The sequence below is a fragment of the Acidobacteriota bacterium genome (assembly GCA_040754075.1).
Lineage (GTDB): Bacteria > Acidobacteriota > Blastocatellia > UBA7656 > UBA7656 > JBFMDH01.
In genome coordinates, this window is the sequence record JBFMDH010000047.1 from 1 (window position 1) to 49,069 (window position 49,069).

The 49,069-nt window shown below is 49.2% G+C and carries 37 protein-coding genes; 21 read left to right on the forward strand and 16 right to left on the reverse strand.

Features of this window, described 5'->3' with window-relative positions; all coding sequences use genetic code 11:
- Positions 1 to 118 precede the first annotated feature (118 nt).
- From AB1757_29500 to AB1757_29520, 5 genes are all read right to left on the reverse strand, one after another.
- Positions 119 to 1,645, reverse strand: coding sequence for an AIPR family protein (locus AB1757_29500; protein MEW6131201.1), 1,527 nt, complete (start codon positions 1,643 to 1,645; stop codon positions 119 to 121).
- A gap of 8 nt (positions 1,646 to 1,653) precedes the next feature.
- Entirely contained in the window at positions 1,654 to 2,211 is a 558-nt protein-coding gene (locus tag AB1757_29505; protein MEW6131202.1) for a PD-(D/E)XK motif protein, read from the reverse strand.
- Positions 2,150 to 4,972, reverse strand: a complete 2,823-nt coding sequence (locus AB1757_29510; protein MEW6131203.1) for a DUF3427 domain-containing protein — start codon at positions 4,970 to 4,972, stop codon at positions 2,150 to 2,152. Before AB1757_29510 ends, AB1757_29505 begins: the two co-directional genes overlap by 62 nt.
- Before the next feature lie 19 nt (positions 4,973 to 4,991).
- Positions 4,992 to 6,500: a DNA cytosine methyltransferase gene (locus tag AB1757_29515; GenBank protein MEW6131204.1), complete on the reverse strand. Its 1,509-nt coding sequence runs from the start codon at positions 6,498 to 6,500 to the stop codon at positions 4,992 to 4,994.
- 159 nt (positions 6,501 to 6,659) lie between these two features.
- Positions 6,660 to 8,456, reverse strand: coding sequence for a CocE/NonD family hydrolase (locus AB1757_29520; GenBank protein MEW6131205.1), 1,797 nt, complete (start codon positions 8,454 to 8,456; stop codon positions 6,660 to 6,662).
- 433 nt (positions 8,457 to 8,889) lie between these two features.
- Here AB1757_29520 and AB1757_29525 point away from each other — a divergent pair, with 433 nt between their 5' ends.
- From AB1757_29525 to AB1757_29575, 11 genes are all read left to right on the forward strand, one after another.
- Positions 8,890 to 9,534, forward strand: a complete 645-nt coding sequence (locus tag AB1757_29525; GenBank protein ID MEW6131206.1) for a hemolysin III family protein — start codon at positions 8,890 to 8,892, stop codon at positions 9,532 to 9,534.
- Positions 9,535 to 9,904: 370 nt separating this feature from the next.
- On the forward strand, positions 9,905 to 11,440 hold the full coding sequence (locus tag AB1757_29530; GenBank protein MEW6131207.1) for a sigma-54 dependent transcriptional regulator: 1,536 nt from the start codon (positions 9,905 to 9,907) through the stop codon (positions 11,438 to 11,440).
- Positions 11,441 to 11,896: 456 nt separating this feature from the next.
- A complete protein-coding gene (locus AB1757_29535; protein MEW6131208.1) occupies positions 11,897 to 12,829 on the forward strand; it encodes a universal stress protein in 933 nt (310 codons plus the stop codon).
- A gap of 64 nt (positions 12,830 to 12,893) precedes the next feature.
- Positions 12,894 to 13,352, forward strand: coding sequence for a universal stress protein (locus tag AB1757_29540; protein MEW6131209.1), 459 nt, complete (start codon positions 12,894 to 12,896; stop codon positions 13,350 to 13,352).
- 12 nt (positions 13,353 to 13,364) lie between these two features.
- The gene (locus tag AB1757_29545) at positions 13,365 to 13,781 is read left to right on the forward strand and encodes a pyridoxamine 5'-phosphate oxidase family protein (GenBank protein MEW6131210.1); all 417 of its coding nucleotides are present in this window, start codon (positions 13,365 to 13,367) and stop codon (positions 13,779 to 13,781) included.
- A gap of 347 nt (positions 13,782 to 14,128) precedes the next feature.
- On the forward strand, positions 14,129 to 16,132 hold the full coding sequence (locus AB1757_29550) for a PAS domain S-box protein (protein MEW6131211.1): 2,004 nt from the start codon (positions 14,129 to 14,131) through the stop codon (positions 16,130 to 16,132).
- Positions 16,133 to 16,387: 255 nt separating this feature from the next.
- Positions 16,388 to 17,164, forward strand: coding sequence for a L,D-transpeptidase family protein (locus AB1757_29555; protein MEW6131212.1), 777 nt, complete (start codon positions 16,388 to 16,390; stop codon positions 17,162 to 17,164).
- A 58-nt stretch (positions 17,165 to 17,222) separates the two neighbouring features.
- Positions 17,223 to 17,618 (forward strand): TraR/DksA C4-type zinc finger protein, encoded by a 396-nt coding sequence (locus AB1757_29560; GenBank protein MEW6131213.1) that lies wholly within the window; start codon positions 17,223 to 17,225, stop codon positions 17,616 to 17,618.
- Positions 17,619 to 17,666: 48 nt separating this feature from the next.
- A complete protein-coding gene (locus AB1757_29565) occupies positions 17,667 to 18,185 on the forward strand; it encodes a BCAM0308 family protein (GenBank protein MEW6131214.1) in 519 nt (172 codons plus the stop codon).
- A gap of 26 nt (positions 18,186 to 18,211) precedes the next feature.
- Positions 18,212 to 18,595 (forward strand): DUF5335 family protein, encoded by a 384-nt coding sequence (locus tag AB1757_29570; GenBank protein MEW6131215.1) that lies wholly within the window; start codon positions 18,212 to 18,214, stop codon positions 18,593 to 18,595.
- Positions 18,592 to 20,085 (forward strand): amidohydrolase family protein, encoded by a 1,494-nt coding sequence (locus AB1757_29575; protein MEW6131216.1) that lies wholly within the window; start codon positions 18,592 to 18,594, stop codon positions 20,083 to 20,085. The genes AB1757_29570 and AB1757_29575 overlap by 4 nt, the downstream gene beginning before the upstream one ends.
- A gap of 206 nt (positions 20,086 to 20,291) precedes the next feature.
- On the opposite strand, the gene AB1757_29580 is transcribed toward AB1757_29575, so the two are convergent.
- Positions 20,292 to 21,059 carry a TIGR00730 family Rossman fold protein gene (locus AB1757_29580; protein MEW6131217.1) on the reverse strand — a complete coding sequence of 256 codons (768 nt, stop codon included), beginning with the start codon at positions 21,057 to 21,059 and terminating at the stop codon, positions 20,292 to 20,294.
- A 182-nt stretch (positions 21,060 to 21,241) separates the two neighbouring features.
- Positions 21,242 to 21,694 (reverse strand): universal stress protein, encoded by a 453-nt coding sequence (locus tag AB1757_29585; GenBank protein MEW6131218.1) that lies wholly within the window; start codon positions 21,692 to 21,694, stop codon positions 21,242 to 21,244.
- 540 nt (positions 21,695 to 22,234) lie between these two features.
- Here AB1757_29585 and AB1757_29590 point away from each other — a divergent pair.
- Positions 22,235 to 22,711: a nitroreductase/quinone reductase family protein gene (locus AB1757_29590; GenBank protein ID MEW6131219.1), complete on the forward strand. Its 477-nt coding sequence runs from the start codon at positions 22,235 to 22,237 to the stop codon at positions 22,709 to 22,711.
- 11 nt (positions 22,712 to 22,722) lie between these two features.
- On the opposite strand, the gene AB1757_29595 is transcribed toward AB1757_29590, so the two are convergent.
- The 5 genes from AB1757_29595 to AB1757_29615 form a co-directional block, all read right to left on the reverse strand.
- Entirely contained in the window at positions 22,723 to 23,109 is a 387-nt protein-coding gene (locus AB1757_29595; GenBank protein ID MEW6131220.1) for a hypothetical protein, read from the reverse strand.
- A gap of 209 nt (positions 23,110 to 23,318) precedes the next feature.
- Positions 23,319 to 23,792, reverse strand: a complete 474-nt coding sequence (locus tag AB1757_29600; GenBank protein MEW6131221.1) for an Hsp20/alpha crystallin family protein — start codon at positions 23,790 to 23,792, stop codon at positions 23,319 to 23,321.
- 373 nt (positions 23,793 to 24,165) lie between these two features.
- Positions 24,166 to 24,606, reverse strand: a complete 441-nt coding sequence (locus AB1757_29605; protein ID MEW6131222.1) for a hypothetical protein — start codon at positions 24,604 to 24,606, stop codon at positions 24,166 to 24,168.
- 419 nt (positions 24,607 to 25,025) lie between these two features.
- Positions 25,026 to 25,997, reverse strand: a complete 972-nt coding sequence (gene pfkA, locus AB1757_29610) for a 6-phosphofructokinase (protein ID MEW6131223.1) — start codon at positions 25,995 to 25,997, stop codon at positions 25,026 to 25,028.
- Positions 25,994 to 26,956 (reverse strand): L-lactate dehydrogenase, encoded by a 963-nt coding sequence (locus tag AB1757_29615; protein ID MEW6131224.1) that lies wholly within the window; start codon positions 26,954 to 26,956, stop codon positions 25,994 to 25,996. Before AB1757_29615 ends, pfkA begins: the two co-directional genes overlap by 4 nt.
- A 334-nt stretch (positions 26,957 to 27,290) precedes the next feature.
- On the opposite strand from AB1757_29615, the gene AB1757_29620 reads away from it, so the two are divergent.
- From AB1757_29620 to AB1757_29635, 4 genes are read left to right on the forward strand one after another with little or no spacing between them, the layout of a single operon-like run.
- Positions 27,291 to 27,950: an ABC transporter ATP-binding protein gene (locus tag AB1757_29620; GenBank protein MEW6131225.1), complete on the forward strand. Its 660-nt coding sequence runs from the start codon at positions 27,291 to 27,293 to the stop codon at positions 27,948 to 27,950.
- Positions 27,951 to 27,970: 20 nt separating this feature from the next.
- A complete protein-coding gene (gene mgtA / locus AB1757_29625) occupies positions 27,971 to 30,520 on the forward strand; it encodes a magnesium-translocating P-type ATPase (GenBank protein ID MEW6131226.1) in 2,550 nt (849 codons plus the stop codon).
- Between the two features lie 7 nt (positions 30,521 to 30,527).
- Positions 30,528 to 32,891 carry an ABC transporter permease gene (locus tag AB1757_29630; protein ID MEW6131227.1) on the forward strand — a complete coding sequence of 788 codons (2,364 nt, stop codon included), beginning with the start codon at positions 30,528 to 30,530 and terminating at the stop codon, positions 32,889 to 32,891.
- A gap of 5 nt (positions 32,892 to 32,896) precedes the next feature.
- Positions 32,897 to 34,072 carry an efflux RND transporter periplasmic adaptor subunit gene (locus AB1757_29635; protein ID MEW6131228.1) on the forward strand — a complete coding sequence of 392 codons (1,176 nt, stop codon included), beginning with the start codon at positions 32,897 to 32,899 and terminating at the stop codon, positions 34,070 to 34,072.
- A gap of 181 nt (positions 34,073 to 34,253) precedes the next feature.
- Here AB1757_29635 and AB1757_29640 read toward each other — a convergent pair whose 3' ends face one another.
- Positions 34,254 to 37,217, reverse strand: a complete 2,964-nt coding sequence (locus AB1757_29640) for a protein kinase (GenBank protein ID MEW6131229.1) — start codon at positions 37,215 to 37,217, stop codon at positions 34,254 to 34,256.
- On the reverse strand, positions 37,214 to 37,789 hold the full coding sequence (locus tag AB1757_29645) for a sigma-70 family RNA polymerase sigma factor (GenBank protein MEW6131230.1): 576 nt from the start codon (positions 37,787 to 37,789) through the stop codon (positions 37,214 to 37,216). The genes AB1757_29640 and AB1757_29645 overlap by 4 nt, the downstream gene beginning before the upstream one ends.
- 295 nt (positions 37,790 to 38,084) lie before the next feature.
- On the opposite strand from AB1757_29645, the gene AB1757_29650 reads away from it, so the two are divergent.
- From AB1757_29650 to AB1757_29670, 5 genes are all read left to right on the forward strand, one after another.
- Positions 38,085 to 38,996: a hypothetical protein gene (locus AB1757_29650; GenBank protein MEW6131231.1), complete on the forward strand. Its 912-nt coding sequence runs from the start codon at positions 38,085 to 38,087 to the stop codon at positions 38,994 to 38,996.
- Between the two features lie 68 nt (positions 38,997 to 39,064).
- A complete protein-coding gene (locus AB1757_29655) occupies positions 39,065 to 39,625 on the forward strand; it encodes an OsmC family protein (protein ID MEW6131232.1) in 561 nt (186 codons plus the stop codon).
- 241 nt (positions 39,626 to 39,866) lie between these two features.
- Positions 39,867 to 41,516: a S41 family peptidase gene (locus tag AB1757_29660; GenBank protein ID MEW6131233.1), complete on the forward strand. Its 1,650-nt coding sequence runs from the start codon at positions 39,867 to 39,869 to the stop codon at positions 41,514 to 41,516.
- Between the two features lie 289 nt (positions 41,517 to 41,805).
- A complete protein-coding gene (locus AB1757_29665) occupies positions 41,806 to 42,762 on the forward strand; it encodes a universal stress protein (protein MEW6131234.1) in 957 nt (318 codons plus the stop codon).
- Positions 42,763 to 42,953: 191 nt separating this feature from the next.
- Positions 42,954 to 44,345: a divalent metal cation transporter gene (locus AB1757_29670; protein ID MEW6131235.1), complete on the forward strand. Its 1,392-nt coding sequence runs from the start codon at positions 42,954 to 42,956 to the stop codon at positions 44,343 to 44,345.
- A gap of 328 nt (positions 44,346 to 44,673) precedes the next feature.
- On the opposite strand, the gene AB1757_29675 is transcribed toward AB1757_29670, so the two are convergent.
- Positions 44,674 to 45,795 (reverse strand): two-component regulator propeller domain-containing protein, encoded by a 1,122-nt coding sequence (locus tag AB1757_29675; GenBank protein MEW6131236.1) that lies wholly within the window; start codon positions 45,793 to 45,795, stop codon positions 44,674 to 44,676.
- Between the two features lie 254 nt (positions 45,796 to 46,049).
- Positions 46,050 to 49,069: RHS repeat-associated core domain-containing protein (locus tag AB1757_29680; protein MEW6131237.1), on the reverse strand; the 3,020-nt coding region annotated here is incomplete at its 5' end.

Consider the following 49,069-nt stretch of genomic DNA (forward strand, 5'->3'; position numbering starts at 1 on the left):
GCAGGCACTGAGCAAATTCGCGCAAGCGCCACAAGCGATTTTGTCGTTGTGCAGCCTACCAGAGGAACTGGCTTGGGCTGCCTGAGCGCGTGTTTTTGAAATATCATTTTCTTGAAAGCTATATATTCGCCCGGTAGCTATTTTGATACCAAGGTTGGCGCGTGACCAAACGCTCTGTGTGATGAAATAAAATTGCTTTAGCAATCACATTGCGAAAGAACTCTTCATTAAAGTCTGCTTCGGACTGCTTCCAGTGTTCACCAACCCATTGAGCAAATGCCGTGAAGTTCTTTTGCGCTCCCAGGCTGACAAGATGAGGTAATCCGCGCCAGGCATTCTCAAATTTAGCCAAGTCGGTTTTGTTAATCACCTGATGACGGGGATTCTGAAACAGAAACTTCTTTTTTTCCGTTGCATTCAGCTTAACCTGCTCGTTCAGATATTGTCCGCGGGCACGTTCATAGAACCAGTGCGTTTCGTATTGTGCGCCACCCGTTGCCGGAGCCCACAATCTTCTTGATATATCCTCCATCCGAATATGGAAAGGATGGTTGGAAAAAAAATCTGCATCGCTGACTTTGTTCTGGCTATTCGCGAACTGAGAGATGCGGGGGATCACCGATTCTGCTCTGGCTGGCGTTACCACCGAAAGTTTCATCTGTACAAAAATATTACCCAGTTCAGCTTTGTCTTTGCGACGAGCCAGCGCGAGCGATGCAGTTGTCTGTCCTCCATTAACAATTTGGAGGTAGTTGGCTCGAAGCAGCCGCCAGCCTTGACGCCCGCGCTCTACCTGTACATCAGTTGCTGTTGCGGCAATGCCATTGTTGTAGGCAAAAAACATTTCAGGTTCGTTCAATATGCTCAAGCGAATATTTTTGTTGACTTTGGGTCTGGTGCTGAGGAATGACCGTACATTCCCTTCAAGGAGCCGGCTTCCGAAACGTTCATAGATATCAACAAGGAGACTTGCTGGAATGATGCAGAGATAAGCTTTATATTCGCCTTCGACCTGACCGGCTTCCAGACAGGGTATTCCGGTAGCTGAAAACTCGGTCAAGTCTACTTCCAGTTCGTCGCGCCCCATTGCCGATTCAAAGACCCGATGAAACCGTGTCATGTCCCATATATGAAATTCTAAAGGTCGTTCCGCAACCTGATCTTCCGGCCACTCCTTAACGCGCGCGCTGAGCGCAGAATCTGTCAACAGAAGGGTGCGAAAGCGCAAGATGGCGTCACGCTGTAGATAGAGTTCACTTGCAAGACTGTAGCCGGGGGAACTCTCTTCAATTGTCTGTTGTAATCTGCCCGATATGGCTTCCTCGATGAATGCTTTAAGCATATTAAAATATTTGGTGGCGTCAGTCTGGGTAAGCGTTGCGGCAGTTTCATCGCCTTCATATTTGGCAATAAGCAGGGAAAAAGATCCATCCACTTCATCAAAACAATAGCCATCGACACGCAACTTCCGTTGCCTGCTGCCCGTCCCTTCAAAATGACAGGGTTCAAAGTTATCCAACTCCTCCGTTTCCACCAGTCTTCTGGCAGCTTCGGCTACAAATGCCGCCTCCTCAAAATCGCCTTCCGTGGCAGCAAGGGCGCGCGCCGTTTCAAGAAAATCTTTTCTAAAATCCTGTAGTTCCATATTCTCCCTCAGGTGATTGCGGGTGTTCGTTCAAACGGCAGAATCGCCGGAACTTCCAACTCATAAGAAACTTTCCCAATGCCCACAGGAAGCTGAGAACGACGGATGGCAGGAAATCCTTCTTCGACACGAAATGTCCTGAACTGTCGAAATATATATCCGCGTTCGCCGTATTCTTCGCGGGTTATAAAACCAACCTCTATGAGTCTGGCTTCAAAAATTTCCAGCGCCGCAGGAGCAGATTGCATGGATGCCCTGAGCCTTTCAACGAGGTCGAGAGGAGTAAACACATCAGGATGACTCCCGGGGTTGGCATCATCTAACAGGACGATAACCATGTCCAGGAGATTTATCTGTAAATCCAACTGTTCAGCAGATGAAATCAACACACGATTTGCGCCTGTGCGAATAGTTTTAATTTCATATTCATGGTCAGCAAAAGAATAAGGGAGAATTGTTAGGATTAGGGTTACGCGGCTTACTGAGAGAGCTAACCTCTTCAAATTATTGAAGCAATTCAGAACAGATACTTGGTGACAATTCATGTCCGAGTTTGAATTGAACATTCATTGGAGCATTTCCTTCAACAGATTGAACTGTCACCGTACCACAATAGTAGGCTTTTTCGTGAGATCGAGATTGAACAAAAAGGTGAATTGAGTGTCCTGTCTGTTGATGGTTTAAGACAAGTCGGCCAGCGTCATTATCCTGTCGTTGTTGGTTCTGACTTTGCCAGGCAAAAGTTCTTGAGTCGATAAAACGATTTATGTATTGATGGGCTTGCATTGCACTGCTTGTATCTAATTTGATGATTAAGACTATATTATAGTCGAAAACCATGATTCCAACGTTATGGCGAGCTGGGTCATATTGAACACCAAAATGATTGATGATTTCTGGTCTATCATAACGACGATGCAAAACAAGATCATCTGGCCGCCGGATGATACCACCATGTCGAAGCTTATAATCCCTTTCAAGTGTTAGACGTATTCTTCCCTCAACTTCTATTAAAAACTGCTCTTTTGGTATATGACTCCAAATATCAGGATGCAGCCGGTCATCATTAAGAAGATGCCCTATTTTCTTTCTGAGTGTTTGCCAAGCTTTAGTTTCAGGTAATGGTTTAAATTCTACTTTCCAACGTGGGAAACGCTCAAAAAATTGCGAATATACTTGTTCAGCAGGAATATTCTCATCTACACACAATCCCCAAAGAAGCGCGTATGAATAAACTCGCTGCTGTTGCCAATCACGTTCGATTGCAAGCAAAAACTGATACGCGAAATCATCCTCTCTTAATTCGTCTTCCCATTTTTCAGAGTCATTAGCTGCTTGTCGAACTCGTATCCAAGAACCAAATGCTGATCGAAATACTGAAAATTCTGGACAATCATTACGCCCCCACAAGTCGAGCGGGTAGGGGCGTGGTAAATCTGCTCGTAATTTTAGGTAAGCATCCAGACAGTTTTGTTTTTTTGTTTGGGCTTGTTGCTGTAATTTTTCAAGTATAGCAAGTGTCTGAGTATCGAGAATTACTTCACAATTGCTTGGCGGGGTAAAATTAAGTTCGGGTATGGAAGCTGATGTTTCCCCTGCATCACGATCTTGTAGTGCGTCAATAGCAAGCCAGGCTGACCGATGATGTCCAACAAAATCGAGAACGGTAAGAACGTCAGAATCTCCCGATAATCGCAATCCACGACCAAGTTGCTGAATAAAAATCGTAGAGGATTCAGTCGGCCGAAGAAAAAGAATTGAGTTAATGCAAGGGATATCTACACCTTCATTGAGTACATCAGACACAAAAAGCCATTCAAGAGAATCATTGGGATCTTCAAACTGCTTGTAAACACACTCACGATATTCAACGGCGTCTTCGCCTGTAATAGCAACAGCGCAGTATCCACGTCGTTGAAAAGCGTCTGCCATAAATTTTGCGTGTCTAACTCCTGCACAAAAGCCGACTGTAGCTCGTTTTTTTCCATCGTAACCTCTGTTCAATGCGTGTCTCAGGATTTCGTCCACACGTCGCTCAAGCATTAACGCATTTTCCAACTCATTGACATCAAATCGATTTGAGCGCCATGGGATTTGGGAATAATCGACTGTCACATCACTAATACCAAAATAATGAAATGGCAGTAACCATCGGCGATTTATAGCTTCAACTAGCCGAACCTCATACGCTACATTGTAATCACATAGTCTTAACACATCATGACCATCCTGACGTTCAGGGGTAGCAGTAAGTCCAAGTAAAAAATCGTATGTAAGTGCTTGCAATATTCGTCGATATGATGGTGCTTCTGCATGATGAAACTCATCGACAACAACATAATCAAAATTTCGCTTGAGCAGAGAATCGTTTTGAGATGCGGATTGCACAGTAGCAAATACAAAGTCCGCATTGATCTCATTTATTCCTCCGTACATTTGCCCATAAGATCGATTTTTACCGAATACATTTTTAAATGTTCGTTGAGCTTGTAAAAGATGCTCAAGGCGATGAGATAAATACAAAATATTTTTCGCGTTGAGAGCCTGAGCATCAAATGCAGCTAGAAATGTTTTCCCAATACCGGGCGCTGCAATTACTGCCGCCTTAATTTCTCCAGATTGACGCAGCAAGCCTAATCTTTCAAGAGCCTCGGACTGTGCCTCATTTGGTTTGATAACCTTGTGCTGATAATCAATGTGTTTCTCTTCTTGAGTTATCGGAATGATGGAATGGTTCTCAATATGTATTGAATCAAATAATGGAGACGTAGTTTGCCTAGGCGGAATTGCTTTACTGCGTAGAGCTGTAGCATATTCCTCCGTGAACTTCGGACATACCGTGATTACATCCTCACTGTTCCAAAGTATTTCAAACACTTCTTCTAAGGATTGAATAGCTGCAATATCTCTATGACATAAATTAGCTTCTAAATTTGAAGCGAGTCCTCCTTTGGTAAAGTTGGATGAGCCTACCCAACATTCAGCTACCCCATTGCGAAAAATGTAAAATTTAGTATGAAAGCCTGTATTTTGGTTTACCAGATTTATATTTGTGTATCCCGCTATATGAATTCGAGATTCAACCCCTTTAATATTCAGTAATGTGTTCAACGCTTCTGGCTGAGTAATGCCTAAGTAAGTTGAGGTTAGAATACGTGCCTTTCCACCTCGTGCTGTAAATGCCAATAAATCATCAAGCACAAGTCCCAAGCCGCTGTACCTGAGAAATGATACGGATATAGCTATATTATTAGAAGTGCGGAATCCTCTACGCAAAACATCAACCATCCGAGTCTGACCTGGAATGTTTGACACAACGTGGTTCAAGATTATCCTCCAAAAAAAATTAGGCAGTCTCACATACTGTGAAACTTCGACACTGTGTCGGGTCATAGTGAATGTAATAATGCCCGTTTTTTGAAATATGCGAAGTAATTGTTGTTGATGGCTGGTCAGCAAGTTGTCCCCGGAAACGATCCGAAAAATTGTTTCCCTGCAAAGCGGCTTCGACATTGGCGTGTTCGGGCAGCAAAACTTCGGGAAAGTGTTTCAGATTCGGCGAACGGGAAAACGCCTGTGCATAACAGGCGGCATAAAAATATCGGTACAGGTCTTTCACGATATGTCCGCGAGTGTTGTGATTGCACACTCCTTCCATACGCCCATCAATAAACCAATTATTTTCATGCTCAATTGTCGGCGTACAGAAAATGAATTCATCACCTCTGCCCAACTCCTCGCGCTCAATTTGTGCAAGCGCGGCGGTCATCAACCGACGTACCTCTATACCCGCTTTTAATTCGGCAGCCTGAAAGAAACAGTTGTTCGACATGGCTTTCAACTGATTCACCCAAGCTCTGCTGCTGTCGCCTTCACGCGACAAGCCGCTACGCAGGCGCGGCAGACCCGACAGTACGGCTTTCGTTTTCGCCGCTGGTTTCTGCCGGAGTGTTCGAGGCTCCACACCGCACAAGTCTTCACGAATACCGAGAATGATGATGCGATGACGAGCCTGTGGAATGCCATGTTTTTCCATGCGAACGACAAATTGGCTGAGGTCTTGATTTTCCGTTATCTCAGTTGTGGAGAAGAGAGAGTAGTCATGAGTGTTTCCGTTATAATTCGCCAGAGCGAAAAGTTTGTAACGCGAAGAGAGCGTATGATTGATTTTCAGAATGCTGCGCACTTGTCGTCCTTCACGTCGCAAAGCCCGCACAGGCTCCTGCAAATCTTCACAGATGCGTTCAAATATCCGCTGGTCTTTCAAAGTCGCTGACAGCAAGCCTTTGACGTTTTCCATTACGAAGACCGATGGCAGGTGATCGGCAATGATTTGCAGATATTCCACATAAAGATATTGTCGTTTGTCATCTTCGGGAACGTAATCATCAATGCCTTTATTTCTTGATCTGCCTGCAAGTGAGTACGCCTGGCATGGCGGCCCGCCGATTAAAACCCAGTGCTGCGCATTGGCGATGCCATTGTCAATCCACTGCTGAACAACTTCGCATTTTTCTTCGCCAAGTGTCGCCTGACGCGCTTCAATTGCTGCCTTTGTTGCTTCTATCGGGTGTTTATCAAATAAAGTCTTCATCCGCTTTTCAAGCGGTTCACCGGTATTGCGAAGACAATCATAATAGTCATCAGGAACTTGATGTTTTGAAAACTGTCTGTAGAAAGCGCGAAGCAGTAGCGTTGTATGGGCGATGGGATCCTTTTCTATTGAAAGTCTGACTTTGAATGGATGCTGTGAATCTCCGGTTTCAAAGGCGCTGAAACCTTCGCTCAAGCCTCCGGGTCCGGCAAATATATCCACGACAGCAATGGATTGACTGGTGTTGCGTTGTTTTTTCAAGATGCCTCTCAATAAGGATTTTTCTTGGGAACTTCCTTTGCTGATTATGCCGTTGAACGTGCAAAAGAACAGATGATCGGACGGTCTTATATTGTCATTTGATTCTCGTCCAGACCTTCAACGACCAGCGGTTTGACTGATGAACTGTGTAAATTCCAATTACGGTTTCGGAATAATTGGCAGAATGATTGCCGACGGATGCTCGGCATCGTGATAAATCGTCTGTTGCGCTGTGAGCATTCGCGTTCCTCGCATGGTCGCTTCGCCGGTATTTAAATTGCGATTGAAACGCGGGAAATTGCTGCTTGAAATATACACGCGAATGCGATGCCCGGCTTTGAAGACGTTGCTGGTCGCCCACAAATCAATGGTGTATTTGTAAATTTTGCCTGGCTCAATGGCTTCGGCGCGCTCTGTGGAATTGCGATAGCGCGCGCGCGCGATGCCATCGGTTAAAAATCGCGCATAACCATTCGCGTCAACATCAACAATCATCGCCGTGAAATCCGTATCGGTCGCTGAACTCGCGGCGTAAAGTTCTACGGTGATATAACCCGTCACCTCGGTGTCGCGTTCAAGCGGCGGCGTTGAAAAGACCAGCACATCCTGACGCGATTCATTAGGGCGTTGGTCGAAAGGTCCCGGCGCAATCGCCGCGCCGCAACACAGTCTGCCGCCAATCGTCGACACGGGATTTTGCGGGTCATATTCAAATGTATCGGGCTTTTCTTTGCCCGGCGCTTTGACGCTCAATTCGCCGTCGCCGCTTGATGAATTCGCGCCTTTCGTGGCATGCAGAAAATATTTGGTGTAAGCGGTGCGCGCTAAGGGAAATTCTTTTTCATCGCGCCAGACATTATCGCCCATTACAAACAGGCGAACCGGCGCATCGCTGGCAAATTCATTGTGAATACCTTTGAGCGCATAATCGAACCATTTGACCATCGTGCCATTGAAATCGAACACCGCGTTTTTACCGAAAACCACATCGCCGATTTTGCCTTCGGGCGAAGTCGCGGCGTGCGCCCAGGGACCAATCAGTAAGCGTTGACCATCGCGCGCCGCAGGTGTGGCTGCGCGTTTTTGCAACTCGACAAAATTTTTAATCGAACCTTTCAAAAAGATGTCGTGCCAGCCGCCTGAATGCAATGCTTTGATATCCATCTCCTGATAGTGGTCGGAAATTTTCCAGCGACGCCAGTATTCATCATCGCGTTCGTGTTCGACCCAGTCGCGAAAATAGGGTACGACTTCGGCAGGCGTTGCCGGCGCAATCAAACGATAATCTTCAACCGGGAGTTGTCTGACCCATTCTTTGGCGCGGTTCTGCGCAGCGGTTTTCCGTCGCATGGTGTCTTCGGCAAGTCCGCTCGTCCACGAACTTACGAACCATTGCATGAGCGCGCCGTTTTGATAGGTCCAACCATCGTAATATTCCGAAGCTGTGATGTAGGGAAAAATCGCTTTCAAATGCGGCGGTTTGGCGATTGCCGCAAGCATCTGCGTCGCGCCGACATATGAACCGCCGAACATGCCAACCGAACCGTTTGCATATTCGAGACCCGCTGCCCATTCGATAGTGTCATAACCATCGGCGCTTTCATATTTGAAAGGATAGAATTCGCCTTCGGAATCGAAACGCCCGCGGGTGTCCTGCAAAATCGCAACATAACCGCGCGACGCCAGATAGGTTCCGGTGTAAGCATCGCGCCGGTTATAAGGTGTGCGCGTCAGTAGCACAGGAAATTTGCCGGGCGCTTTCGGGCGATAAATATCCGCGACCAATCTGATGCCATCGCGCATCTTCACGCGCACGCCGGTCTCCACGGTTACGGCATAGCCTTCGGCGGGCGCAACCGATTGCGCGGCTGCCGGCGATGGCAAAAACCCTATCGCGGCGATTGATAACACCAACATCAGTTTGCGAATCAGCAAGAGGTTGGAAATTGGTTTCATGATTCTATCCTTTCGTTGATTTTTAGACGCCTGTAAAAATGCCTATAGTCAATACCATGCTCGCAAGCTTCAAGCAACTTCGGCGTTGTCATTGGTAAAGGTCGGGTGCGATTAAAAGTGGGACTTGCTTTGGAGTGGGGTAACAAGTTGCCGCTTTGGCGTAACCTGGAAAGCGATAGGGGCATCGCTGCAATCAGTAAATTTGCCGCGTAATAAAAGCGGTGACCAGTCACCGCACTCCAAATAAAGCGTGATGCCGTCAGTTGCAACCACTGGGTTATAGAATGAGTCAAGGAAAGCGCGAATTCTGAATCCCGCTTTTAATTGCATCCTGGCAAAAGTTAAATAATCGTTTCCCGGATTGTCAGAAAAACTTTTGCAGGATAAATTTTAAGGGTTTCATTGGTGATATGATCGAAAGGACGGGAAAGCGATGAATGCAAAAACTGAACGAATGCCTACGCTTGGCGAAGAGATTGCCAACGCCATCAGTCATGGTTTTGGTGCTGTATCGGCATTAGCGGCAAGTCCGTTTCTTTTAGTGGCGGCATCGGCGCGGGGCGGCGCGCTGGCGGTCACCAGCGCCAGTATTTACTGCACCAGTCTCGCCTTATTGTATCTCTCGTCGACGCTTTATCACGCGCTACCACAGGGACGCGCCAAACGGGTGTTTCAGATATTCGACCACAGCGCCATCTTTGTGTTGATTGCCGGAACCTATACGCCGTTTGCGTTGGGCGCGTTGCGGGGGGCGTGGGGATGGAGCGTGCTCGCAGCGGTTTGGAGTCTTGCCGTTGTCGGCATCGTTGTTGAAGCGATAGGTTGGCGTTACCGCCATATCGTCTCGATGGCGCTTTATTTGATAATGGGTTGGTTGGCGTTGCCCGCCATGCGCCCAATCATTGAGCGGGTCGCGACCCCCGGCATTATTTTACTGGTGATAGGCGGCGTGACCTATACGCTGGGCGTCGGCTTTTACGCGCTCAAGAAAGTGCGCTATGCCCATCTGGTATGGCATCTGTTTGTCCTGGCAGGCTCGGCTATTCATTTCGTTGCCGTAATGTTGTATGCCGCGTGAACGCTTGAGTGCGCCATAAGGTAAACGCGGCTTCGCTTTTATTTCTTGTCGATGCGGAACGCTTTTGTTTACGGCTTCACGATAAGCGCGAAGCATGGCAAAGTTGTATATGCAGAGATTCAATATTAAAAATCGCCAAGCGCCATGCCAATTTGCTTGAACTCAGAGAATCGCTTCGCAGAAAGTCTCGCGCCGCCTTATCACAGATAATTTCACCGCGAAAAATCTAACGAATGTTGTCTATCTGTCGCTTTTCCTCTAAATTTTATCTTCGCATTCCCTAAACCGAGTTGCTAGCGGGTAATCGTAAACCGGTTATACTTTTATTAAGTACAAAAACAAGCGAATAATCGATGATTGGAATAGAAGAATGGTCAAAGAGAAAGTATTAATCGTTGATGATGAAGAGATGGTGCGCTGGACGCTCAAAGAGGCGTTGCGCAGTTGGGGTTACGAAACCATCGAAGCCGGAACGGTGGCGCAAGGCTTGAAAGAGTTTGACGCCGAGCAACCGACAATTATTCTGCTCGACATCAATCTGCCGGATGGTTCCGGCATTGACGCTTTGCAGGAAATCAAACGACGGCAACCGGATGCCGTGGTGATTATGATTACCTCAGAAGTCATCATTGAAAACACCATCGCGGCGTTGCGCGGCGGGGCTTACGATTTCATCAGCAAACCCGTAAGCCTCGAAGAATTGCAGGTCACTATTCGCAACGGCACAGAGGCGCAATTACTCAGAAAAGAGGTGCGCTCGATTCGTCGCGAACGCGCGCGCCAATTCAACTTCGATCAAATCATCGGCGAGTCTCCGGCGCTGCGCGAAGTCATTATGCTCGGCAAAAAGGTTGCCGAAAGCGAAGTCTCATCGGTGCTTTTACAGGGCGAATCGGGAACCGGAAAAGACCTGGTGGCGAAAGCCATTCATTATGCGTCGCGCCGCGCCAATCAACCGTTTGTTGCCATCAACTGCGCAGCTATCCCCGCAAGCCTCATGGAATCGGAACTCTTCGGTTATGAAAAAGGCGCGTTTACCGATGCCAAAGCCCGCAAAGAGGGAATGTTTGAACAGGCGCAGGGCGGTACATTATTCCTTGATGAAATCGGCGAGATGGAACTCAGCCTGCAAGCCAAATTGTTAAGGGTTCTCGAAGAAGGCGCGTTTCGTCGGGTCGGTGGATTGAAAGATATTCCGCTCGATGTGCGAGTCATTGTCGCTACCAACCGCGATTTGAAAGCTGAAAGCGAAGCCGGAAAATTTCGCCTCGATTTATACTACCGCTTTTCCGTCATTCTTATCGAAATTCCGCCGCTCAGAGAGCGCGAAGATGATGTGTTGATTTTAGCCAATCACTACATTGAACAATTCAATAAACAGTTCGGCAAACGCATTCGCGGTTTATCCAACGAAGTGGTTGACCTGTTTTTACAGTATAGTTGGCCCGGCAATGTGCGCGAGTTACGCAATGTCATCGAGCGGGTGATGATTCTGGAAGACAACGATATTATCACGGCGAAATACCTGCCGCGCGGCTTTGACCGGGGTGAGAGCGCACCGTTAGCGGCGCGTGATTTGAGCCGTGAAATCAAAGCGCCAACGACAATGGAACCGGCAGTCGCCAGTGTTTCGACGGGCGGCACTCAGCCTTCATCTGCAACCGCTTTCAGCGAACTCAGCAAAGCGCCCGAATCGGTTGACCACGCCGAAACTGCAAACGTCGCCTTCAGTGTGACTTTACCGACCGAAGGCATCATTCTCGAAGATTTGGAAATGGCGCTGGTTAAACAGGCGCTCGAGCGCAGCAATGGCAATCAAACCCGCGCCGCTGAACTGCTGGGAATTTCCCGCGACCAGTTGCGCTATCGTTTGAAAAAACTCGAAGAGGCAGGTCTCGAAAAGTAGTCTGAATCGCTTTACTCCTGCACAAAAAATATTTCCTGAAGGGCAGCCAAGCAGCTTGCCCAATCTTTACTGAAGTAAACCGAAGTCTTAACCTGTGGATTGGCGATTCAAGGCAGTTGCTCGCGCCATTTCTTACGCGAGCCATTTATTCCCCTCTCTCCTGCACAATCTGAACTTATGCAATCGGATAACCTAACTTAACTAGCGGTCGGTTGATGATTTTTTAGCTTTTCAAATTTCCCCTCGTCGAGTTACGACCAGACAGTTCCGGGCAAAGTGAGAGTTTTTTCACAAGGTGATGGGCGGAGGCTACTCCCCAAACTGCGGAAATCTACCCGCTCAAATGGTCATAATTTCGCAAAACTGAATTCAGATTTGCAAATTTTAAAGCGGCACAGTCATTGCACTAGCTTGAGTCCATAGAACTTGGGAGAAATTTTGGGAGAGTGAGAAGGTATGATGCATCTATCAAAAATTCCGAATAAGCGCATAGGCTTTAGCCGCATCGTTTGCCCGGTGGATATGGCGCCGGATTCTGATGAAGCCCTGCGATATGCGATTGCGCTGGCGCGGGACTATTCGGCAAAACTCTTTATTCTGCACGCCGTCGATGACCGCAAAATTGTGGATTTATCGGAACGGGCGCAAATTAAAAGTGTTTTGGAAAACTGTGTCGGCAAACATATGCAGTTTGAATCCTCGGAAGAGTTTGATTGCAGCATCCTGCTGGTTGAAGGCGAGCCGGTCGAAGCGATTGTTTCGCGAGCCGCGGAACTATCAGCCGATTTGATTGTCATGCGTTCACAACGCCGCCCCAAAGCTTCCGCGCTGCTGGGGTCAACGGCTGAAGCGGTGTCGCGCATTGCCCCCTGTCCGGTGATGGTTTCACATCCCAATGAACAGGACTGGGTAGGCAAAACGACAAAGGGTGAACTCAACCGTGTGCTGGTGGCTTATGATTTTTCCACCGATGCGGAACTGGCGCTCGCTTACGGGCTATCGCTTGCCGAAGAGTATCAAGGGGAATTGCATCTGCTGCATGTGTTGCCGGAGCGGCGCAATTCAGAGACGCCGGAACTTTCGCGTCTGCCTTTCACGATGGATGTGACCTTTCAAGCGGCAGCAGCGCGTTTGAATGGCATGGTGCCGATGGAAGCCCTCGCCTGGTGTGACTTGAAACAAGCCATACGCGAAGGTCAACCTTATCGCGAAATTCTCAATTATGCCGAAGAAGAGGGCATTGATTTGATTTGCATGGGCGCAAGCGGTACAGGATATGGAATGCGTACGCTTTTTGGCTCAAATGCTGATCGGGTGCTGAGACAAGCGCCCTGCCCGGTGTTGATTGCGCGACCTTTGCGACCCAACATCCAAGCCGCGAAACCGTAAATTTTGGAGCAAAATTTGCATCTATGCGTGTAAAAAAGTAGAGGTTAAAGAAGGAGGTAACGATATGAAAATCCTATTAGCCGTAGATGGTTCCGCTTTTAGCGATGCGGCGGTCGAGTCTGTCGCCAGACGTCCGTGGGCTGCCGGTAGCGAAGTGAAAGTCATTTCCGTGATGGAACCGTTCCAACCCTATATGACAGAGGTCTGGTCATTGCCCGCAGATTTCTGGGAAGAGATGGATAAATCGGCGCGGCAACAGGCGACGGATGCGATTGATAAAGCGACACAGGCTTTTAAGAAAGCTGAAAGCAATTTGGCAATTACCACCGAAATTATCAAGGGCAATCCCAAGAGCGCGATTGTGGATGAAGCGGAAAAATGGGGTGCGGATTTGATTGTTCTCGGCTCGCATGGTTATACCGGACTCAAACGCATGTTCTTAGGTTCGGTTTCTCAGGCAGTGGCTTCGCATGCGAAATGCTCTGTTGAAATTGTTCGCACCGGTGAAGCCGTAGCCGCTTAAACGAAGGGTTGTATGTTAAGACGCCTTAGTGATGAAGAGACGCGAGAAGTTTTAAGTCATGGACATCTCGGTCATCTGGGGTGTGTGAGCGAAAACGCGCCCTATGTAGTGCCGGTGAGTTATGTCTATCACGATGGCGATATTTATGTTCACTCAACCCTGGGTAAAAAAATTCAAGCGTTGCGCCAGAACCCGCAAGTCTGTCTGCAAGTTCAGGAATTGCAAAACGGCTATACCTGGCGCAGCGCTATCGCTTTTGGGCGTTACGAAGAACTCATCGACCCGGATGAGCGATTATGGTTTATGCGAAGAATCCTGACGCGCTTTCCCTATCTGACCCCGGTTGAAGACATGACCACTGGCAAAGGCAAAGAGATTGTCATCTTTCGCCTGCGAATCGACAAGGTTACGGGACTCAGTGAAAGTTGAACCGCATTTGATGCCGGTTTATCAACCTCTTCAGTTTATATCCCTTGAACGATAATCCCTGCAAAATTAACCGATTCTTTGGGCTTGATGCTTGTGCAAGGCAGCGCAACCTTGTACGATAGAGTACGAATCTCGCTGCTAAACATAAAAATTCTTAACCAATAGAGATTCACTACATTGGAAACTAAGTTAGTTGATATTCCTTTAACGTTCAGAGTTACGCATTGATGCGTAAATCGCTCTTCTCCCACACCTGAGGGCGTTACTCTGAACCTCAAGAAAGTTAGCTTCCAATGTATTCACTAAAAGACCCTTTACGACATTGAGATTTCACTAATTGCAGACGTATGAAAGATCGTACGGTATCAACAACCCATGAGGCAGTAGACTTGAATGAAGGCGCATCTTTACGCGCAAAATCCGACCCATTCGAGCCTTACAGCAATATCCTCAGCCGTACCATTTTGGAAAACCCTATGCAACTTGCTGAAATCATCAACTCCGCGATGGATGCGATTATTACTGTGGATTCATCGCAACGTATCGTTTTATTCAATGCTTCAGCAGAGAAAATGTTTGGCTGTCCGGCGGCTGAAGCGATTGGCCATTCACTCGACAAATTCATTCCTGAACGCTTTCGCGCTGCGCATGCAGAGTACATTCCGAAATTCGGAAAGACCAACGCCACCAAACGTTCGATGGGGTCGCTCGGCACGGTTTTCGGATTGCGCGCCAATGGTGAGGAATTTCCCATTGAAGCTTCGATTTCGCATGCCCACACCAATGAGGAGCGCTTTTTTACGGTCATCATCCGCGATGTGACGCAACGCAAACTTGATGAAGAACGTTTGCTCGAGCAGGCGGCGCTGCTCAATCACGCGCGCGATGCCATCGTCGTTCGCGACCTCGATGACCGGATTTTATTTTGGAATAAGAGCGCCGACCGTTTGTATGGATGGACTGCGCAGGAAGCGATTGGCAGAAAAGTTCAAGAATTATTGTACGACGAAAATACCGCACAATTTGAAGAAGCCAAACGCACGGTTCTCGAAAAAGGCGAATGGGTTGGCGAGATTCGCCAGCGCCACCGCAATCACAAAGAGTTGATTACCGAAGGACACTGGACACTGGTGCGCGATGAAAGCGGACAACCGAAATCCATCATGGCAATCAACACCGACATCACTGACAAGAAAAAGTTAGAAGCGCAGTTTTTGCGCGCCCAACGCATGGAAGGCATTGGCACACTTGCCGGAGGCATTGCTCATGACCTCAACAACTTGCTGGCACCGATTTTGATGTCGATTCAACTGCTGCAACTGAAACATAACGATGAAGAGACGCAAAACCTTTTGAAAACCCTGCGCATCAATGCCGAACGTGGCGGGCAGTTGATTAAACAGGTGCTGGCGTTTGCCAGAGGCATCGAAGGTGAACGCATCGCCCTGCAACCGAAACACATCGTCCGCGACATCGTTAAAGTTCTCAAAGATACCCTGCCGAAATCCATAGAGATTGTGATGACGCTGCCGGAAAACAAAGAGTTATGGAATATCAAAGGTGACGCCACCCAACTGCATCAGGTGTTGATGAATCTTTGTGTGAATGCGCGTGATGCCATGCCCGATGGCGGGAAAATCACCATTACTCTGGAAAACCGCATCATTGATGAAGCCTATGCGCGCATGCATCTGGAAGCCAAACCCGGTCGCTATGTCGTCATCACGGTTGAAGATTCCGGCGAAGGGATTAAGCCGTCCATCATTGATAAAATTTTTGAACCGTTTTTTACCACCAAAGAACAGGGCAAGGGGACGGGGCTTGGACTGTCGACGGTGATGGCGATTGTGAAAAGTCATGGCGGCTTTATTGATGTTTACAGTGAACCGGGCAAAGGCACCAAATTCCGTTTGTCATTTCCGGCAATCGATACCGGGATGCTTTCGGAACAAAAAGAGGTGACTCCCGAACTGCCGCGCGGGCACGGCGAATTGATTCTCGTGGTCGATGATGAGGAAGCCATACGCGAGGTCACCAAAGGCATTTTGCAAGCTTTCGGTTATGCGGTCTTGACCGCCAATGACGGCACTGAAGGGGTCGCATTGTTTGCCCAAAACAAGGACAAAATCGCTGTGGTGTTGACCGACATGATGATGCCCTACATGGATGGCACGGCGACCATTCGCGCCTTGCGCAAGATTGACCCGAATGTCCGGGTGATTGCCAGCAGCGGTTTAACCGATAACGGTAAAAATTTTGAAACCGCCGGTTTGAGCGTCAGAACTTTTCTGTTGAAACCTTACTCTGCGGAAAAATTGCTGACCACCATTGCTGAGGTTCTCAAAAGCTAGAGCGGCTGGCTCAACCGGTTCCGAGTAAAATCAATCACAGGCGGCGCTAAATTTGCGCCGCAATCCATATCCTGTTGAAACGCTTGTCGGGCAATGCCCGATGAAAACGCAATCATCCTGATTCACTGCGCTTTATTCCCCTGCGAAGGGTTTAACTAAAGCGAAATTTCACGCAAAAAAGCCGCTGATGCACCCGCTCAGGCGCATCTCGAAAGCCATTTTAATGGCGCATAATTTGCACACAACAACCTATGCATGAACGGCAACAGCAAAAATCCGCGACCGTTTTTTGACACGAGAGGGTTTTTATATGTAACGGGTTTCCTGCTCTGCCTAACACTCACCGGCGCAAGTGTCTCGGCTCAGGATGGCTTTATCTCTTCTGCCGGACAGAACGAAACTTTACCCCAGCAAAAAAAGGCTACCGAGCCTTTATCAAAAGCTGAAATTCTGGAAGCGGAAAACCTGCTTGCCGGGTTGGGGTATTGGACAGGTGCCATTGACGGGGTATTTGATGAAGGGTCAAGGCAGGCGTTGATTGCGTTTCAAAAAATTACCGGGCGCAAGCGAACCGGCAAATTAACCAGAGACGAATACGCCGCTTTATTGATTGCCGAAAAACCTCTGCCGCGTGAACCCGGCTATGCGCATGTTGAAGTAGACCTGTTTAAACAGGTGCTTTTTATGGTGGACGTTGAGGGCGCGGTCTCGCGCATTCTGCCGATTTCATCCGGCAGTGGCAAAGAGTTTACTTCCGAAGGGTGGACGCGCCGCGCGGTGACGCCAACCGGAAAATTCACTGTCTGTCGCAAAATCCAGGGCTGGAGAAAAAGTCCGCTCGGTCTGCTCTACTATCCGAACTACATTTGCGGCGGCATTGCGATTCACGGCAATCCTTCGGTTCCGGTTACGCCGGCAAGTCACGGTTGCATTCGCATTCCGATGTTTGCCGCCGTCGAATTCAGTCGGTTGACCCCGGTTGGCACCATCGTGGTGGTGCATGATGAAAAACCGCTGGCGCTGAAACCCTGAGCCAAACCTTCAGGCGAATTTTTCTTTCAACGGAATCCTTGAATTGTAGAGGAGTGACATGATGAAAAGGACAGCAATCAAAACCGATTTGACTCGTGACCAGGTTTTCGCACAACTCGAAGCCCGTCTGCTTAAACAGCGGCGTCAATTGGAACAGGCGATTGCCAGAAATATTACGGCAACGGCGGATGAAATGCAGGGTGACTGGCAGGAGCGCGATTCGCCCGCTGAAGATGAGTTGCGCGAAGTTGAATTTATGCACCGCGCCAATCTGCAAACCGAATTGCGCGACATCGATGAGGCGCTGGCGCGTTTGCATCAGCACTTATTCGGCATCTGTGTTGATTGCGGTCGGAAAATCGCCACCCGACGGTTACTCACAAACCCTATGGTCGCGAGATGTCTGGATTGTCAGACCCGCAGCGAAGCTGACATTCGGACACCGAGTTTATAGTTTTGTCATTTTAATCAACCGCAGAGATTTTTGCTACAGGAGGTGTTTATGCGTACCACAAAACGATATACCAATACGTCTTTCACCAAACGGGTTGACCATCCAACTGCCGCGTCAAACCAACGCCCGGCTAAAGAACCTTCGATTTGTAAAAGCTGTGGCGCGATTTACGCCAATCGCCGTTGGTCTTTAGAAGCGCCCGCCAAAAAAGGTAAAGCGCAAAAATGGGAACCTTCACAATACACTGTTTGCCCGGCTTGTGTGCAGAAAAATGTCGGCGTTCCCGGCGGGTTTTTATTTGTTGATGGCGCATTCTGGCAAGCCCACCGGCAAGAGATCGAACTGCTTTTGCAGAATGAAGCCGCGAGAGCCGCTGAAACCAACCCGTTGGCGCAAATTATCAATTGGCAAGCCGAGGGCGAAACCAAACTCACTTTAACGACAACCACCGAGCATCTGGCGCAACGGCTCGGACACGCGCTTGAAAAGGCATTTGACGGTGAAGTGCGCTATGATTTTTCACATGAAAATAAACTGGCGCGTGTCTGGTGGCATAGAGATTCATAGTCCGTTTTCATCAAGGAGATTTGATTATGCCGACGAATGAAATTCCGAAAAGCGAATGGAAAAATTTCTTTCATGACTTCAGCCGTTTTCATCGAGGGTGGATTCTCACTGTCGAAATCTTCAGCAGAGATTTCGGCGCGCAACACGAAACCCGCGAGATTCCCTTTGAGGGGATCATTGCCGAACTCAGCCAGAATGGGCACAGCAGTCTGGAATTGATTATGGGAGAAAGCGCCAAAAATCACCTGACCCACACCATCACTGCGCCGACCCATGTGCGATATGAGAGCGAAGGGCAAAGCGAAGTCATTCAAATTGAATCGCAGGATGGGGTGACGACGCTGCTCAGTTTTCATCGCGCTTCGCTTCCAGACCGCGTGACCATAGGCATGTTAAAAGAGCTGCTATGAGAAAATTTCTGGTGATGCTTGCGTTGCTTGCTGTACTGGCATTTCCACTCATCAGACCATCTCAAGAACTCGCCATATCCGGCTCGCTCGTCATCAATCACGTTACGGTTATTGATTTAACCGGAAGCCCCGCGCAAAAGGATATGACGGTGGTTGTGAGCGGCGGACGCATCAACGAAATTTTCCCGACACCCGACAATCGCTTTTCCGAAAACGCCAGGGTCATTGATGGCACAGGTAAATTCCTGATCCCTGGCTTATGGGATATGCACGTCCACGTTTTGCAAAAACGGCGATTGCCGCATACCGCCGCCAGGTTTCTGACAAACGGCGTGACCGGCTTTCGCGATATGGGAAGCCCGCCCGATGAACTCGCAGAAATCCCCGTGTGGCGTCAGGCAATCCGCGACGGGTCACTGCTTGCGCCGCGTTTTGTTGCCGCAGGCGCGATACTTGACGGGTCGCCGGCGATGTTCCCGCACCTGTCCATCGGCGTAAAAGATGCAAGCGAAGCTCGCCGGGCGATTGCTGATTTGCGCGACTACAAAATCGACTTCATCAAAGTCTATACCTTGCTTTCCCGCGATGCCTATTTTGCGATTGCCGATGAAACCCAAAAAAATAATCTGCCGTTTGCCGGGCATGTTCCCGATAGCGTCAGTGCCGTTGAAGCCTCGGACGCCGGGCAACGAAGCATTGAACACCTGAGCGGCGTGTTGCTCGCCTGTTCGACAGATGAAGATGATTTGCGCCGCCGCTTGCTCGAAGCCCGTCGCGCCGGCGATGCGGCGCTGTTGCACGATGCGCTTGAACGGATTCTCACGAGAGGCGCGCAAACCTACAGTCAAGCGAAAGCCGAAAATCTCTTCGCCCATTTCGCGAAAAATCAAACCTGGCAAACCCCGACTCTGGTCGGACTCTGGAACCCTGAGCTTGCCAATCGAAAAAAACCGCGTCAACCCGATGATCTGCAATTCAACAAAACCCCGGCATGGTTTAAAACCCAGCCGCTATTTCAAGGGCAATCGTTATTGCAAGCGCAATCGCTGTGGTTGGATGGCTGTTGTCTGAACGCTTCGGCGGAAAATATTTTCAGCTTTGCAGGCAATGATAAAGTTCCCGAAATCATGCAGGCGATGCATAGAGCCGGCGTCCGGTTTTTAGCCGGAACCGATGCGCCGAACCTCTGGGCGCAGCCGGGCGCAAGCCTTCATCGGGAGTTGGAATTATTCGTCGAATTGGGACTCACGCCAATGGAAGCCTTGCAAACCGCGACGCGCAATCCGGCAATTTATCTCGGCTTGAGCGATTCGCTTGGAACGATTGAACAAGGCAAAATTGCCGACCTCGTGTTGCTTGATGAGAATCCCCTTGATGATATTCGCAATACTCGGAAAATCGCAGCGGTCATGGTGAACGGACAATTTTTTACACGAGCAGAGTTGCTGGCGCGATTGGCTGAAAATGAGGCGAACAGCCTGGCGAATTAAACCGTCGTTGAATGCCGGAGGTTTTACCAAAAAATTTAATCGGCTCCAGACGAAGGGTGAAAATTGTTCCTCGGATTCGGCGGACAAGGCGGATCAGATTTTCAGGCAGGCTATCTGTTTCATCTGTCCAATCACCAAGATACACTTTCTTTTTTTTAAGGGCGTCTGCTTTTAATAACCATTTCCTGATGGTTGTAATCCCCACATCATTCGCCGAGCCAGCGCCGACGCTTCATGACTTTCTTTCGCTGCAAGCCGAATTTTTCAACCGCATGTTTTTGGATGTGCGCCATAGCTTCATCCGTCGAATCGGTGACTAACAGTAAATCCAAATCTTCGGGCGAAATGGTTTTTGCGATAACCATCTTGCGCAGAAAATCCATCATCGGCGCGTAATAATCTGTGCCCATTAACACCACGGGAAAGTTCAAAACTTTTTTGGTTTGAATCAAGGTGAGGGCTTCAAACAATTCATCCATCGTTCCCATGCCGCCGGGCAAAACGATGAAGGCGTAAGAATATTTGAGCAGCATCACTTTGCGCACAAAGAAATATTTGATGCTCACCCAGCGGTCGAGATAGGGGTTGGGTTTTTGCTCAAAAGGCAATTGAATGTTGCACCCGACCGAGCGCCCGCCGACCTCTTTCGCGCCGCGATTGGCGGCTTCCATAATGCCTGGCCCGCCGCCGGTCATCACCGTAAAGCCTAAATCGACCAGTTTGCCGCCGACCTGGCGCGCCATTTCATAATAGGGGTGGTCTGCGGTAAATCGCGCCGAGCCGAAAACCGTCACACAGGGTCCGACAAAATGCAGGGTGCGAAAACCTTTTAAAAATTCCCACATGATGCGAAAGAGCATCCACAGTTCCGATTGTCGGGAATGCGGGCCTTCGAGGAAATAACGTTCTTTGGGACTTTTTTCTGCCGGTACTTTCGCGGTTGCCGAAGGCAGTCCTTCGATATTTGTCGCCATATGCTTATTCTCGCTTTAAAAAATTCTGACTGCGGGGATTTAGAGTTTAGAACAACGACCGGGATTTTCACACTGCGCGGTGTGCTGGTGTGGAAAGCGAACAAAAAAAGCTTAAAAGTTTTTTTTCATCGCCCGGGTGAATCGGGCGCGAATGAATCAAGGTGCCATCCCGAAGTTTTACTTCACCCGTGCAGTTGGCTTGCAAGAGATTTATCGGGTTTTTTCGCGCGGATGATTTCAACCGAGCAAGGCGAATGGCGCAAAACATCTTTTGCGGTGTTTTTGGAAAGCAGGTGGCTGAGGGTGGTTTCGTGCGAGCCGAGCAAAATAAAATCCGCGCCCCAGGTTTTGGCAAAGTTGACGATGCTTTTTGCCGGACGACCTTTCATAATCGCGGCGGTTGTTGAAATGCCACGGGCGCGCAATTTTTCGGCAGCATGTTTGACCAGAGATTTTGCCGAAGTGTTTTCGGCTTCGACATAAGCTTCGACATCAACGAAATGTGATGAGAGCGATTTCGGGTCGCGCACATAGAGCACGCACATGGCGGTGTCGGGCGACCACTCACGCGCAACGATTTCATTGATGACAGCAGTTGAATTGAGCGACCCATCAATAGCAACGAGCACTTTCATCTGTCCACTCTCCTTTGCGAGAATCGGTCGTTAAATAAACCAAACCTTGTTTGACCATCGAGCAACCGCCATGCCAACTGCTTAAAGGCTTTTTCTGATTCTTGTAAAACTATTTTTTCTGAAATTGGGCAGATTCACTCAGCCCTTAGGGAAATCTTCCGCAGTGGCGTGCGGGTTTTCTCGCAAACTCGTGTGGCAAAGCCCGATTTTAATCGAAATTTGCTGTTTTTATACGCGGCACGTCTATTGCTCTTATGACAACCGCAAGGTGAACTTTCAATAAGCATAACGCTGAAGGGAATACCTTAGCGTAGGGGTCTAATGAAGTCGCCAGCGGTCAAAGTATACCCGCTCACAAAAGCCGAGTGTGTGCCTGCTCTACTCTCCGGCAGCGTTGCTGGAATAACGGCTCAGTGATTGACCGCTGGCGATATTTTTTTTGTTTCTACAGACCCCAGGCGATTCAACAATCTCCGGCTTACCGTGCCCGCTGAATAAGACGATTAAATAATCAGATAAAAGAATAGAGGGACTGTCGTTATGCAGATTTTATCCGACTTCACGCGATGGTTGTATCGTGGTCAGCGACCCAACTGGCTGGCGAAGGTGATGAATAGAGCTTCGGCAATAGTAGCTTCGCTGGGCGTCACCGCCAATTACATGGAGACATTGGAAGTGGTCGGTCGAAAGTCTGGACGAACTTTCTCATTGCCTGTGGTAGTTGCCATTGTCAACGGAGAGCGATACCTCGTCTCCATGCTTGGCGATGATGTTCAATGGGTGCGTAACGTCAGAGCCGCCGGAGGACGAGCAGTTTTACGAAGCGGCGGTCGTGAAGCCATTCAACTCGAAGAAGTGCAGGCTGACAAGCGCGCCGTGATTTTGAAAGCCTACTTAAAGCGGGCACCCGGGGCGCGCCCGCACGTACCCGTAAACAAAGATGCGCCGATTGCCGAATTTGAAAAGATCGCGGCAGCCTTCCCGGTCTTCCGGGTTATCTCTGATGTGCCGGTTTAGCGATGCTCGGCTTATGGCATCGCAACGTTTTTGACGTGGCGCGCCAGCCACCAGACCAAAAGATAAATGAACCCCGGCGCGGCAAACATTAAAAATGCCCAGCCTTTCGGAAAAGAACCGCTGAGCAGCCATTCATAAATGAAATAGAATGCCGCAAGACTTGAAACCGTAATCAATCCGCCCAAGCCTTCGCGCCGCCAGGCAATCATCAGTCCGATGACCACGCCGACCGGAAAAAACAATAAACCAACCCATTCTTTCGGGGTAATTTTGGCAGGTTGTATGCCTTCACCGATAAAGAAAAGGAAGAGCAGGACGACGCTCATCACGCTCCAGATTCTCGCCGTCCACCTGAGCCATAAAACAATATCGCTCGAATGCAGGTGTGGGTAATTCATGGTTCTACCTCCTGATGAGAAGCGCGTCTTCGGTGCGCAAACCAAATTTGCAATACCGACAGGCGAAACGCGGCGATCAATTTCCGCAAAGCTCCAAAAGGAAAGTCGTCATAAGTTTTTGCCCTTTTGTGAAAACCCTCAAAACGGAAACAGGCTCACTGAGAGCCTGACGTTGACACGTAGTGTTCAGTGAGCCTGGTTGGGGTAATTTATTTAACGGTAATCTCAATCGGTTTCGGCTTTGCTTCTTCTTTCTTTGGTAAGGTGATGGTCAAGAGTCCATCCTTGAAATCCGCCACCACTTTGTTGGCATCCACTGTCATTGGCAGTGTAAAGCTTCGCAAAAATTCACCATACTTCCGTTCGACCCTGACATAATTTTCTTTGCGGGTCTCCTCTTCAAACTTGCGCTCACCGCTCAAGGTCAAAATGTTATTTTCGATATTGACCTTGACATCTTCTTTCTTGGCACCCGGAAGTTCCGCTTTGACGACAATTTCATTTTCGGTTTCATAAATGTCACAAGATGGCATCCAGGTCTTGAGCGACAAGGTTTCTTCAGGAATGGCGAACGGGAAGTCTTCATCGAAGAAGCGACTCATCCGATTTTGGAAAATGCGGAAAGGATCCAACGCGGTCATTTCACGCATCATCTTTTTGGGAGCTAATCCTGTCCCTGTCATGATGACTCACCTCCTTGTTGATGATTGTCAAATAGATCTCCCACACGAGTAAGAAGGTTTCTCAGTCAATCCCCCGTGAATTACCAAAGCTTCATTACTCGTGTGAGAGCGTTTCGGAGCAGAAGAGGGTTTCAAACAATTCAACTGTTGAACCCCATTAACGAATGGAGCAAAGTTTATGCCAGTGAAAACGCGGACGGAATTGCCGGTTTTGGCGGGTTTTCAACGATGGGATGGCGATTTTTACGCACTTTGATACCATCGCTTGGGTAAGATTGCACACTTCTTCTCAGTTCCGGTTGCCAGTGCTTGAAATAGATAAAGGTAGAAATACGCGAAACCCTTTCTACCTTTTATAGCAACCGGCACAGCGTTATTTGCCGGGATATTTTTCATAACAGTTGGTTGAACTGTTTGTCATATCGCTATCCAACACCGTCATAACCTGAGATTTAATCCCGAGTTTTGGCAAGGGCATAATCTCAATCGAACCTTTACCTTCATGCGTAGCCATATTGCAGGAAAATATAACCTGACGATCCGATTGAATATGGATCAGGGTAAGACTATCGCCATCAGCTTCAACTAAGCCCAACCCGCTCAAAATTACATTGCTATTGCATTGGACAAATTTATAGGCACCTGTCGTCTGATCAAAAACTATAAAATTGCCACTCGTATCATCCTGAATGATCATTATGGGATCGGTTGGCGGTGATACCGGCGCTGGGTCAATATCGCTATTTTTCTGGGCAAAGGTTGAAAGGCTGAGAAGTAGGGCTAAGGGGATAAGAACAGTTAGTATTCGTTTCATCAAAGACCTCCTATAAAGCTACACAGGTAATTAAAAATGATTACAGATCACCTGTATAAGGGTGAGATAGGCTGGTAAATACCAATAAGGGCATGACGTATTTGCTTGCCGCCCCGAAACTGTTCACCAATCGTGCAACTGATGTGCCATTTAACCAAGCGGGAAAAGCGCCATCATATGCCAGGTGCCGATGGCGATAGATGACTGGAATAGGGAAAGGAAAACCGGTTTACCGCCATTTCAGGTGTCCAATATTTTTCAACGGTGTGGATTCACTTCAAGAAATTTTGTCACAGGTGTGGCGCTTAGGATTGGTGAGCCGGGTGGAAATGCTCCAGGGGTTACTCAATCATTGACAGCGGCAGATAAGCCGACTTCAACAACACTTGCCGGAATTTGCAGAAATGGGTTTGCGTCAATCAAGCCGCCAGCACCCGCGCCAGTTGTAATAATTTGGCATCGAGGGTTTTTTTCGTTGATGCGACTTTCTCAAGCGAGGTCGCTTCAACCCTGCCGCGCTGTAATCCGAGCAAAACGCCGTGATTATTTTCAGCGAGATGCTCAACGGCAGCCGCGCCAAGCTGGGTTGCCAACAGTCTATCGAAAGCGCCGGGCGAGCCGCCTCTTTGCACGTGACCGAGTATGGTGACGCGCAAATCAAATCCCAGACGCTCGCGATGCTTTTTAAAATATTTCGCCAGCGCTTCGGCATTGTAAGTTGCGCCTTCGGCAACCACGATGATGGCGTGCGGTTTGCCGCGTTCATAATCATCGCGGATTTCGACAGCCAGGTCTTCGGGGTCAACTTCGACTTCGGGAATGACGATGGCTTCAGCGCCCCCCGCGAGTCCCGCCATCAACGCCAGATAGCCGGACTTGCGCCCCATAGTTTCCACCAGAAAGGCGCGTTGATGCGACGACGCGGTGACCTTCAACCGGTCAATGGCTTCAAGCGCCACATTGAGCGCCGTATCCACACCGATGGTGATGTCTGCGCCATACAAATCATTGTCAATCGTTGAAGCAACGCCGACAACTTGAATCCCTAAACGTGAAAGCTGATTGGCGCCGGTTTGCGAACCGTTGCCGCCAATGATGACCACGCTTGAAATATCGCGATTGTGCAAACTTCTGAGGGCTTGCAAACGACCTTCTTCGGTTTTGAATTCAGGGCAACGGGCGCTGCCCAGAAAGGTGCCGCCTTTTTGAATCAGACCGCCGACATCGCGCAGCCCAAGTTGAATAAAATCCTCGGCAATCAAACCGGCAAATCCGTGCCGCACCCCAAAGACGGCATAGCCGCGATCTATGCCGGCTCGCGTGACCGCCCGAATTGCCGCATTCATGCCGGGAGCATCGCCACCACTGGTTAAAACTGCAATACGCTTCATCTCGCCTCCAAAGCCAATTTTGCAAGGTTGGCTTTAAGAAATTCGGCTGACTGTCTTAATCCTGCAATTTCCTGGTGGTTCAATTCAAGTCGTAAAACCTTTTCTACGCCGTTGGTCCCGATTACTGCCGGCAAACTCAAACACACATCGCTGATGCCATAATAATTTTCAATCAGGCTGGAAACGCAAAACACCTGTTTCTGGTTTTTCAATATCGCTTCAACAATTCCCAGTAAACCTGCGCCAACCGCAAAATAAAGCGCGCCTTTGCGTTCGATGATTTGATAGCTTTCATCGCGCGCTCGTCGGAAAAGATCATCCAGGGCTTTCTGGTCATAATCAATGCCATTGGTAAAGCAGAAATCTTTGAGTTGCATACTGGTAATGTTGGCAAGCGACCAGACGGGCACTTCACCTTTGCCCTGTTCTCCGATGATGTAAGCATGAATGTTATGCGGAGCAATGCCATAATGAATGCCTAAAAGTTCGCGAAGCCGCGCCGTATCGGCAAGGGTTCCGAAACCGCAGACTTTATGCGCGGCTCGACGCGAAATTTTATATGCCGCATAGGTCATCAAATCGACCGGTTGAGTAGCGACCAGCAAAACCGCGTCTTTGTTATATCGACAAATCTGCGGCACCACTTCTCGCATCAGCGAAACATTGCGCTTTATGGCATCCAGAAGCGATTCGCCTTTTTGCGGGTGCACCCCTGCGGCAATGACAATCACGGCGGCTTGTTCACAATCTTTATATTCGCCTACGCGGATTTGAGTAGGGTGAGTGAACGGAACCGTTTGACTTAAATCCATCGCTTCGCCTTCGGCTTTAGCTTTGTCTTTATCAATCAGGATGATTTCAGAAACCAAACCTCTGAGCAGGAGTGCATAAGCGAATGTTGAGCCAACGCGACCGGTTCCGACAACAGCGACACGAAACGGATAATGCGCGCGATTCATCTGCATTCTCTCTTTACATAAACTTATCCGTTGGCGCTAATGGCAATCATTGTGCCAGCGCCAAAGGGCACAATGTCCGGCAGTTATGCTGTATTTTGATTCGCTTTAGTGGAAAGTTACCCATCCGGTTGCGAGAAATCGCGCTAATGACCCGACATCCCGCAGGCGATTGCCTCCAGGTGAAAATTTTTCGCGGTATGGTGGTTGCACTTAACCTCTGGCTATGCAAAGGCTGGTGGTTGATGAAACAAATGAATACGCGACTGCGGTGAGCGATAAGCCGCAAACTCAGGAAGCGGTTTTTCATCTGCACGCCATCTCCAAGGTTTATCACATGGGCGATGTCGAAGTTTTTGCTCTGCGTTCGGTCACTCTTGATTTATTCAAAGGCGAATTCGTCGTTTTGCTCGGACCCTCCGGCAGCGGCAAATCAACCCTCTTAAATATTATGGGCGGACTCGATGTGCCCAGTAGCGGCGAGGTGATTTTCAAAGACCATAACCTGACCGCAGCTAGTGAAACTGAACTCACACGCTTTCGCCGCGAACACGTCGGTTTTGTTTTTCAATTTTACAATTTGATTCCAAGTCTTACCGCTTTAGAGAACGTCGCCATCGTCACAGAGATTGCCGCGCGCCCGATGAAGCCCGCAGACGCTTTGCGCCTGGTCGGGCTTGGCGAACGCTTGAACCATTTTCCTGCGCAACTATCGGGCGGTGAACAACAACGTGTAGCGATTGCCCGCGCCATCGCCAAACAACCCGATGTGCTGTTGTGCGATGAACCGACAGGGGCGCTCGATTATGAAACCGGCAAAGTGGTTCTCGAAGTTTTGGAACGGGTCAATCAGGAGTTGGGAACCACCACCGCCGTCATCACCCATAACGCGGCAATCGCGGCAATGGCTGACCGGGTGATTCGCATTCGCAGCGGCGAGATTGTCGAATCGTTTAATAACCGGGAAAAGAAACATCCCGATGAATTGCTGTGGTGAAAAATTGCGAGGCAACGAAGATGGTCACAACTGCGACAACGATGGTGAAGGCTGAACCGCTGGCGACAATTTCCGTTGAAGGACTCAGCCGGCAAGAGGCGCGTCAGCGGTTGTTGAAATTTGGCGCGAATGAGCCGGTTGCCATTCGCCGCGCCACCCCGCTCATTCAACTGTTGCGGTTTTTCATGAACCCGCTGGTTATCGTGCTTTTGATTGCCAGCGCGATTTCAGCCGGTATCGGTGATTGGGTGAATGCAGCGATTATTGCGCTCATGGTTGGGTTCAGTGTGGCGCTCAATTTTGTACAGACGGCACGCTCGGAACGCGCCGTTGAGAGATTGCGAAAAGAGATTGCCCCGACCGCTACGGTTTTGCGCGACGCTAAGTGGCAAGAGATTTTACGCCGCGAAATCGTACCGGGCGATGTCATTCGGCTGGCAGCGGGCAATCTGGTTCCGGCAGATGCGCGGCTTCTGGAATCGCGCGATTTGCACGTTCAACAAGCCGGGCTTACCGGCGAATCTTTGCCGGTCGCCAAAGATGCGCTTGCCGAAACCGCCGAAGCGAGGTCGCCAATCGAAGCCCGCAATCTGATTTTTCTCGGCACCTCGGTCATCAGCGGTACAGCCATCGCTTTGGTGACAGCGACCGGCTCACAAACATTGTTCGGACAGATTGCCGAACGCCTTGCCGCCAAAGTTCCCGAAACCGAATTTGAACGCGGCGCAAAACATTTCGGCTATTTGATTGCGCGCGTGGTTTTCCTGCTGGTGCTGTTTGTTTTTTTTGTCAACACCTGGTTGCACCGCGACGCTCTCGAATCCCTGCTCTTTGCGATTGCTTTAGCCGTTGGACTGACGCCGGAATTTTTGCCGATGATTTCAACCGTCACGCTCGGACGCGGCGCCATGCGCATGGCGCAACAAAAGGTGATTGTCAAACACCTCGCCGCCATTCAAAATTTCGGCAGCATTGATATTCTCTGTTCAGATAAAACCGGAACGCTTACGAGCGGCGCGATGTCGCTTGATAGGCACTTGGATTGTTTCGGAAACCCTTCGGAACGCCCGTTTTTATTGGCTTATTTGAATAGCCTGTTTGAAACCGGCATCCAAAATCCGCTCGATGCGGCAATCAAACATAAAGCCAACCTCAACCCGCTCGATGAAGCCATCTTGATTCACGACCACCCGGATGTGCGCGACTATGAAAAGCTCGACGAAATCCCTTTTGATTTTGAGCGTCGTCGTCTATCGATTGTGGTCGAGCGTGACGATTCGCGTCTGCTCATCACCAAGGGCGCGCCTGAAAGCGTGCTCGCCTTATGCAAGGCTTATGAAGTTGCCGGCGTTCGTCACCCGCTTGATTTGGCAACCAAACAAAAAACCGAAGCAGTTTACTGCCAGTTGAGCGAGCAAGGGTTTCGCGTGCTCGCCGTGGCGTTTAAAGAAATCGAAGCGCGAAACCAATATTCCCAGGCTGACGAAAACCATCTCGTGCTTGCGGGCTTTCTCACCTTTGCCGATAAGCCGTTAGATAGCGCAAGCGAAACTCTTCAAATGCTTGCAACCGATGGCGTCAAGGTGAAAATTCTCACGGGCGATAACGAACTGGTGGCGCGTCACGTCTGTTCCGAGGTTGGTTTGGACACCGGGCGCATCGTGCTCGGTAGCGACATTGACCGCATGACGGAAACCGCGCTCGGGCATGTTGTCGAACAGACAACCGTTTTTGCGCGGGTTTCGCCGATGCAGAAAAATCGCATTATCCTCGCATTAAAAAATCGCAAACACGTTGTCGGATTTATGGGCGACGGCATCAATGATGCGCCCTCGCTGCGCGTCGCCGATGTCGGAATCTCGGTTGCCACAGCGACTGATGTTGCCAAAGATGCCGCAGAGATTATTTTGCTTGAACGCGGATTGCTGGTTCTGCATCAGGGCATCATCGAAGGGCGCAAAGCCTTCGGCAATGTGATGAAGTATTTGCTCATGGGCACGAGTTCAAATTTCGGCAATATGTTCAGCATGGCTGCGGCGTCAATGTTTCTGCCTTTTTTGCCGATGTTGCCGACGCAAATTCTGTTCAACAATTTTCTTTACGACCTGGCGCAGGTGACGATTCCCACGGATAACGTCGATCAAACCTTCATTCATAAACCCCACCGCTGGGATATTCGCTTGATTCGCAACTTCATGATTTACATCGGTCCCATCAGTTCGCTTTATGACTTTTTGACCTTTTACGTGTTGCTCAAAATTTTTCAAGCCTCCGAAGCATTGTTTCACACCGGTTGGTTCGTTGAATCTCTGGTTACACAAACGCTGGTGATTTTCATCATTCGCACGGCGGGCAATCCTTTGCAAAGCAAACCGAGTCGCGCGCTTACAATGACGACGGTTTTAATTGTTCTTGTCAGCATGATAATTCCCTTTACACCGCTTGGCGCGCTACTCAAATTTGTGCCGCTGCCTGCGGTATTTTTCGTTTTTTTAATCCTTGCAACCGGCACCTATTTGTTATTTGTCGAACGCATCAAACGGCGATTGATGCGCCGGTTGGTGGGGTGAGCCGTTTATGACATCGTTGAATCGAAAACTCATTCGTGACCTCTGGCATCTGCGCGGGCAGGTGATTGCTGTGGCGTTGGTGGTCGCCTGCGGCATCGCGACTTATATCACCATGCGGAGTGCATATGATTCGCTGGTCATTTCGCAAGCGAGTTATTACACCGACTATCGTTTCGCAGATGTCTTTGCCGGACTCAAACGCGCGCCTGAATCGCTCGCGGCAGAGATTGCGCGAATCGATGGGGTATCGAGCGTACAGACGCGGGTGATTTTCGAGGTGACGCTCGATGTGCCGGGTCTCAATGAACCGGCAAGCGGCAGATTGATTTCCATGCCTGAGACGCATCTGCCGGTGCTCAATGATATTTACCTCAGAAGCGGCAATTATTTTCAACCGGGCAGTCGCAACGAAGCATTAATCAGCGAGGGATTCGCCGAAGCCAATAATCTCGCGGTCGGCTCATCAATCGGCGCGATTATCAACGGGCGCTGGGAACGTTTGCGGGTCATCGGCATCGCCATTTCGCCCGAATATGTCAACGAAGTGCGAAGCGGCAGCGTCTTTCCCGATAAAAAACGTTTCGGCATTTTATGGATGAATCGCCAGGCGATTGCTAATGCCCTCGATATGGATGGCGCATTCAATGATGTGTCCTTAACGCTTGCGCCCGGTGCCAGTGAACAATTCGTCATCGACCGTTTGGACAAATTGCTTGAACGTTACGGCGGGTTTGGCGCATACGGACGTGAAGAGCAGACTTCGCATCGCTTTTTATCCGATGAAATCAAGCAGGACAAAGTCACGGGCATTTTTATTCCGGCGATTTTCCTCGGCGTTGCCGCGTTTTTAATCAATATCGTTTTGGCGCGACTGGTCAGTACGCAGCGCGACCAGATTGCCGTGCTCAAAGCTTTCGGTTACGGCAACGCGCAAATCGGCGTGCATTATTTGTTCTTCGGACTGTTTGCCGTGCTGGTCGGCACGGCGTTCGGGGTGGCGCTCGGCGCGTGGATGGGCAAAGGGCTTGCCGAACTCTACACGCAGTTTTTCCACTTTCCGGTTTTGCAATTCGATTTTCGTTGGAGTACGGTGGTGACGGCTGTATTGATTAGCGCGGGCGCGGCATTTGTCGGCGCGATTTCGGCTGTACGCAGAGTTGTCGCTTTGCCGCCCGCCGAAGCCATGCGCCCGGAACCGCCTGCACAATTTCACGCGGGATTGTTGGAGCGTTTACACCTGCGAACCTTTTTCTCGACGGCGGCGCGAATGATTGTCCGCAACATCGAGCGCCGACATTGGAAAGCCTTTCTGTCGATTATCGGCATCGCTTTTGCCATTGCCATTTTGATTGTCGGGCGCTATTCACTCGATGCCCTCGATTACATCATCAATGTTCATTTTCGCACCCTGCAACGCGAAGACGTATCCGTCAGTTTCAACAATCCGCGTTCCTCGAAAACCCGATATGAACTCACGCACTTGCCGGGCGTGTTGCTTGCCGAACCGTTTCGTTCGGTTGCGGCGCGGCTCAGGTTCGAGCATCGCACCAAACGCATCGGCATTCTCGGCATTCAAGCAGACGGCGATTTGCGGCAGCCGCTCGATAAAGATTTGCGGCGCGTGGCAGTGCCCCCCGAAGGTTTGCTGCTTTCGACTATGCTTGCCGATATGCTGGGCGTCAAAGCCGGTGATGTCGTGACTGTAGAGGTTCTCGAAGGGCAGCGCCCGATTAAACAGGTTGTGGTTGCCAATCTGGTTGATGAACTCATCGGCATTTCGGCTTATATGGACATTCGCGCTTTGAACCGTTTGATGAACGAAGGTGGCACGATTTCCGGCGCGTTGATGTCTGTCGATGCTTTGACAGAAGACAAACTCTATCTGCAACTCAAACAGACGCCGGCGGTCGGCAGCGTCTTTATGCGTGAAGCGATGCTTGAAAGTTTCCTGCAAACGATTGCCGAAAACATTACGATTTCAACCACGATTATTATTGCCTTCGCCTGCGTCATTGCCTTTGCGGTGGTCTATAACAGCGCCCGCATCGCGCTATCGGAACGCGGGCATGAACTGGCTAGCCTCAGAGTGTTGGGATTCACGCGGCGCGAAATCACCGTGATGTTGCTTGGCGAACAAGCCTTGTTGACGCTTGCGGCGGTGCCGTTCGGATTTGCCTTGGGTTATGCGATCTGTGGGCTGTTGGTGTGGGCATTTAATTCCGAAACCTATCGCATGCCGCTGGTGATTGGCTCAAAAACCTATGCCTTCTCATTCGTCATCGTTTGCCTTGCGGCACTGTTTTCGGGGCTGCTGGTGCGCCGTCGCATCAACAGTCTCGATTTGGTCGAAGTTTTAAAGACCAGGGAGTGAAGGTTATGAAAAAGCTTTTGACACGCCTCATCTATTTCCTCATCGTGGCAGGCATTGCTGCGTTGGTCATCATCGCTTTTCTGCCTTCGCCTGTAACCGTCGAAACCGCAAGACCGATGCGCGGCGCGTTGCAAGTCACTATTGATGAAGAAGGTGAAACCCGCGCCCACGACCGTTATGTGATTGCTTCGCCGGTTGCCGGAAGATTGAGGCGCGTTGAATTGGATGAGGGGGATGTTGTGAGTCGGGGCGCGGTGGTTGCGGAGATTGAGCCGGTGCCGATTGACGTGAAAGAGCGCATCGAAATTACTGCTCGCGTGCAAGCCGCCGAAGCTGCCAAACGCGAAGCCGAAGCGCAGGTGCAACACGCGCTCGCGGATTTTGAACAGGCGCGACGCGAACGCCTGCGCGCTGAAACTTTGGCGAAAGACGGCTTGGTTTCGGCGCAGATGGTGGAACAGGCGCGCAACCTGGAAACCACCAGCGCCAATGAACTGGAAGCCGCGCGGCAAAGAGTGTTGGCGGCGACTTCCGAAGTGAAGATTGCGCGTACCGGACTCATCGCCGTTGAGGCTGAAAATAATGACGGGAATAAAATTGTCAAACTCACTGCGCCGGTCAAAGGGCAGGTATTGAGCGTGGTTGAAAAGAGCGAGCGCGTCGTGGCTTCGGGGACGCCGGTTGTGATTATCGGCGACCCTCGCCGCATGGAAATCGTGGTTGATGTGTTGTCAACCGAAGCGGTGAAAATCAAACCCGGCACGCCGGTGCTGCTGGAAGGCTGGGGCGGCGACCAACCCATCAAAGCGAAAGTGCGAATCGTTGAACCGGCAGCCTTCAAAAAAATATCGGCGCTCGGCGTCGAAGAGCAGCGCGTCAATGTGGTGTGTGATTTTGTCGATTCGCCCGGATTACTCGGCGATGGTTATCGCGTCGAAGCGCGCATCATTATCTGGGAAGCTGCGAAGGTGTTGAAGGTTCCGGCAAGCGCGCTCTTTCGTCACGAACAGGGGTGGAGCGTTTTCGTGATAGAAAATAATCGCGCCCGGCGTCGCGATGTGAAAATCGGACATCGTAGCGCCTACGAAGTTGAAATCCTCGAAGGCATTTCGGAGAGCGACGAACTGGTCTTGCATCCGACCAATCAATTAACCGAAGGCGCGGAGATTGAACGACGATAAAAAAATGTCGGCGCTGCTCAGGTAAGTGATCAAGTCATCAATTTCAAAGTTCGCCCGTGAAGGAGGGCTATTGACACTCGGCGAGTTAGAGCAGTTAGCCAAATAATTAACTGAAGTTGAGAGAGCGGTCTTTGACCGCGTGATTCGGGAAATTGCCTCAGTGGAATTCAAATAATCGCTGTTAGAAATTTTTTATTAATATCAAATCCTTTTCCCAGATGCCGCGCACACAAGCCAGTCGTTTGCCATCCGGTGACCATTCAAATCCGAACAGCAAATCATTGACAAAGCTGGTTAATTTTCGAGCCGAACCGCCATCAACCGGTTGCAGCCAGATATTCGATTGTTCTTTATCAATGTAAGTCAGGGCACGCCCATCGCTTGTCCACTTGGCAGGGAAGCCATTGTGAATGGCTTGCGGAAAAATTTTTACGGGTTCGCCGCCGTCAATCGTCAGCAATGCCATATGCCATTGCGATGGGGATGCCGCAGAAAGCGTTAAGTAGGAAATCAATTTTCCGTCAGGCGATACGCTGGGGAATCTCGACACTTGATTGGTCAATTGAATGGGGTCGCCGCCATTGATTGAGACTTTCCATAAATTGGATTTGCCGCTGCCGATGTCTGTGTAGACAACCCACTCACCGTCGGGCGTGCAATGCGGTTGGTCTTCACCTTGGCCGTTGGTTAATTGTGTAAGATTTGTGCCGGCAATATCCATGCGGTAAAGATGGCGCGTGCCCGTCAAATCAAAGGCGAAGATAATATAGTTGCCGTCTGCGGTCACGTTGGCAGAAACCGCGACTGCCTGCGCCGTCAATTCGCCGAGTAACTGTCGTTGATTGCTGCCGTCTTCATTCATCACAGAGATGTCTGCGGTGCCAGACATGTCGGAATCGAAAACCATTTTGCCATCAGTCGTCCAGCGAATTTGACCGCGATAACCGCCCGCGCCGAAAGTCATCTTTCGAGCCTTCTCCAGTTCAGGGGTTGACGCCATCCACAAATGAGAATTGCGTTTGGTCTGCAAAGCGAGTAAAGCATTTGCCTGAGCTGCCAGACTCAAACGACCGTAATCGACGGTGTTGCTGGTGAGCTTTCGCGCTTCGCCTGTCGGATAAGCCATTTGCCAGATACGCACCGGCTCTCCCGATTTTTCGGCAGCAATCATGAGCAATCCTTTGCCATCAGCAAGCCAACCCAGTTGTCCGACCCAGCGCCATTTTTTCGCAGCAAGCGGTTTGATTAACCAATCATCAACCTGGATTTGCGCCACATAACGATTGATACCGCCATCCGCATGTCCGGCAGCGCAGGCAATGATTTTGCCATCGGGTGACCATGCCGGGTCGCCGAAAAATTCCGGCGATTTGAGGGTTGCAATCCGGGTTTCGGCGCTGCCGTCAATATTGGCAATCAATAGACGACTTTCGCGTTGCGCCACAAGGTCCCGACGATAAGCGAACTGCCGTCCATCGGGCGAAAAGGCGATGGTGCCGTCAACGCCCTCTTTAATTTTTTTCGGGGTTCCGCCAAGCAGGGCAATGCGATACAAAGAGAATAGACGGTCGTTTTTATTTCTTGCGGTGTAGTAAATGTGATTGCCGTCGTTTGAAAAGGTCAATCCGCCAAAGATGGTTTCTGACGCGGGAATGATTTGCGCGATGCTTGATGCCGCCAGTTGTCTGACCCACAGACTGCCGGTTTGTACGCTGTCCATTATCGTATAAGCGATGTATTTGCCATCCGGCGAAATCGCGGCGTTCACCAGATTGCCGGTGTTGGTGAGCCGGGTTTCAATAATTGCCGGTAAAGTCGGATGTTGAATGCGGCGCTTCTCAAAATATTTGTAGGCGAAAAAGAAAAGGGTTGCCGCAATCAGCAGCGAAACGCCGATGACCGGCAGGAAGTGTTTATGCCGTGTAAAAAATTTTATGCGATGGTTGCCGGTATTGAATGCCGGTTCAGCAGCCGTCGTTACTCGCGCTTCGCGTCCGTCGCTACTGAGAGCTTCCCGTTCGGCAGTGAGTCGAAGCATTTCAACGGTTTCAATGCCCCCTTGCCTGGCTTCGAGATAGGCTTTTAATTTGCTGAGGGCAGTAGCGAATTCGGCGGCGGATTGAAAGCGTTGATTTCGGTCTTTGGCTAAAGCGCGTTTGATAATCGCATCAAATATCGGCGAGAGCGTGTGATTGATTTGGCTTGGCAAGAGCGGCTCTTTGCTGACGATTTCCTGCATAATCGAAAAAGCATTTTCGCCCTTGAACGGTCGCTCACCGACGGCTGCTTCGTAAAGCATCGCGCCGAGCGAAAAGATGTCCGAGCGCGCATCGAGTGATTCCCCGCGAACCTGCTCCGGTGACATATAAGCAACGGTGCCAACCACGACGCCTTCGAGCGTGAGTTGTAAAAGTGTCGTGTGTTCATCCGGGTTTTTGCGATTGATGGGAGCCACGGTTTTCGCGATACCGAAATCGAGCAACTTGGCTTGTCCGTTTGGCGCAATCAACACATTCGCGGGTTTTATATCGCGATGTACCAAGCCTGCCGCCTGTGCCGCTGCTAAGGCTTGCGCCAACTCAGCGCCAATCGTCAGCAGTTGTGGAAAATCGAGTTTGCCCGCTCTCATCATCGCCGCAAGGGTTTCGCCTTCGATATATTCCATCACGATAAAATCAAAGTCTTCGGCTTCCTCGATGGCGTGAATGGTGACGATATTCGGATGATTGAGCGCCGCTGCGGCTTGCGCTTCCCTGAGCAATCGTTTTCGCGGATAACGTGTGTAAGCCGATTCTGCGATTAGTAATTTAATGGCGACCTGTCGCCCGAGCCGTGTATCTTGCGCAAGGAAAACCGCGCCCATGCCACCCTCGCCCAATTGCGAAATGATGCGATAATGTTTGAGTTGCTGACCGGCAGATAAAAGCGCTGGCGTTTGTGCAAGGTCTTTGGCGACGACTTCGAGAGCAGGCGTTTCAATAAACTGTTCGGCGGAGGTTTGATAGTCGAGAAGCGATTCGACTTCGCGTTGCAATTCCTCATCCCCCTCACAGGCTTCCAGCAAAAATGGCTTGCGCGTTTCCGGCGGCAATTCGACGACCCGGCGATACAGTTGAACGATTTGTTGATAACGTTCAGGTGTCATTGCAGGTTTTTATCCAATTCGCGAAGCAACCAGACTTTCGCCATGCTCCAATCATTTCTGACGGTTCGCGCCGAAAGCTGCAAAGCCTGAGCAATCTCTTCTTCGCTAAGACCACCGAAAAACCGCAATTCGACAATTTTGCTCTGCCGCGAATCCAGTTTTTCTAAAGTTTTCAAGGCATCATCAAGCGCGACAATATCCGGGCTTCGTTCACTTGAGACGATTAAGGCATCATCGAGGGTGACGCGCTCCAGCCCTTTGCCGCGTTTTAACTTCTGACGACGGCGGGCAAAATCGACCAGAATCTGGCGCATCAATTGCGCAGAAATCGCCAGGAAATGGGCGCGATTTTGTAACTCGACCTGTTTGACATCAACGAGTCGCAAATAGACTTCATTAACGAGCGCCGTAGTTTGCAGGCTGTGGTCTTCGCGTTCGTGTTTCAGATAGCGTTTGGCTGTTTGATGAAGTTCCTGATAGACCAGTGGGATGAGTTTATCGAGCGCGGCGCGGTCACCACGGTTCCAGGCGAGCAGCAATGCCGTCACGTCTTGTGGAGATGAGGTCGCCATAAGCTTTACTTGAACTCAAAATGGGATTGACCCAAGCAAATTACCACACTTCCAAATCACCCGCCAAACAGGAGGGTAAGGCAGATTAAAGAATAGGAGGCTTGCCTGACATCTAATAATTGTGCCACCCGGTTAATCAACTCCCCTCGAAAACCTGCCGGTTAAAATGAATTTTTTGAAAAAAATATTTTCAATGATTGCCGCTTTTTTAAAGCAACGACGCTTTAGGTAGGTGAGGGCAAATTTTTAGCGAATTTGTTCCGAAATTTTATTTGAGCGCAAAGGAGAAGATTGTATGAAACCCTGTTTCAATTATCAGGATACGCTGGCGGCATCGGAAAAAATCCATTGGCGCGTCGAAGAGATTATTGGCGGCGATAAACAACTCGATTTCACCAAACCGTTTATGCCCGAATCACTGGCGCGTGTCACAGACCTTACCTTTTTAAATGCCGAGGAGCAACGCCTTGTGAATCAAATTCGCGGCAATGCCTATCTTTGTATCTTCGGGCTTGTCGAAGAGTTCATTCTGCCATTTGTCTTAGACCATGCGCGGCAGCAACTTGCCGGGAATGATTATCGTGTGCGCGCCCTTTTACAATTTGCCAGCGAAGAAGCCAAACACATTCATCTGTTCAAATGTTTTCGCGAAGAATTCGCTCGCGGGTTCGGCAAGCCCTGCGCCGTCATCGGCCCGCCCGAAGCGATTGCCGATTTTGTTTTGTCGCATCACCCGCTGGCGGTGGCGATGGCGATTTTGCATATCGAGTGGATGACGCAAAAACACTACACCGAAAGCATTCAGGATAATCAGCAACTCGACCCGCAGTTTAAAAGCCTGCTCAAACATCACTGGATGGAAGAAGCGCAACACGCCAAACTCGATACCTTGATGGTCGAAGCATTGGCGGCAAATTGCAGCGACGCAGAAATAGAACAAGCGGTTGAAGATTATTTGAAGATCGGCGGTTTTCTTGATGAAGGATTAAAGCAACAAACGACATTCGATCTGGAGAGTTTGCTGTGCGCGACGGGGCGCGATCTTTCACCCGATGAGCAGCAGGCTTTTATCGAAAAACAACATCAGGCAAATCGCTGGTCATATCTCGGTTCAGGCATGACGCACCCGAATTTTCTGGCGACACTTGAAAATTTAAGTCCCGCTGCCAGAAAACGAATCGAAGCGGTGGCGCCGGTTTTTTGTTAAGCGAAAGCTTTCACCCAACTATCGAAACTCACTTTAAAAAATGTTTATCAATTCGGAGGTATAAAAAAATGGAAGATAAAATCGTCGTAAACGGCGTTGATGTTACAAGGTTATTCAACACCATCAATGCCATTAAAGAAACGCCCACCCTGGCAACGTTTAATTTCCGTGCCAGCAATCAATGGATTAAAGGCGGTCATAACCGTTCAACTATCAAAGAATTTTACGGAGCCGGTCAAGAAGATGAAACGCGCTCCCGTCCCTTTATTTTCGATGCCGATGAACCGGATATTTTGTTGGGCGAAGACCAGGGCGCAAACCCCGTTGAATTTGTGCTGCACGCGCTTGCCGGTTGTTTAACCACGAGTTTGGTCTATCACGCGGCAGCGCAGGGCATTCATCTCGAAAGTGTGGAATCGACGCTGGAAGGCGAACTTGATTTACAGGGGTTTCTGGGACTCTCAGATGACATCCGAAATGGTTATAACGACATTCGCGTCACCTTCAATATCCGTTCGGATGCGCCGGTTGAAAAATTGCGAGAACTTTGTGAACTGGCGCAAAAACGTTCGCCGGTGTTCGATATTGTTTCCAATCCGGTGCCGGTCACTGTGCAACTTGCAATGTAGAGTTGCGCAAGCGGGTTGAATAGCTGATCAGTTAGCCATTCGGTTTGAGAAATCGCTTCCCCCTGGTTTTGCGCCGATTGCCCAATGATGAATTCGTTCAGGCAATCGGCGCGAAATTTTTTGGCGTTGTGGTGTTTCATCAAAATTTGCCCGGATATTCATAACCCGCTATCGGGTGAAACCTTTTTCACCTTTGCGACACTCACTCCTTCGACATTCAAATTCAAATAGGGAAGGACCAATGATTACCAAAGGTTTATTGATTTTCGTTTTACTCATTTCGATTTTACCTGCACAGCTTTTTGCGCAGGGACAGGCGACTGCTGAAAAAGCTGAGCGCGCTTATCAACAAAAAGATTATTCAACCAGCGCCCAACTCTACATTCAGGCGATTGCAGAAGGTGAGCGAAGCGCCAGCACATATTACAATGCCGCCTGTAGCCTGGCGCTCGCTGGCAAAAAAGATGAAGCGTTTTTGCATCTGCAAGAAGCCGTCAAAGGCGGCTGGGTCAATACCAATCATTTAAAACAGGACACGGATTTAAACAGCCTGCATAGCGACTCGCGCTGGCAACCGCTGGTTGAGAATTGTGCGGCTCAGGAAAAACGCCAAAAGGCGTTTTGGGAAGGCGCGGCGTTGAAAACCCCGTTTCGCGAAAACCTCAGCGAAGATGAAAAGATTGCCGGGCTTTCCAGGTTTTGGTCGGAAGTCAAATTCAACTTTGCCAATTTCGACCTGGTGCAGGGTTTGGATTGGGACAAACTCTATCTCGACTATTTGCCCAGAGTCCGACAAACCCAATCAACTTTTGAATACTACCGGGTGTTGATGGAGATGTGCGCCAAACTCAAAGACGGACACACCAATGTCTATGCGCCTGCCGAACTTGCCGATGAAACCTATGCGAGACCCGCAATCGCCACGCGCTTAATCGAAGGCAAAATTATTGTGCGTCGCGTGATGGATGAAAAACTCGCGCAGGATGGCATTGTTCAAGGGTTGGAAATTACCGAAATCAATGGGCAGCCCGCAAAGCAGTATGCCGACGAGCGCGTCGCGCCCTTTCAGAGCGCCTCGACCAAACAGGATTTGGAAGTTCGCGCCTTTGACTATTTTTTATTCTCCGGTTCAATCAGAGAACCGCTGGTGTTGACTTTCGCAGATGCTGATGGCAAACAACTGAAAAGGACGTTGACGCGATTGTCGCTAAAAGACCGGGCGAAACTCATCCCCAATGCGCCGCTCACGGAATTCAAAGTGTTGCCGGGCAACATCGGGTTGCTGTCGCTCAATGGATTTGACAACGACCAGTCGGTAAAACTTTTTGAAGCCGCTTACCCGGAGATTGAAAAAACCGATGCCTTGATTATTGATATTCGTAACAATGGTGGCGGCAATAGCGGTTTCGGTTATCGCATTCTCAGTTATCTCACAGACCAGCCGTTTCAAACGTCAAAATGGCAGACCCGCAGTTATCGCCCAGCCTATCGCGCCTGGGGAACCCCCGATGACTGGTATCGCAGCGAAGCCGGCAAGTCAAACCCCATCGGCTCGAAACTGTATTCAAAACCGGTTGTGGTGCTCACCAGTCCGCGCACTTATTCTGCCGCAGAAGATTTTGCCGTAGCTTTCGAGGTGATGAAACGCGGCAAAATCATTGGCGAAGCGACAGGCGGCAGCACCGGGCAACCGCTGTTTTTCAGTCTGCCGGGAGGCGGCAATGCGCGGGTTTGTACGAAACGCGATGCTTTTCCCGATGGACGCGAATTCGTTGGCGTCGGCGTTCAACCTGACATTTCCGTGTTGCCGACGCTTGCCGATTTTCGTGCCGGACGCGATGCGGTTTTAGAAGCGGCTGTGCTCGAAATCAAAAAACAACTTAAAAAATAGTTGTATCGGGCAAAGGTGCTCAAGCGGGTAGCTTTGCCCCAATTTAAATTACACCTGCGATTTACACGCCTCTTTTGCGTTCAGCAGGCGAAATTTCCCCACTGCGTGCGAGAAAACGCCCTAAACCTGAGCGCCGTTGAAATCCCTGAAACCTGCGAAGCGGAAATTGTCGCGCTTTTTTACGGCATACGATTTGCTATAAAAAATGATACTGCTAAGTGTAGGTTTAAGTTGTTGAGCCTGCGTTTACCAGCGGTTGATGGTCGGTCTCGAGAAAGGAGAGTGTACCATGAGCGAACGAATGAAGATTTTGCTTGCCTATGATGGTTCCGCGTGCGCAGACCATGCCATTGAAGATATGCAACGCGCCGGATTGCCTGCCGAAGCTGATGCTTTGGTTGTAGCGGTTGAAGAGGTTTGGCTGCCCGCGCCGCCCATGTCGAGTTATGAAATCGTTGAAAAAATGGTTTTGCCCGAAGGCCAGGTAGCCACGCAAATGGCTCCCGTAGCCGGTTTCAGGGCAGAAGACAGCGAAGCTTATAAATTGGCAGAGGAAGCCCAACGGAAAATCCAACGGTTGTTTCCTGCCTGGCAGGTGACGATCAAATGCGCCATCGGTTCACCGGCAACCGAAGTTTTACGAATTGCCGATGAATGGAAACCGGATTTGATTGTCGTGGGTTCGCACGGACGCACGGCGCTCGGGCGCTTCTTTTTTGGCAGCGTATCACACAAAATTGTGACCGAAGCGCATGCGACAGTGCGGGTTTCGCGATGTGCGGAAACCAATGGGGTCGAAAAAGAGAAGTTGCTGATTGCGGTTGATGGGTCGATGAATGCGGAAACTGCCATCCAGACCGTCGCGCATAGACAATTTCCCGCAGAAACCGAGGCGCGTGTGGTGATTGTTACAGACCCGCTCAAACCTTCACTGGTCGGAGCTTTTATTCCGCGCGTCAGCGAATGGGTTGATGAGAGCAACAAAGATGAGCGCAACTGGGCGCGGGATACGGCGCGTCAGCAGGCGGAAATTTTAAACCGCGCCGGTTTTCTGGCTTCTTATGCGGTGCGCGAAGGCGACCCGCGACGCGAACTGATTCGCGAAGCCGAAGACTGGAACGCGACCACCATTTTCGTTGGCGCGAGAGGGTTGAATACGGTTGATCGGTTCCTGCTTGGCAGCGTATCGGCAGCCATTGCCCAACGCGCCGAATGCACCGTTGAAATCGTGCGCCCGAAAACCTAGGCGGTCTATAGCGGTTAGAGGATTGAGAAACCGTAATCAACATACTGTCTGCGGCAGCGCAGAGGTCGCTCGTTTTGTACCGGCTGCATTAGCCGAGCGTCGAATTTTTATGAAACGCCGTTCGCATAAACGGATGTTGACGATAAACCTATTGAAGCGAGAGTCTAAGTATACGATGTATGATTTGCGAGATGAAAAAATCGTTCAAAGAGAAGACTCTCGCTTCACTATTTAAACCGCAAAATAAAAACGCTCCTCTTGAGAACGCTGGCTCATCGGTTAATCCTGGCTCGCCGGAAAATAATTTTCTGCCCGAACCCGTCGTTAAACGATTCACTCATAAAGCCGAACATTTTTTCAAAGATTTAGGACCGGGGTTGATTACCGGCGCTGCCGACGATGACCCTTCGGGCATTTCCACTTACTCGGTCACCGGCGCGGCATTCGGTTACGCGCAACTGTGGACAGTGATATTTTTTTTTCCGTTAATGGCTGCCGTGCAACTGATGTGCGCCCGGCTCGGATTGGTTTCGGGTCGCGGACTTGCCGGAGCGATTCGCGTTCGTTACTCGCGCTCGGTGCTGTGGTTTGCCTGCGCTTTGTTATTGATTGCCAACACCATCAATATCGGCGCGGATTTGGGCGGTATGGCTGAAGCCATGCAGATGATGACCGGCATTCGCGCCTTTCTGTGGTTGCCATTGTTTGCCGGGTTGATTGTCGTGCTGTTGATTTTTTTCAACTATCACCGCATCGCGCGAATCTTTAAATGGTTGACGCTTGTCCTGTTTGCCTATGTGATTGCAGCGTTTTTTGCGCATCCCGATTGGTCAGCGGTTTTCAAACACACATTCATTCCCCACCTTGAATTCAGCCGACAATACCTGGCGACCTTTCTTGCGGTGCTTGGCACAACCATTTCACCGTATCTGTTTTTCTGGCAGGCGGCGCAGGAAGTTGAAGAAGAACGCGCGCACGGCAAAAAGACCTTAAAACTGCGGCGCGGGGCGACCCTTGAAGAATTGCGTGAAGCCCGCATCGATGTGTTAAGCGGCATGGGGTTTGCGGGACTGGTGATGTATTTCATTATTTTGACGACCGGCGCGACGCTTTACGCCAACGGCGAGCGCGATATTGAGACCGCGCGTCAGGCAGCCGAGGCGTTGCGCCCGCTCGCCGGTGATGCAGCTTATCTATTGTTCACCCTCGGACTGGTGGGCACAGGGATGCTCGGCGTGCCGGTGCTTGCGGGGTCGGCGGCTTATGCGATTGCCGAAGCCATGCACTGGCACGGGTCGCTTGATGATAAGCCGAAAGTCGCAAAGAAGTTTTATGCGGTGCTCACGGTCGCCGTCCTTTTCGGATTGGCGTTGAACTATTTTGAAGTCAACGCCGTGAAGATGTTGTTTTTTGCAGCGGTCATCAATGGTATGCTCGCGCCGCCGCTTGTGATACTAGTGACGATGCTCACCAGCGATAAAAAAATAATGGGCGATAAATTAAATCCGCCGATATTGAAATGGCTCGGTTGGGCAACCGCAGTGATTATGACAACCGCAGCAATTGCGATGTTGGTTTTGTAAACCAGAGCGATTGGATAACCTGGGCAAGCAAGTAAAAGGATTTTTAGCTACTTTTTTGAATGTGGTTTTCGGTGGATGGGGGAAATGTTGGGTGTCCAAAAACCCTTTGAGTTTTCGGGTTGAAATTCCTTGATTTTATTGGGATTTTAAAAGGAAATCGCGGCGTCCAAAAACAATAATTTTTGAATCATTAGGCATCTTCTCAGCAATCTTTTTTTGTCGTTGATAAGTTAACGAATTTCCAGTAAGAGATGCCTATGCTTCATCCCATCAAAATCTTTTACACGCTTCTGGAAAATTAGGGCAACTCTGCTTTCCCTAATTCTTATTATTCTAGAACAACTACGCCTCGAGCAGTTCCTAACCATATTCGTTGATTATGGTCTTCCATAATGGTAGTTATATAACTGCTTGGTAATTTACTGTTTTCGTAGGTTAATAATTCCCATCTATTTCCCTTATCAAAATAAACTAGTAATCCATGATTTGTTGCGAACATCATTACTCCATTTTTATCCTGATACATTTGATTAACCCTAAAATTTGCCAATACCGATGTATTTATTAATGACACATGACCAGCTATATTAACTGATTGCCATAAACGCTTTTCTTTATTATAGACATAGGCAATACCTTCTACTGTAAGAAACCAAATGAGCCCTTGTCGGTCTTCGTATATACAGCTAACGTTAACAATTTTATTATGATGGCTTTTATTTAGTGTTATCTGATTTTCTGATAGAGGATCATATTTTGCCCATTTTTGGGAGATAACATCATAACCTAAAATTCCTATTGAAGGGCTCACTAGCCACAAATAACCTTGACTGTCTTGAAGCCCAGTTATGATATCAATTGGTTCAACTTCATTAAAATTTAATGATGGCTTTAAACGGGATATCCATTTCCCATTATCATATGCGATTAATCCATCTTCTAAAGCAAACCACAATATCCCAGATTTACCAGGAAAAATAGCGTATACAGGGCTGGTATTTCCATTATCATCAAAAAATTTTAATGGACTGTTTGCCCCATTAATTTTAGACCAACGTGTTCCGTCAAAACAAATTATTCCTGATCCAAAGTATGGCATATTAGGAGTAGGAGCAAACCATATTTTACCATCATTACTTTGATTAATAATCGTAACCTGGTTGATAGTCAATTTACCTGAATCAGATTTTACGGATTTCCAATAGTTTTTATTTTCATCAAAAAAGTAGAGTGTTGTATGGGTTCCTAACCAGTAATTTCCATCCTTATCCTCAAAAATTACCTTTACTAATGAACTTATTTCATTTCCGTCTGGGGGAACCATTAATTTTAATATTTTATGACCAGCAAGCGTTTGTTGATCGGGGTTATCCATAGCCAACAAAGATACCCCCCATGTATTCAAAAACAAATATGTCAAAAGGATGTATTTACCAACCATGTTTACCATACCTCACCTCCAAAATTTCATAACTGATCTCAAAAAATTTTATGTCATTTCTTAAATAACGTGAACTCGACATAACTAAATGAGAGTTGGAAGCTGCTCCAGTTCTTTGATACGAATATTTAGCGACGGTTTCTTCTCCTTGAACTCCTTGAGATGGAAAGATTTGTTTTTCAGACTGATCAATCATATCTCAAGGACTTCTTTCTTATATGGAGATCACGTTGAATACTAATTAATGTGCCAGATGGCTTTTATTAATCACTTAAGTTCCCAAAATAAGTTCCCATAGTTAATTTAGCTATATATGTCGATAAAGACATTGCCTGTAATTTTCGTTGGACTACAGTTTGTCCATAACATTTTTTTAATGCATCTTTAAAATCAGCATCTAATTGATCTACAGCGAGTTTAACATTCATAGCTTTTTCTTTAACTTGGGTAAGTTGTTCCGATGAAAAGAGCTTCTTTAAAGAATCAGCTTTGCTATTTAAGATTGTTCTAGCTAAATTCTCAGCAGTAGTATCAAAATTTGGTTGTTTTGTTCTTCTATAAAATTCCTTAAAATCATTCCTAATTCTTCCTATTTCTTCAAATGCTTCATTGAATATCGTGCCAGCGCCTGGGACATTCAAATTTCCCAATAAAGCCGCAAAATTATTAGCCTCATCACTTATTTTTTTTGCACTTGTATCCATTTTATCTATAGAATCTTTGCATTCTTTTGTTAAGGAAGCCTGACCGTGTCCGGTTCCGCCCCTATCGACACTAGTCCTATTTGTATTGCTTCTATATCCTCCAATGTATGAACACCCCTGTGGCTCATTCCAAGTCTCCCATTTAATAATAATTCCACCAATACTCCAAGTAGAAGTGATTACATTCGTTACACACACATAATCAAGTCCTTCATTGTCTTTTAAGTTTGTTGGGTTATTTTGTGTATAAGCATAACGATTCCAACTTTGTGGCGCTCCGGTGCTTCCATTTTCTGAATAAGGGTCAGATTGATTGAAGCGTCCTACACTCGCCGAATACCCCCTATTTATTGCGTAATCATTATTACTTTCTGAGTCCCTTTCGTAGCTCGTAAACTTATGGTTGTCATTTGTACCACTGGAGTTCAAATCTTCTCCAAAAGGAAGGTGCGCTTGTCTGCCTTGTATTCCTCCTTGTCCATCAGTAATTGTCGCTCGCACACTTAAACGGTCATACAAAAAGAACAGCCGATTACCACTAGTTTCTTTGGCGATTATTCGTGAACCAGCAAAAATATAATCTATCAAAACGTTTCCCGTTGAGCCATTATGTTCAGCAATACACTGACCAACATGCCAAACATAATGCGTCGTGATTGAGCCAACCACTTTTTTAATGCGTTGGTTTTGATGGTCATAAGCATAAGTCGCCGTCGTTCCGCTATCGACACTCACTATGCGATTTTCGGCGTCGTAGGTGTAAGTATGAGAACCGTCATTGGTGACGTTGCCATTGGCATCATAGGTGTAGCTCACCGGGCTGCCGCCATTCGTCGTCACACTGCTGATTTGATTGGTTGGCACGCTTCCCGATTGTTGCAGGGCGATACTTTGAATCTGATTGCCGCCGCTCGTCGCATCGTACACACTCGCGCGATTGCCCCAACGGTCATACACGAATCGTCGCTGTGCGCTCACGCTGTTCGTTGTCTGATTCGAGGTCACGAGTCTGCCGAGATTGTCATACGTGTAACTCGCCGATTCGGTCGTCCCGTTGATGCTGCCACTAATCGACATCAACTGCCCGCTGTTTCCGGCGGTTGAGCCGCTGCCATTTTGTCCTGAACTTGCCGCATAGCTGTAGGTCAAACTCAAGCGCGTGAAACCGTTTTGCGTCACCGTCTGCGAAGTTAGTTGCAAGCGGTTGCTGTCATAGCCGAACGATTCGTTGATATTCGACCCCAACGTCCAACCCGACACCTGCCCCGCGCCGCTGTAGCTCACACTCGATAAATAATTCGTACTGTCGCTATTGTTTATGATAGACAAGGGGCGTCCATATGCGTCATAACTAGTATTTAGAATACGGGTTGATGGATATGTCAATTGGGTTAACTGGCCAATCTCATTCATTGTAAAGCTTGTCGAATAGGTCTTCGCGCCGATGGTCGCCGTCACATTCGACAGCCTTCCAAAACTATCATAGCTGTAACTCTCCGATGATTGCCCGCTGATGCTCACTGACAGCAACAAGCCTTTGGTGGCGCTCGTTGCCCCGTTATCGAAGGTGTAGCTGACGCTCGGCGTTGCCGGCACCCCGGTTGAGCCAACATTGTAGCTGATGCCGGTTAAGCGATTCATGGTGTCATAGGAGAACGTCGTGATGACGCCGCGCGCGTCGGTCTTGGTCTCCACCGCGTCGAAATCCGTGTAGGCGTATTTGGTTGTCCAATAAGTACCCGTCCCGTCATTGATGCTGGCGGTCTGTTCGGGAATTTTTTCGTAGAGCATTCGGGAGAGCGAATCGTATTTGAACTTGCGATACTGACTGCCTTGATTGACCTCTTTGAGATTATCAAGCAAATCATACGAATAGCTGGTTTCCTGATTGAGCGAACCGCTTGAAACATCTTGCTCGGTCACTTTGATGAGTCTGCCTAGCCCATCCAACTCGCGTTTCATCTGCCGGTTCACTTGATCGGTCACCGTCACCGTCGCGCCGCTGTAACTGGTCTGCATGGTGTTGCCGCCCGGCAGAGTTACTTGCGTGGCTCGCCCCAAAGCATCAAAGGTGTTGACGGTCTCCGGCGTCGGACTCACGCCTGCTTGATACGGATTGCTGCGTTTCCACACTCGTCCCATCGCATCATAAGTCGTCGTCACCCCGCCGATTCCGGCTCCGCCTTGCGAGATAACCCTGCCCCAACCATCGTAGCTGTAACTCGTGGTCACTGTCTTGGTGCTGGCTCCTTCGTCATAGGTCACCGTCTGGCTCGCCGTCAAATTCGCGTCATCGAAACTATTGTCGCTGGTTGCGGTCGTCGGATAGGTCGCCACATCCGGTCTTAATGCCGCATCATAAGTGACGGTGGTTTGTTCGCCGCGCGGGTCGGTCGCGCTAATCACCAAGCCGGTGTTGAAATCATCTTCCATCGTTGATGTCAACGCCCCCGTGCCCGTGCCTTTGGTCACCGATACCGGCGCGGTGTAAGCATTGGTGCCATCAAGCGTCGAGGTCTGTTCATTGCAACAACCCAATTCCTGCTTCACCACATTGCCGTATTTATCATACTTGGTCT

Bases quoted from the DNA above. Each gene is read 5' to 3' on its own strand.
- AB1757_29500 (MEW6131201.1), bottom strand. From the start codon at position 1,645: ATGGAACTACAGGATTTTAGAAAAGATTTTCTTGAAACGGCGCGCGCC.
- AB1757_29505 (MEW6131202.1), bottom strand. From the start codon at position 2,211: ATGTTCAATTCAAACTCGGACATGAATTGTCACCAAGTATCTGTTCTG.
- AB1757_29520 (MEW6131205.1), bottom strand. From the start codon at position 8,456: ATGAAACCAATTTCCAACCTCTTGCTGATTCGCAAACTGATGTTGGTG.
- AB1757_29525 (MEW6131206.1), top strand. From the start codon at position 8,890: ATGAATGCAAAAACTGAACGAATGCCTACGCTTGGCGAAGAGATTGCC.
- AB1757_29530 (MEW6131207.1), top strand. From the start codon at position 9,905: ATGGTCAAAGAGAAAGTATTAATCGTTGATGATGAAGAGATGGTGCGC.
- AB1757_29535 (MEW6131208.1), top strand. From the start codon at position 11,897: ATGATGCATCTATCAAAAATTCCGAATAAGCGCATAGGCTTTAGCCGC.
- AB1757_29540 (MEW6131209.1), top strand. From the start codon at position 12,894: ATGAAAATCCTATTAGCCGTAGATGGTTCCGCTTTTAGCGATGCGGCG.
- AB1757_29545 (MEW6131210.1), top strand. From the start codon at position 13,365: ATGTTAAGACGCCTTAGTGATGAAGAGACGCGAGAAGTTTTAAGTCAT.
- AB1757_29550 (MEW6131211.1), top strand. From the start codon at position 14,129: ATGAAAGATCGTACGGTATCAACAACCCATGAGGCAGTAGACTTGAAT.
- AB1757_29555 (MEW6131212.1), top strand. From the start codon at position 16,388: ATGAACGGCAACAGCAAAAATCCGCGACCGTTTTTTGACACGAGAGGG.
- AB1757_29560 (MEW6131213.1), top strand. From the start codon at position 17,223: ATGATGAAAAGGACAGCAATCAAAACCGATTTGACTCGTGACCAGGTT.
- AB1757_29565 (MEW6131214.1), top strand. From the start codon at position 17,667: ATGCGTACCACAAAACGATATACCAATACGTCTTTCACCAAACGGGTT.
- AB1757_29570 (MEW6131215.1), top strand. From the start codon at position 18,212: ATGCCGACGAATGAAATTCCGAAAAGCGAATGGAAAAATTTCTTTCAT.
- AB1757_29575 (MEW6131216.1), top strand. From the start codon at position 18,592: ATGAGAAAATTTCTGGTGATGCTTGCGTTGCTTGCTGTACTGGCATTT.
- AB1757_29580 (MEW6131217.1), bottom strand. From the start codon at position 21,059: ATGGCGACAAATATCGAAGGACTGCCTTCGGCAACCGCGAAAGTACCG.
- AB1757_29585 (MEW6131218.1), bottom strand. From the start codon at position 21,694: ATGAAAGTGCTCGTTGCTATTGATGGGTCGCTCAATTCAACTGCTGTC.
- AB1757_29590 (MEW6131219.1), top strand. From the start codon at position 22,235: ATGCAGATTTTATCCGACTTCACGCGATGGTTGTATCGTGGTCAGCGA.
- AB1757_29595 (MEW6131220.1), bottom strand. From the start codon at position 23,109: ATGAATTACCCACACCTGCATTCGAGCGATATTGTTTTATGGCTCAGG.
- AB1757_29600 (MEW6131221.1), bottom strand. From the start codon at position 23,792: ATGACAGGGACAGGATTAGCTCCCAAAAAGATGATGCGTGAAATGACC.
- AB1757_29605 (MEW6131222.1), bottom strand. From the start codon at position 24,606: ATGAAACGAATACTAACTGTTCTTATCCCCTTAGCCCTACTTCTCAGC.
- pfkA (MEW6131223.1), bottom strand. From the start codon at position 25,997: ATGAAGCGTATTGCAGTTTTAACCAGTGGTGGCGATGCTCCCGGCATG.
- AB1757_29615 (MEW6131224.1), bottom strand. From the start codon at position 26,956: ATGAATCGCGCGCATTATCCGTTTCGTGTCGCTGTTGTCGGAACCGGT.
- AB1757_29620 (MEW6131225.1), top strand. From the start codon at position 27,291: ATGGGCGATGTCGAAGTTTTTGCTCTGCGTTCGGTCACTCTTGATTTA.
- mgtA (MEW6131226.1), top strand. From the start codon at position 27,971: ATGGTCACAACTGCGACAACGATGGTGAAGGCTGAACCGCTGGCGACA.
- AB1757_29630 (MEW6131227.1), top strand. From the start codon at position 30,528: ATGACATCGTTGAATCGAAAACTCATTCGTGACCTCTGGCATCTGCGC.
- AB1757_29635 (MEW6131228.1), top strand. From the start codon at position 32,897: ATGAAAAAGCTTTTGACACGCCTCATCTATTTCCTCATCGTGGCAGGC.
- AB1757_29640 (MEW6131229.1), bottom strand. From the start codon at position 37,217: ATGACACCTGAACGTTATCAACAAATCGTTCAACTGTATCGCCGGGTC.
- AB1757_29645 (MEW6131230.1), bottom strand. From the start codon at position 37,789: ATGGCGACCTCATCTCCACAAGACGTGACGGCATTGCTGCTCGCCTGG.
- AB1757_29650 (MEW6131231.1), top strand. From the start codon at position 38,085: ATGAAACCCTGTTTCAATTATCAGGATACGCTGGCGGCATCGGAAAAA.
- AB1757_29655 (MEW6131232.1), top strand. From the start codon at position 39,065: ATGGAAGATAAAATCGTCGTAAACGGCGTTGATGTTACAAGGTTATTC.
- AB1757_29660 (MEW6131233.1), top strand. From the start codon at position 39,867: ATGATTACCAAAGGTTTATTGATTTTCGTTTTACTCATTTCGATTTTA.
- AB1757_29665 (MEW6131234.1), top strand. From the start codon at position 41,806: ATGAGCGAACGAATGAAGATTTTGCTTGCCTATGATGGTTCCGCGTGC.
- AB1757_29670 (MEW6131235.1), top strand. From the start codon at position 42,954: ATGAAAAAATCGTTCAAAGAGAAGACTCTCGCTTCACTATTTAAACCG.
- AB1757_29675 (MEW6131236.1), bottom strand. From the start codon at position 45,795: ATGGTAAACATGGTTGGTAAATACATCCTTTTGACATATTTGTTTTTG.